The organism is Hydrogenophaga sp. ZJX-1 (genome assembly GCF_048590325.1).
Lineage (GTDB): Bacteria > Pseudomonadota > Gammaproteobacteria > Burkholderiales > Burkholderiaceae_C > Hydrogenophaga.
Genome location: NZ_JBMBRA010000010.1, coordinates 109,816 through 150,644, shown reverse-complemented (window position 1 = coordinate 150,644; position 40,829 = coordinate 109,816). Strand labels below are relative to the sequence as shown.

39 protein-coding genes (1 of these 39 running past the window's edge) are annotated in these 40,829 nt (G+C 66.4%); 24 read left to right on the top strand and 15 right to left on the bottom strand.

The window, feature by feature from the left end:
• From ACN5W5_RS22900 to ACN5W5_RS22845, 12 genes are all read left to right on the top strand, one after another.
• Positions 1-1,521, top strand: a 1,521-nt coding sequence (locus ACN5W5_RS22900) for an Ig-like domain-containing protein (RefSeq protein WP_420050734.1), incomplete at its 5' end; no start/stop codon positions are given.
• A gap of 25 nt (positions 1,522-1,546) precedes the next feature.
• The gene (locus ACN5W5_RS22895; protein ID WP_420050733.1) at positions 1,547-3,424 is read left to right on the top strand and encodes a TolC family protein; all 1,878 of its coding nucleotides are present in this window, start codon (positions 1,547-1,549) and stop codon (positions 3,422-3,424) included.
• Position 3,425: 1 nt separating this feature from the next.
• The gene (locus ACN5W5_RS22890) at positions 3,426-4,235 is read left to right on the top strand and encodes an efflux RND transporter periplasmic adaptor subunit (protein WP_420050732.1); all 810 of its coding nucleotides are present in this window, start codon (positions 3,426-3,428) and stop codon (positions 4,233-4,235) included.
• Between the two features lie 9 nt (positions 4,236-4,244).
• Positions 4,245-5,573, top strand: coding sequence for an efflux RND transporter periplasmic adaptor subunit (locus tag ACN5W5_RS22885; protein WP_420050731.1), 1,329 nt, complete (start codon positions 4,245-4,247; stop codon positions 5,571-5,573).
• Entirely contained in the window at positions 5,570-7,729 is a 2,160-nt protein-coding gene (locus tag ACN5W5_RS22880) for an HlyD family efflux transporter periplasmic adaptor subunit (protein ID WP_420050730.1), read from the top strand. The genes ACN5W5_RS22885 and ACN5W5_RS22880 overlap by 4 nt, the downstream gene beginning before the upstream one ends.
• Positions 7,730-7,781: 52 nt before the next feature.
• Positions 7,782-8,510 (top strand): endonuclease/exonuclease/phosphatase family protein, encoded by a 729-nt coding sequence (locus ACN5W5_RS22875; RefSeq protein WP_420050729.1) that lies wholly within the window; start codon positions 7,782-7,784, stop codon positions 8,508-8,510.
• Between the two features lie 53 nt (positions 8,511-8,563).
• Positions 8,564-9,847 carry a cardiolipin synthase ClsB gene (clsB, locus tag ACN5W5_RS22870; protein WP_420050728.1) on the top strand — a complete coding sequence of 428 codons (1,284 nt, stop codon included), beginning with the start codon at positions 8,564-8,566 and terminating at the stop codon, positions 9,845-9,847.
• Between the two features lie 191 nt (positions 9,848-10,038).
• Positions 10,039-10,773 (top strand): GTP cyclohydrolase I, encoded by a 735-nt coding sequence (gene folE, locus ACN5W5_RS22865; RefSeq protein ID WP_177138952.1) that lies wholly within the window; start codon positions 10,039-10,041, stop codon positions 10,771-10,773.
• A gap of 10 nt (positions 10,774-10,783) precedes the next feature.
• On the top strand, positions 10,784-11,209 hold the full coding sequence (locus tag ACN5W5_RS22860) for a BLUF domain-containing protein (RefSeq protein WP_177138950.1): 426 nt from the start codon (positions 10,784-10,786) through the stop codon (positions 11,207-11,209).
• A 122-nt stretch (positions 11,210-11,331) separates the two neighbouring features.
• Complete coding sequence (locus ACN5W5_RS22855) at positions 11,332-12,159, top strand: DUF429 domain-containing protein (RefSeq protein ID WP_420050741.1); 828 nt, start codon at positions 11,332-11,334, stop codon at positions 12,157-12,159.
• A 172-nt stretch (positions 12,160-12,331) separates the two neighbouring features.
• Positions 12,332-12,973 carry a YitT family protein gene (locus ACN5W5_RS22850; RefSeq protein ID WP_420050740.1) on the top strand — a complete coding sequence of 214 codons (642 nt, stop codon included), beginning with the start codon at positions 12,332-12,334 and terminating at the stop codon, positions 12,971-12,973.
• Positions 12,974-13,139: 166 nt separating this feature from the next.
• Entirely contained in the window at positions 13,140-13,607 is a 468-nt protein-coding gene (locus ACN5W5_RS22845) for a thermonuclease family protein (RefSeq protein ID WP_420050727.1), read from the top strand.
• Here the strand turns inward: ACN5W5_RS22845 and ACN5W5_RS22840 are convergent, their stop codons facing one another.
• From ACN5W5_RS22840 to gpmA, 3 genes are all read right to left on the bottom strand, one after another.
• The gene (locus ACN5W5_RS22840) at positions 13,608-14,366 is read right to left on the bottom strand and encodes a HesA/MoeB/ThiF family protein (protein ID WP_420050726.1); all 759 of its coding nucleotides are present in this window, start codon (positions 14,364-14,366) and stop codon (positions 13,608-13,610) included.
• 46 nt (positions 14,367-14,412) lie between these two features.
• Complete coding sequence (locus tag ACN5W5_RS22835; RefSeq protein WP_420050739.1) at positions 14,413-15,894, bottom strand: S41 family peptidase; 1,482 nt, start codon at positions 15,892-15,894, stop codon at positions 14,413-14,415.
• 163 nt (positions 15,895-16,057) lie between these two features.
• Positions 16,058-16,801, bottom strand: a complete 744-nt coding sequence (gpmA, locus tag ACN5W5_RS22830; protein ID WP_420050725.1) for a 2,3-diphosphoglycerate-dependent phosphoglycerate mutase — start codon at positions 16,799-16,801, stop codon at positions 16,058-16,060.
• Between the two features lie 117 nt (positions 16,802-16,918).
• Between gpmA and ACN5W5_RS22825 the strand changes: the two genes are divergently transcribed.
• The 4 genes from ACN5W5_RS22825 (at position 16,919) to ACN5W5_RS22810 (ending at position 19,327) form a co-directional block, all read left to right on the top strand.
• Positions 16,919-17,326 carry a rhodanese-like domain-containing protein gene (locus tag ACN5W5_RS22825; RefSeq protein WP_420050724.1) on the top strand — a complete coding sequence of 136 codons (408 nt, stop codon included), beginning with the start codon at positions 16,919-16,921 and terminating at the stop codon, positions 17,324-17,326.
• A 130-nt stretch (positions 17,327-17,456) separates the two neighbouring features.
• Positions 17,457-17,714: a glutaredoxin 3 gene (grxC, locus tag ACN5W5_RS22820; RefSeq protein WP_420050723.1), complete on the top strand. Its 258-nt coding sequence runs from the start codon at positions 17,457-17,459 to the stop codon at positions 17,712-17,714.
• Between the two features lie 120 nt (positions 17,715-17,834).
• Complete coding sequence (gene secB, locus ACN5W5_RS22815; RefSeq protein ID WP_226465358.1) at positions 17,835-18,290, top strand: protein-export chaperone SecB; 456 nt, start codon at positions 17,835-17,837, stop codon at positions 18,288-18,290.
• A gap of 26 nt (positions 18,291-18,316) precedes the next feature.
• Positions 18,317-19,327, top strand: a complete 1,011-nt coding sequence (locus ACN5W5_RS22810) for an NAD(P)H-dependent glycerol-3-phosphate dehydrogenase (protein ID WP_420050722.1) — start codon at positions 18,317-18,319, stop codon at positions 19,325-19,327.
• A 125-nt stretch (positions 19,328-19,452) separates the two neighbouring features.
• Here ACN5W5_RS22810 and panC read toward each other — a convergent pair whose 3' ends face one another.
• On the bottom strand, positions 19,453-20,319 hold the full coding sequence (gene panC / locus ACN5W5_RS22805; RefSeq protein ID WP_420050721.1) for a pantoate--beta-alanine ligase: 867 nt from the start codon (positions 20,317-20,319) through the stop codon (positions 19,453-19,455).
• A 109-nt stretch (positions 20,320-20,428) separates the two neighbouring features.
• Positions 20,429-21,319, bottom strand: coding sequence for a 3-methyl-2-oxobutanoate hydroxymethyltransferase (gene panB / locus ACN5W5_RS22800; RefSeq protein ID WP_420050720.1), 891 nt, complete (start codon positions 21,317-21,319; stop codon positions 20,429-20,431).
• Between the two features lie 66 nt (positions 21,320-21,385).
• Here panB and nadC point away from each other — a divergent pair, with 66 nt between their 5' ends.
• On the top strand, positions 21,386-22,252 hold the full coding sequence (nadC, locus tag ACN5W5_RS22795; RefSeq protein WP_420050719.1) for a carboxylating nicotinate-nucleotide diphosphorylase: 867 nt from the start codon (positions 21,386-21,388) through the stop codon (positions 22,250-22,252).
• A complete protein-coding gene (nadA, locus tag ACN5W5_RS22790) occupies positions 22,249-23,352 on the top strand; it encodes a quinolinate synthase NadA (RefSeq protein WP_420050718.1) in 1,104 nt (367 codons plus the stop codon). Before nadC ends, nadA begins: the two co-directional genes overlap by 4 nt.
• Positions 23,353-23,442: 90 nt before the next feature.
• On the opposite strand, the gene rpoZ is transcribed toward nadA, so the two are convergent.
• The 3 genes from rpoZ to ACN5W5_RS22775 are packed head-to-tail and all read right to left on the bottom strand — an operon-like array spanning position 23,443 to position 25,234.
• Positions 23,443-23,646, bottom strand: coding sequence for a DNA-directed RNA polymerase subunit omega (gene rpoZ, locus ACN5W5_RS22785; protein WP_177138906.1), 204 nt, complete (start codon positions 23,644-23,646; stop codon positions 23,443-23,445).
• A 27-nt stretch (positions 23,647-23,673) separates the two neighbouring features.
• Positions 23,674-24,294 carry a guanylate kinase gene (gene gmk, locus ACN5W5_RS22780; protein WP_177138905.1) on the bottom strand — a complete coding sequence of 207 codons (621 nt, stop codon included), beginning with the start codon at positions 24,292-24,294 and terminating at the stop codon, positions 23,674-23,676.
• A 4-nt stretch (positions 24,295-24,298) separates the two neighbouring features.
• Positions 24,299-25,234, bottom strand: a complete 936-nt coding sequence (locus ACN5W5_RS22775) for a YicC/YloC family endoribonuclease (RefSeq protein ID WP_420050717.1) — start codon at positions 25,232-25,234, stop codon at positions 24,299-24,301.
• Between the two features lie 61 nt (positions 25,235-25,295).
• On the opposite strand from ACN5W5_RS22775, the gene ACN5W5_RS22770 reads away from it, so the two are divergent.
• From ACN5W5_RS22770 to hemW, 5 genes are all read left to right on the top strand, one after another.
• Positions 25,296-26,300 (top strand): serine/threonine protein kinase, encoded by a 1,005-nt coding sequence (locus ACN5W5_RS22770; protein ID WP_177138902.1) that lies wholly within the window; start codon positions 25,296-25,298, stop codon positions 26,298-26,300.
• On the top strand, positions 26,297-27,196 hold the full coding sequence (locus ACN5W5_RS22765; RefSeq protein WP_420050716.1) for a PP2C family protein-serine/threonine phosphatase: 900 nt from the start codon (positions 26,297-26,299) through the stop codon (positions 27,194-27,196). Before ACN5W5_RS22770 ends, ACN5W5_RS22765 begins: the two co-directional genes overlap by 4 nt.
• 146 nt (positions 27,197-27,342) lie before the next feature.
• Positions 27,343-28,074 (top strand): ribonuclease PH, encoded by a 732-nt coding sequence (gene rph / locus ACN5W5_RS22760; RefSeq protein WP_420050715.1) that lies wholly within the window; start codon positions 27,343-27,345, stop codon positions 28,072-28,074.
• Positions 28,075-28,083: 9 nt separating this feature from the next.
• Positions 28,084-28,701, top strand: coding sequence for an RdgB/HAM1 family non-canonical purine NTP pyrophosphatase (rdgB, locus tag ACN5W5_RS22755; protein WP_420050714.1), 618 nt, complete (start codon positions 28,084-28,086; stop codon positions 28,699-28,701).
• An 89-nt stretch (positions 28,702-28,790) separates the two neighbouring features.
• Positions 28,791-29,972 carry a radical SAM family heme chaperone HemW gene (hemW, locus tag ACN5W5_RS22750; RefSeq protein ID WP_420050738.1) on the top strand — a complete coding sequence of 394 codons (1,182 nt, stop codon included), beginning with the start codon at positions 28,791-28,793 and terminating at the stop codon, positions 29,970-29,972.
• A 79-nt stretch (positions 29,973-30,051) separates the two neighbouring features.
• On the opposite strand, the gene ACN5W5_RS22745 is transcribed toward hemW, so the two are convergent.
• The gene (locus tag ACN5W5_RS22745; protein WP_420050713.1) at positions 30,052-33,735 is read right to left on the bottom strand and encodes a response regulator; all 3,684 of its coding nucleotides are present in this window, start codon (positions 33,733-33,735) and stop codon (positions 30,052-30,054) included.
• Between the two features lie 152 nt (positions 33,736-33,887).
• Between ACN5W5_RS22745 and ACN5W5_RS22740 the strand changes: the two genes are divergently transcribed.
• Positions 33,888-34,859, top strand: coding sequence for an NUDIX hydrolase (locus ACN5W5_RS22740; RefSeq protein ID WP_420050712.1), 972 nt, complete (start codon positions 33,888-33,890; stop codon positions 34,857-34,859).
• Positions 34,860-34,862: 3 nt separating this feature from the next.
• On the opposite strand, the gene ACN5W5_RS22735 is transcribed toward ACN5W5_RS22740, so the two are convergent.
• The 6 genes from ACN5W5_RS22735 to ACN5W5_RS22710 all read right to left on the bottom strand — a co-directional run.
• Positions 34,863-35,924 (bottom strand): aldose epimerase family protein, encoded by a 1,062-nt coding sequence (locus ACN5W5_RS22735; protein ID WP_420050711.1) that lies wholly within the window; start codon positions 35,922-35,924, stop codon positions 34,863-34,865.
• A 26-nt stretch (positions 35,925-35,950) separates the two neighbouring features.
• Positions 35,951-37,507, bottom strand: coding sequence for a galactarate dehydratase (gene garD / locus ACN5W5_RS22730; RefSeq protein WP_420050710.1), 1,557 nt, complete (start codon positions 37,505-37,507; stop codon positions 35,951-35,953).
• Positions 37,508-37,595: 88 nt separating this feature from the next.
• Positions 37,596-38,555, bottom strand: coding sequence for a Bug family tripartite tricarboxylate transporter substrate binding protein (locus ACN5W5_RS22725; protein ID WP_420050709.1), 960 nt, complete (start codon positions 38,553-38,555; stop codon positions 37,596-37,598).
• 55 nt (positions 38,556-38,610) lie between these two features.
• Positions 38,611-39,585 (bottom strand): Bug family tripartite tricarboxylate transporter substrate binding protein, encoded by a 975-nt coding sequence (locus ACN5W5_RS22720; protein WP_420050708.1) that lies wholly within the window; start codon positions 39,583-39,585, stop codon positions 38,611-38,613.
• A gap of 25 nt (positions 39,586-39,610) precedes the next feature.
• The gene (locus tag ACN5W5_RS22715; RefSeq protein WP_420050707.1) at positions 39,611-40,624 is read right to left on the bottom strand and encodes a lactonase family protein; all 1,014 of its coding nucleotides are present in this window, start codon (positions 40,622-40,624) and stop codon (positions 39,611-39,613) included.
• Between the two features lie 7 nt (positions 40,625-40,631).
• Positions 40,632-40,829 carry the final stretch of a TRAP transporter large permease gene (locus ACN5W5_RS22710; protein WP_420050706.1) on the bottom strand. 1,086 nt of this gene lie beyond the right edge of the window, so the window shows 198 of its 1,284 coding nt (coding positions 1,087-1,284); its start codon lies beyond the right edge, outside the window; it ends in the stop codon at positions 40,632-40,634.

The following is a 40,829-nucleotide window of genomic DNA, read 5'->3' as shown; positions in this document are numbered from 1 at the left end:
GTGGGCGGCGTGTGGAGCTTCACCTCGGCCGCGGGCGTGAGTGGGCCGGTGGTGATCAACTACACGATCGTGGACCAGGACGGGGCCACGGACAGCGCCACGCACACGATGAACGTGGCCAACCAGCCACCGGTGCTGGTGGACCCGGACCCCACGCCCGGGACGCCGAACATCGACCCGACGGACCCGAACAACCTGCTGGTGCCGGCGGTGGACAACGTGCCGGTGTCGGTGGACCTGGACAACTACTTCACGGACCCGAACACGGGTGACACGCTGACGATCACGCCGGACCTGAGCGGAGTGCCGGCGTGGGTGACCTACGACCCGGTGACCAACGTGCTGGGAGGCACACCGCCGGTGGACAACGCCGGGCCGGTGACCATACCGGTGACGGTGAATGACGGCAACGGCGGGAGCTTCACGGGCACGATCACGATCGAGCCGGTGAACCCCGGGCCGGACGCGGTGAACGACACGCAGGCGGTGGCGCCGCAAGTGGCGACGGTGGTGAACCTGCTGGGCAACGACACGGACCCCGACGGCGACCCGCTGACGGTGAGCACGGCCACGCTGGCCGACCCGAGCCAGGGCACGCTGACCAACGTGGGCGGCGTGTGGAGCTTCACCTCGGCCGCGGGCGTGAGTGGGCCGGTGGTGATCAACTACACGATCGTGGACCAGGACGGGGCCACGGACAGCGCCACGCACACGATGAACGTGGCACCTTCCCCGCTACCACCCGCGCCAGCGCCTGCACCGACACCGGTTACGCCGCAGCCGCCTGCGCCAGCACCCACTGTGCCCGATGCCCCTGTTTGGGAGACTACTGCCGGTCCGGTGTCGCCATCCACGCCGATGGCGTCGGCACCCGGTAGTGCGCTCCACGTGCTGTACGCGGTCAGCGAAGCCAGCAACGAGCGTGGCATGTTCACCTCTTCGCTGGGCTCCGTCGGTCTGGATGCAGGCCTCATGGGTGAAGCGATGAGCCAGCAGCCAGACAGCCTGATGTTTGACAGCTCAACCTGGGTCGATCAGGTGGGTCTCATCAAGGAGCCCAGTCCGGGTGAGGTGCAGGTGGTCGCACCAGCGCTGCACGTGCAGCATGCGGTTCGACACCAGCCGATCGTCATGGAACAGGGCTTGTTTGTTCAGCACGCCGTGCGGGCCTCGCAACTGGAATCGCGCTTGCGCAACGCCATCGTCGATGCCCACAACTCGGCCACAGCGGGGTATGGCAGCCTGCTGGATCCGTTTGCGCTGGGCGCTTCCAGGTCTGAAGGCCCCGCGGCGTCGGTGGCGGAGACCGAGCAACAACCAGCACGTCCACAACAGGCGACCGCCCGTGGCGAAAGCGAAGTTGCGCCGCAGGCAGCGAAGGCTGTAGACGAAGCCCCGGTGCAAAAGGCGGTTGAGTTGCCCCGTGCGGCTCAGGGCTTCCGCGCCCAGGTGGAACGGATGGCCAAAGACAGATTGCACGGCTCACGCCCCATCACCCGATCCACAACGGTCAAAAGCTGAACACCATTTTTTCGAGAACATGAAGATGAACAAGATCCCTTCCGTTTCCATCCGTGCAACCGGTTTCCTGCCGCGAAGCCTGGTGATGTTGGCCGTGACGGCCGTTGTGGCCGGCTGCAGCGTAACGCCCAAAGCGCTGACGCAGGACGAGGTGCGTGACCGGGTGAAGTCCGACACCGAGCGCATGTACACCGATCAGGCTTCGATCACGGCACCGATCAGCATGGAAGAGGCCGTCGCCCGGGCACTCAAGTACAACCTGGACTACCGCCTCAAGAAGATGGAGTCGGCCCTGGCTCTGGGTCTGACCGACCACGCCAGCTACGACATGCTGCCGCAGCTGGTGGCCTCTGCCGGTTACCGCGAGCGCAGCAACTACTCGGGCGGCACCAGCATCGGCATTCTGGACGGCGTGGAGTCGGATCGCCCGACTTCCTCCGACGCGCGCAGCCACTCGCTGCGCGGCATCGAGTTCTCGTGGAATGCGCTCGACTTCGGCGTCTCCTACTACCGCGCCCGCCAGCAGGGCAACCAGTTCCTGATCGCTGAAGAGCGCCGCCGCAAGGTGGTGCAGAACCTGTTGCAGGACGTGCGCGCGGCCTACTGGCGCGCGCTGGGCGCCCAGCGCCTGAACGCCCAGGCCGACGACATCCTGCAGCGTGCCTCGCTGGCCCTGTCGCGTTCACGCGAAGCCGAAACGCAGAAGATCATCCCGCCGGGTCTGGCGCTGGCCTACCAGCGCGCACTGCTGGACGCCACCACGCTGCTGAACCAGCGCCGCCAGGACCTCGAGTTTGCCAAGCGCGAACTGGCGGCGTTGATGAACGTCCTGCCGGGCGCCGACTTCGTGCTGGCCGAGGCCGTTGAGACCAACCTGCCTGTGGCGCCCAAGGACATCGGCAAGCTCGAAGAAATGGCGCTGCTGCAGCGTCCCGAGCTGCGCGAGGAAGACTACAGGAAGCGCATCACCGCCGATGAAGCCCGCAAGCAGATCCTCGGCATGTTGCCCGGCATCACGCTCAACTACGGCCGCCAGCACGATTCCAACCGGCTCCTGTACAACAACAGCTGGTCTGAAGGCGGCTTGAGCCTGGCCTGGAACCTGATGCGTCTGGTGGCACTGCCATCGATGAAGAATGCGCAGCAGTACCAGCAACAGACCGACGAAGCGCGCCGCATGGCGCTGTCCATGGCCATCCTGACGCAGGCGCGCGTCAGTGCCGAGCGTTACCGCATGGCGCTGGAAGACTTCCGTCTGGCCGACCAGGCCTCGCAGGTCGATACCCGTCTGGCCGCCTTCACCAAGGCGTCGGTCACCGCCAAGCTGGAAAGTGAGCTCGAAGCGATCCGCACCCAGGCCCGTGCCGTGCTGGGCGCTTACCAGCGCGCGAACGCCTACGCCAACGCCCACATCGCGTTCGGCCGCCTGTACAACACGCTGGGTTTTGACCCGATCGCCGACGACTTCGAAGCCGACGACCTGGGCACGCTGTCGCAGCGGGTGAAGGCGCACCTGCAGGCCGCCGAAAAAGACGCGTTTGCCCTGTCGTCCAATCTGTTCGGTCACGCCACGGTGGTCAAGGTGCAGCTTGCCGGTGTGGCCGATCCGGTGCAGCAAGTGCGCATGAAGGCCCTGGTGACCGAACTGCTGGCCCGGCACCAGATTGCCACCGACGCCAAGGAAGGCACACCCTTGCTGCTGTCGTTCCAGGCAGAGAGCAAGAACGGGGTAGAAAAAGCGTCCTGGACCGTCGAGCTGAAAGACGACGCGGGCCAGCCGCAGCAGGCGCGCTTTGCGACTACCATTCCGAGCAACGCGCGGGCTTCGGTGTACGAATCCAGCCTCGTGGCGGCACTCAATGCCAATCTTGGCGAACTCAAATCCTGGTTGAATGTTGACTGACATGCCCTGCAAATCCCTTTGGCGCGCGACCGGCGTGGTGTTGTTTCTGGGCGCTCTGTCCCTGACGGTTTCCGCCCAGACCAACGCGGTCGGTGCCGCCAGGGCGGCTCCCAATCCACCCAAGCCCGCTGCGGTTCCCGCTGCCGCGTCGGCGTCCGTGCGGGTGTTGGTGCTGCCGGCGGGCGAGACCGTGCTGGCCAGTCCCGTTCCCGGACGCATCGCCAAGCTTCACGTGGGCCTGGGCGCTCCTTTCCGACAAGGGGCCACCCTGGTTTCGCTGGATTGCGACGAACCGCGTGCCCGTCAGGCCATGGCCAGCGCCGATCTGGCGGCCGCCACCGACCAGTACGAAGCCAAGTTGCGCATGCAGGGCCTGGAGCAGGCGAGCGACGTCGAGGTGTCCCTGGCCGCCAGCGCGGTGGCCAAAGCCAAGGCCCAGATCGATCTGTACCAGTTCCAGATTTCGCAGTGCTCGATCCGGGCGCCCTGGAGTGGCGCGACGGCCAAGCTGCACGTGCGCAGCCACATGACCGTCAGCGCCGGGCAACCGCTGCTTGATCTGGTGCGCAGCGGCCTGTTGTTGCTGAAGCTGAACGTGCCGTCGAACTGGATATCGACCCTGAAAATGGGACATGAGTTCGAGGTGACCATCGATGAAACCGGCAACACCTACGCCGCACGGGTGCACCGGATCAACAGCCGTGTGGATCCGGTGAGCCAGACCATCGAGCTCGAAGCGACCATGCTGAAGGCACACGCCGACCTGCTGCCCGGCATGAGCGGGGTGGCGAAATTCACAGGCATGCGGTGAGTCTGAGCGATGTCTGATGTCTCGGATCTGAGCGTCCTGCTGCAGATCGAAGCCCGGGCGCTGGAAGCGCAAACCCTCGCCGCACTCCGCTTCACCATCGTCAACGAAACCCATGCGTTGACCCCTTACCGGCAGGCGGCCCTGTTCGATCTGGACGGTGATCGGGTTCACCTGGCGGCCGCCTCCGGTCTGGTGAGCGTGGCCAACGATTCGCCGTTTGCCGTCTGGCTCAGCCAATTTGCCCAACGCCTGCCGCGCGACGGGGCGGTTCACTGTCTGGACCATGCGGACGCTGCCGGCGAAGACGCCAAGAGCTGGGCCGAGTGGTTGCCGGAACACCTGCTGTGGGTGCCCCTGCCCGACAGGAACGGCGTGTCCCAGGGTATGGTGCTCTATGCCCGTGAGCAGACTTGGGACGACGCGGCCATCCAGTTGGTGCAGCGCTTGCATGCCACGTACGGCTACTGTTTTGCCGCTCTCCACCGCAGCACGCAGCGCTCGTGGAGCCGGGCCGGCAAGCTGTTCAAGAACCGCCGCAACCGCTGGCTGTTGTTCGGCGCGCTGGTGCTGGGTCTGTTCATTCCGGTGCGGCTGTCGGTGCTGGCGCCCGCCGAGGTGATCGCGCTCAACGCCATGGCGGTGGCCGCACCGCAGGATGGCGTGGTCGGTTCGTTCGCGGTGGCGCCCAATGCGCGCGTCAAGGCCGGTGACCTGCTGTTCTCGCTCGATGATTCTGCGTTGCTCAACCGCCAGCAGGTGGCGCTCAAGAGCCTGGAGATTGCCCGGGCCGACGCCCACGTCGCTCAGCAGCGCGCGTTCGACGACGCCAAGAGCAAGGCCGATGTGGCGGTGGCCCTGGGGCGGGTCCGGGAGAAAGAGGCCGAGCTGGCCGCCGTGGACACCCAGGCACAACGGGTCGAGGTGCGCGCGGAACGCGATGGTGTGGCGATTTTTGCGGACACCAACGACTGGCTCGGGCGTCCGGTCCAGACCGGCGAACGCGTCATGCAGCTGGCCGAGCCGGAAGACGGCGGCATCCTGATCTGGCTGTCGGTGGCCGATGCCATCAATCTGGCGCTGGAGTCGCCCGTGCGGCTCTTCCTGCACACCGAACCGCTGAGTCCCCGCGCCGGTCGACTGATCGAAGCCAGTTACCAGGCGTCCCTGAGTCCGGATGGTGTTGCCGCCTACCGGCTGCGCGCCCGTTTTGATGAGGACACCGAGTTGCCGCGCATCGGTCTGCGTGGTACGGCCCGCATTTCGGGCGACTGGGTGCTGCTGGGTTACTACCTGTTCCGGCGGCCGCTGGCCAGTGTGCGGGAGTGGACCGGTCTGTGAGCACCAGCGCGACGATCCCGCTGCCCCGGCGTGTCAAGCGGACGAAGGTGGTGCCGTTGCCGCGCATCCGCGACGAGCTCGTGGTGTTTCCGGCGGCGGCCAATGAAGACGGCTCCCCGGCCTGGATCATCCAGGACCCGGTCAACAACCGCTTCTACCGCATCGGCTGGATCGACTTTGAGCTGCTGGTTCACTGGGCCCACCACGACGCGGCGGCCCTGGTGAGGGCGGTCAATGCAGAAACGCCGCTCAACGTGACCCTGCAGGACGTGCGCCAGCTGCTGGGTTTCCTGTCCGACAACCAGTTGCTTCGCCTCGATACGAAGGCCGATGTGGCCCGGGTCATCGGCCGCAGTCAGCAGCTCAAGCGGTCGTTGTTCGAGTGGTTGGTGCACAACTACCTGTTTTTCCGGGTTCCCCTGGTCCGGCCTCAGGCCTGGCTGGCGGCGCTGCAGCCGCTGCTGGCCCGTTTGCAGATGCCCTGGCTCGCAGGTCTGTTGGGCCTGGTGACGGCACTCGGCCTGTTTCTCGCCTCGCGGCAGTGGGATGTGTTCCAACATACGCTGGTGGACAACATGACCTGGTCCGGGGTGTTCGGGTATGGATTGGCCTTGCTGTTCGCCAAGACGGTGCACGAAATGGGCCACGCCGTCGTCGCGACCCGCTACGGCGTGCGCGTGGCGCACATGGGGGTGGCCTTTCTGGTGATGTTCCCCATGCTCTACACCGACACGGGTGAGAGCTGGCGGCTGAAGGACCCCCGCCAGCGCCTGGCCATTGCCAGCGCGGGCATCGCGGTCGAGCTGGCCCTGGCCAGTCTGGCCACCTTGCTCTGGAGCCTGGCGCCCGACGGTGCGTTCCGCAATGGCATGTTCTTTCTGGCCACCACCAGCTGGATCATGACGCTGGCCATCAACGCCAGCCCGTTCATGCGCTTCGATGGCTATTTCATTTTCAGCGACCTGCTGGACCTGCCCAACCTGCACGAGCGTTCCAGTGCACTGGCCAAGGTCTGGCTGCGCCGCAGCCTGCTGGGCCTGGACGATCCCTGGACGGAGAGCTTTTCGCTCGCCAAACGGCGGGCGCTGGTGGCGTTTGCGCTGGGCACCTGGTTGTACCGGCTGGTGGTGTTCCTCGGTATCGCGCTGCTGGTGTATGTCTTCTTCTTCAAGCTGCTGGGGATCGCGCTCATGGTGCTGGAGCTGTCCTGGTTCATCGCCAAGCCGGTGCTCAAGGAGCTCGCGGTCTGGAAAGCGAGGCGGGGCGAAGTGGGCGCGGCGCGGATCAAAGGTCTGGTGGTGGCCGGACTGGTGCTTCTGGTGATCCTGTTCTTCCCCTTCAGCAGCCGCGTCACCGGCTATGGCTGGATCCATGCGGCCGATCAGCAACCGATCCACGCGCCTTTTGCCGCGCAGATCGTCGCGGTGCCGACCCAGCGCCAGTTCAAGACGGGCGACGTGCTCTTTGTGCTCGATTCGAGCATGCTGGGTATCGCGCAGGACAAATCGCGCCAGCTGGCGCTGGCCCGCGAAAGCCAGATCGCAGGTTTGATGGGCGTGCCCGACGGCGAGTCCCAGCGCCAGCTGCTGACTTCGCAGAAAGCCTATTTCGAGGCCGAAGAACAGGCCAGCATGGACGAACGGGCTCGGCTGACCTTGCGGGCCCCGTTTGACGGCGAACTGCACGACGTCGACCATGGCCTGGCGCCCGGCGTGTGGGTCAAATCGCGCGAGCCCCTGGCCATGCTGGTGGACAGTTCGCGCTGGGTGATCGACGCCTTCATCCCAGAAGAGGACCTGTCGCGTGTGGAGGTCGGGCAGACCGTCCGGGCGCGGTGGCTCGCGGGCCAGCCGTCCTGGGTGGAGGGCCGCATCGAGTCCATCGATGTGTCGCGGACCACGGTCTTGCCCAGCAGCCTGCTCGACGCCAACCACGGTGGCCCGATTGCCACGGTGAACGAACCCGCCCGCTCCGGCCAGGAGCGCACGCAGGTGGTACGCGATGCGCTGTTCCGCGTGCGCATCGTGCTGGACGAGCCCCTGCCGGCCCACCAGGTCGCGGCCGTTCGGGTGCGCATCGACGGGCACGCCGAGTCGCTGATCAGTGGCTCCCTGCGCCGACTGGTGTCGATCTTCATCCGGGAAAGCGGGTTCTGAAGACGGCACAGGGGGACGCCGCAGGCCCGTGCAACGTGCGATCATTACCCGCATGAGCATTCTGCGGGTCGCGACCTACAACATCCACAAAGGCGTGCAGGGCATCGGCCCCGCGCGGCGGCTGGAAATCCACAACCTCGCCCATGCGGTCGAGCAGTTCGATGCCGACATCGTCTGCCTGCAGGAAGTGCGACGGCACCACCGCAAGCTGGAAAAACACTTCACCCGCTGGCCCGATCTGGACCAGGCCGGTTACCTGTCGCCCGAGGGCTATGAGTCGGTCTACCGCACCAATGCGATCACGCGGCACGGGGAGCACGGCAATGCGCTGCTGTCGCGCTGGCCGGTGGTGGAATCCTGGCACTCCGATGTGTCGGACCACCGGTTCGAGCAGCGGGGCCTGCTGCATTCGCAGGTGCTGGTGGACGGGGCCGACGTTCATGTGGTGGTGGTGCATCTGGGCCTGATCCATGCCAGCCGGGAGCGCCAGGTCCAGCGCCTGGGAGAGTATGTGGCGATGCAGGTTCCGGCGGGTGCACCCCTGATCGTGGCGGGTGATTTCAACGATTGGGGCGCGCAGCTGCTCAAACCCATGGCGGCGCTGGACCTGCGCACCTTTGACGGCATCCGCCTGCCGACCTATCCGTCGCGCCTGCCGCTCCTGCACCTGGATCGCATCTACGTGCGCGGTCTCAAGCCCTTGTCCGCCCATGTGCCGCATGGTCGGTCCTGGGCCCGCATGTCCGACCACCTGCCGCTGATCGCCGAGTTCGAGTTGTGAACGCAGACCGTCCCGAGTCTCAGGGGCGCCCGGCAACGCAGGGCAAGGCGGTCATGCACAGCGGGAACCAGTTGCTGCTGCTGGTGGGTGGCGCGGAGCTGTTCCCCGCTCTTGTGGATGCCATGGACGCTGCGCGCCGGGTGGTGCATCTCGAAACCTACATCTTCGAGTTCGCCGGTTCGGCGCTGGGCGTGGCGCAGGCGCTGGAACGCGCAGCACAGCGCGGCGTGCTGGTGCGGCTGGTGATCGACGGGGTGGGCACACCCAGGGTTCCCGACGAGTGGAAAAAGCGCTTTGCGCAGGCGGGTGTTCGCCTGCGGGTCTACGCGCCGCTGGGGCGCCTGGGTTTGCTGATCCCGAGTCGTTGGCGGCGCCTGCACCGCAAGCTGTGTGTGGTGGACGGCACGGTGGGCTTTTGCGGCGGCATCAACATCATCGATGACCAGGATGACGTGGCCCTGGGGCGGCTGGCGGCGCCACGGCTGGATTTTTCACTCCGGGTGGCCGGCCCGTTGGTGGCCGACATGGTGGAGACCATGGAGCAACTCTGGTGGCGGCTGCAGGCCGTGCGCAAGGCACGGCAGCGCGAATTCAGGGCCGCCTGGGAGGCTTTGCGCGAAACCATGCCGGTGGGGGACTTTTCGCGCCTGCTGGCGCGGCTGGAAGCGGGTTCCGGTCGGGATACCGGGGCCCATCACAGAAAGCCGGATGGCGAAAGCAGCCTGCCTGCGTCCCTGTCCGATGGCCCTCTCGGGGTGGACAACGCACGTGCCGCGCTGCTGCTGCGGGACAACGTCAGCCACCGGCACGATATCGAGCGTGCCTACCTCAAGGCCATCGGCGAGTCCCGGCACGACGTCATGATCGCCAACGCCTATTTCGTCCCGGGCCGCAAGCTGCGGCGTGCGCTCCTGATGGCGGCGCAGCGCGGTGTGCGGGTGCGCCTGTTGTTGCACGGCAAATACGAGCATTTCATGCAGTACCGTGCCGCCCGCCCGGTCTACCAGACGCTGCTCGGCGGGGGCATCGAGATCCACGAGTATGCGACCAGCGCCCTGCATGCCAAGGTGGCGGTGATCGACCAGCGCTGGGCCACCGTGGGGTCGACCAACCTCGACCCCCTGTCCTTGCTGCTCGCGCGCGAGGCCAATGTCATGACCACGGACCGCCGCTTCTCTGCCCTGCTGCACCGCTGGCTGGCCGACGTCGTCGAGCGGGAGGGCCAGCAACTCGATGCCCAGGTGCTCGGGCAGCGCCCCTGGCACCAGCGCCTGCTGGACCGGCTGGCCTTTGGCGTCATGCGGGCCACGCTGTTCCTCTCTGGACATCGGTACTGAAATGGATCACCCCCGCCGCGCTGCGCGCGACCCCCTCGAAGGGGGCAACGCGATGCGGCCCGGCAAAGCCGGGACCAAAGCGTTTTGGGGTGGGCACGCTGGCCAGGCTTTCCTGTTGCATTGCACGCTCTGCAAAACCCCAGACTTCAGCCTGTTATTCGACGCTTTGGGGGCGGGTGTTAGCATGACCCATGCTCATGAAAACCGAACCTGACATGACCACCGCCGACACCATCGACGATGACCAGGGCGTGCCCGTGTCCGTCAAAATCCGCGAACGCATCAAGGCCGCGCGCCACCGCTTTCACTCCAACGACAACATCGCTGGATTCATCGAACCCGGCGAACTGGAGCAGTTGCTGGAAGAGGTGACGGTCAAGATGCAGGGTGTGCTCGACAGCATGGTGATCGACACCGAGAGCGACCACAACACCGGCGACACCGCACGCCGGGTGGCCAAGATGTACCTCAAGGAGGTGTTCAACGGCCGCTATGTGCACGGGCCCAGCGTCACGGAGTTTCCCAACGCCGAACACCTGAACGAGCTGATGATCGTCGGGCCCATCACAGTGCGCAGCGCCTGCAGCCACCATTTCTGCCCGGTCATCGGCAAGATCTGGATCGGCGTCATGCCCAACGAACACACCAACGTGATCGGCCTGTCGAAATACGCACGCCTGGCCGAATGGATCATGGGTCGCCCACAGATCCAGGAAGAGGCCGTGGTGCAACTGGCCGATCTGATCCAGGAGAAAACCCAGCCCGACGGTCTGGCCATCGTCATGGAGGCCAGCCACTACTGCATGGCCTGGCGCGGCGTGAAAGACATGGACAGCAAGATGATCAATTCGGTCATGCGGGGCGTGTTCCTCAAAGACCCCAACCTGCGCCGCGAATTCCTCTCGCTCATTCCCCGCAATTCCTGAAGAACACACCATGCTGGTACGCCTGCTTTATGTCAGCCGGGCAATCGACAAGGATTGCGCCAAGACCATCGAATCGGTGCTCGAAACCTCGCGCTCGCACAACATGGGCAACGGCATCACCGGCGTGCTCTGCTACGGTGGTGGTGTGTTCCTGCAGGCGATCGAAGGTGGTCGTGAGGCGGTCAACAAGCTCTACAACCACATAGTCGAAGACGCGCGGCACACCGACGTGGTGTTGCTGCACTACGAAGAAATCTCCGAACGCCGCTTTGGCGGCTGGACCATGGGCCAGGTCAACCTGTCCAAGCTCAACACCTCCATCGTGCTCAAGTACTCCGAGCGCCCGGAGTTCGATCCCTACGGCGTCTCGGGCAAGGTTTCGCTGGCCCTGCTTGAAGAGTTGATGGCCACGGCCAGCATCATCGGCAGAGCATGATGCCCCCAAGCGTGCCCCCGCCGTCGGCGGGAACCCGGGGCTCCGCCGCTTCGCGGGTCGCGGCCCCCCCGAGGGAGCTGTTTTGCCTTGGGTCGGCCCGGCGGCAAAACGTCTGAGTCGTGATTCCGCTGCTCGGTTGCGACTTCACCAGTGCGCCGTCCCGGCGCAAGCCCATCACCCTGGCGGTTGGCCACACAGACCGAGGCCGGGTGCTGCTCGAACGCATCGAGCACTTTGAGACGCTCGATGCCTGGGGTGATCGCCTGAAGGACGCTGGCGCCTGGGTGGGAGGTTTTGACCTGCCTTTCGGCCTGCCGCGCGAACTGGTGGTGGCGCTGGGCTGGCCGACCGATTGGGCCGCGTGCATGGCCCACTACGCCAGCCTCAGCCGCGATGACATCCGCGAAACTTTTGCCGACTTTTGCTCCGCGCGCCCGGTGGGTGGCAAGTTCGCGCACCGCGTCACCGACACGCCGGCCGGATCGAGTCCGAGCATGAAATGGGTCAACCCGCCTGTGGCTTTCATGCTGCACGCGGGCGTGCCCCGGCTGATCGCGGCCGGGGCCTCCTTGCCGGGTCTGCAGGCGGGTGACCCGGCGCGCGTGGCTCTGGAGGCCTATCCCGGCCTGCTGGCGCGCAGCGTGCTCGGCACCACCAGCTACAAAAGCGATGAGAAGGCGAAGCAGACGCCCGAGCGCCTGATCGCGCGCAAGACCCTCATCCACGCGCTGGAGGGCGGCCAGGCGCCGCTGCTGCAGGCCACCGGCCTGCGCCTGAAGCTCACACATGCCCAGCGTGATGGGCTGGCCGACGACGCCAGCGGCGATGCGCTGGATGCGGTGCTCTGCCTGTTGCAGGCGGCCTGGGCGCAGCAGCAACACGAAAACGGCCACCCGCGCTACGGCTTGCCCGCGTTCGATCCCCTGGAAGGCTGGATCGTCACGGCCTGAGCGGGTGCGCTGGCAGACCGTTCGTCCCGGCCGGCGGCGCGGGCAGGGCATTCACTGACCTGGGTCAAGCGTGCTGTGCTGCCCAGCGTCGATACTGCTTGGCTGTTTCCCCTGCCTTGTGAGACCTGCCGTGTTCCCTTCCCTGACCAGGCTGCGCCGCAGCCCTTCGCCCATGGCCGTCAAGTCGGTTGAAGGTCCCGCTGCGTTGGCTGCCGCATCACCGGTCCAGCACCGGTTACACGAAGACGCGCAGGCCCTGCTCACGGGCACGTTGTTTGTTGCTTTGGGTGTGATCATGTTCCGCCACGCCGGTCTGCTGACCGGTGGAACGGCCGGCCTGGCCTTTTTGCTGCACTACGCCACCGGCTGGAACTTCAGCCTGGTTTTTTTCCTGATCAACCTGCCGTTCTACGGACTGGCTTACAAGCGCATGGGCTGGGTCTTCACGCTCAAGACCTTTGCCGCGGTGGCGCTGCTGGCGGTGCTGGCGGAGTGGGTCCCGCAATGGATCAGCTTCGGCACGCTGTCCACCGGCTTTGCTGCCATCGCCGGCGGGTTGCTCATGGGTGCTGGCATGCTGATGCTGTTTCGCCACCGTGCCAGCCTCGGCGGGTTCAATGTGCTGGTGCTGTACCTGCAGGAGCGCTTTGGGTGGCGCGCTGGCCAGGTGCAGATGGTGTTTGACTGCGCCATCGTGTTGGCGGCGTTCGCGGTGGTGGACGGGTGGCAGATACTCTGGTCGGTCGTGGGCGCCGTGGTACTGAACATGACGCTGGCGATCAACCACCGCCCTGGTCGCTACATGGCGGTTTGACGCAGGGCCCGGCATCGCTGGCGGGAGCGCGCGATGCTGGCAGACTCGGGATATGTCCCATCTCACGCGTGCGCACCCAGGTTCTTCTTTTCGCCCATGGCCGCTTCCGGCGCTGTGGCTCTGTGTGGGACTGTTTGGCCAAGTCGCGGCCGTTGCACAACCCCAGTTGAAAGACCCGCCGGGTGCTGCACGTCCGCAGGCGTCCCGCGTCTACCAGGCCCGTGTCACCCGTGTGTTCGATGGCGACACGCTGTGGGTCAAACCCCTGGAAGGCGGCAGGTACCGCAAGCTGCGGCTCGACGGTCTGGACGCCCCCGAAATCTGCCAGGCTGGCGGGCGGGTGGCGCGTGATGCGCTGTCCGCACGTGTGCTCCAGCGGGTGGTGACGGTGAACGAGCGCCACCGCGACCACTACGGGCGAGCGCTGGTGCACCTGACCCATCAGGGGGAAGATGTGGGCGCCTGGCTGGTCGTTCGAGGACACGCCTGGGCCTACCTCTGGCGCTACAGCGAGGGCGTCTACGCCGAACAGGAAAGCCAGGCCCGCGCGCAGAAAAAGGGCCTTTTCGCAGACCGGGATGCCGAAGTGCCGCGCGACTTCCGGCGCCGCCACGGACCGTGCCCGTTGCCTTGATCAGGTGGGCGCAACCGAGCCGCAGACGGCGCACTGCGGATGGCGGGGCAGGGCGATCTCGGTGAACGCCATGTCGCGCCCGTCGATCATCAGCAAGCGCCCGGTCAGGCGCGAACCCAGGCCGGTGAGCAGCTTGAGCGCCTCGGCGGCCTGCAAGGTGCCGACGATGCCCACCAGCGGTGCGAACACCCCCATGGTGGCGCAGCGGGTTTCTTCCACGTCGCTGCTTTCCGGAAAAACGCAGGCGTAACAGGGCGAAGCCCCATCCCGGGGGTCGTACACGCTGAGCTGGCCGTCCATGCGGATGGCTGCGCCCGAAACCAGCGGCTTGCGGTGCTTCACGCAGGCGCGGTTGATGGCATGGCGGGTGGCAAAGTTGTCGGTGCAGTCGATCACCACGTCGGCCGTTGGCACGAGCGTGTCAAGCAGGGCGGCGTCCGCACGCTGCACCACGCTGATAACTTGGGGGTCGGGGTTGATGGCACCGATGGCGGCGCGCACCGATTCGGCCTTGGGCAAGCCCACGCGGGCCATGTTGTGGGCGATCTGGCGCTGCAGATTGGTCTCGTCCACCACATCGTGGTCCACCACGGTGATGCGGCCGACGCCAGCGCTCCCCAGGTAGAGCGCCACTGGCGAACCCAGTCCACCAGCGCCAATCACCAAGGCGTGCGAAGCCAGCAACTGCTCCTGGCCTTCGACGCCGAGTTCGTTGAGCAGGATGTGGCGCGAGTAGCGCAGGAGTTGCTGATCGTCCAAAGGCTCGGTCCCCGGAGGCTGGCTGGCGCAGGCTGCGCGCCTGCGGTCAGTTTTCTTTCTTCTCGGGAGGCCGCGTGGTCTGGGTCTTGCTGATGATCACCGGCTGGCCCTTGAGCTGGTTGAGCGCCTGCTGGAGCTGAAAGTCCTTTTCGCTGCCGAATTCGGGCACGAGACGCTGACCCGGGTTTTTCTTCGACTCTTCTTCCAGCCGCTTGCGGGCCACCTCGCGCTCCTGCTCGCGCAGCTGTTCGGCGGCACGCTGGGCATCGGTCATGGGCGTTTCGGCGGCTTTGGCCTCATTGCCGTTACCGAGGTGCTTCTGCAGGTCGGCCTCGCGGGTGCGCAGGGCGGCGAACACATTGCCTTCCAGGGTTTCGTCGACCATCACGTCCGGCACGATGCCGGTGGCCTGGATCGATTTGCCCGATGGCGTGTAGTAGCGTGCGGTGGTGAGCTTCAGGCCGGTATCGGGCCCCAGGGGGCGAACGGTCTGCACCGAGCCCTTGCCAAAGGTCTGGCTGCCGAGGATTTTGGCGCGCTTGTGATCCTGCAGGGCGCCAGCGACGATCTCACTGGCCGAGGCCGAGCCTTCGTTGACCAGCACCACCAACGGCACGGTCTTCAGGAAGCCTTTGGTGTTTTCGCTCAGGCGCTTGATGGGATCGGTGCCTCCGCGGCGCAGGTAATGTTGCGGAGCGGCCGTGTAGACCGACTTGCTGTCGGCAAGCTGACCGTTGGTGGACACCACGGTCACGTTTTCTGGCAGGAAGGCGGCCGACAAGGCCACCGCCGCGTCCAGCAGACCACCCGGGTCGTTGCGCAGGTCCAGCACCACGCCCTTGAGCTTCGGATCTTCCTTGTACAGCGCCTCGACCTTGCGGGAGAAGTCTTCGATCGTGCGGTCCTGGAACTGCGAAACGCGGACCCAGGCGTAACCCGGTTCGACCACCTTGGTCTTCACGCTCTGGGTCTTGATCTCCTCGCGTGTGATCGTCACCGGGAACGTGCGGTTTTCATCCTTGCGGAAGATGGTGAGCAGGACCTTGGTGCGCGGCTCGCCGCGCATGAGCTTGACGGCGTCGTTGATGCTCAGACCCTTGACGGCGGTGTCGTCGATCTTGGTGATGAGGTCGCCCGACTTGAGGCCGGCACGGAAAGCAGGGGAGTCTTCAATCGGCGAGACGACCTTCACCAGACCGTCTTCCATGGTGATCTCGATGCCCACGCCGACAAAACGACCGCTGGTGCCCTCGCGGAATTCCTTGAAGGACTTCTTGTCGAAGTACTGGGAATGCGGGTCCAGGCTGGCAACCATGCCCGAGATGGCGTCGGAGATCAGCTGCTTTTCGTCCACAGGCTCTACATAGTCGGTCTTGACCATGCCGAACACCGCGGCGAGCTGCTGCAGTTCTTCCAGAGGGAGCGGCGTCAGCGTGTTGCGCGCGACGGCCTGAAGTTGCACCGTCGTGAGAGCCCCGGCGACGGCGCCGACCGCCACCCATCCCGCAATCTTCAACTTGTGACTCACTTGCTTGCCCATGGAAATACCTCAAAAAAGACGCCAGCGCGTCGGCAACAGCCCGACCACACCGGCGGACCAATATACACCTTGGAGCACCGCCTGAAGATTCGGTTCCAGGCGCTTTTCAAGTACACCTGTTCCTTTTGCCCAAAGCAAGCTGACGTTCCGCTCAGGCTTTGCCCTGGCTGGCCACGGCCGCCGCAGCCCTCGCGGCTGCTTCGGCGTCACCCAGGTAGTAGGACTTGATCGGCTGGAGGCGGGCGTCCAGCTCGTAGACCAGCGGGATGCCGTTGGGAATGTTCAGGTTGACGATGTCGGCATCGGAAATGCCGTCCAGGTACTTGACCATGGCGCGGATGCTGTTGCCGTGGGCGGCGATCACCACCCGTTTTCCGCTCTGGATGGTGGGGGCCAGCACTTCGTTCCAGAAAGGCATGACACGCGCCACGGTGTCCTTGAGGCACTCGGTCAGCGGCACCTGCTCCGGCTGGAGGTTGGCGTAGCGGCGGTCGTTGCGTTCGCTGCGCGGATCGCTGGCTTCCAGCGCAGGCGGCGGCGTGTCGTAGCTGCGGCGCCAGATGAGGACTTGCTCGTCGCCGAACTGTTTGGCCATGTCGGCCTTGTTCAGTCCCTGCAGGCCACCATAGTGGCGCTCATTGAGGCGCCAGTCTTTCACCACCGGCAGCCAGGTGAGGTCCATCTCGTCCAGGCAGTAGTTCAGGGTGTGGATTGCGCGCTTGAGCACCGAGGTGTAGGCGATGTCGAATTCGTATTCTTCGGCCTTGAGCAGCTTGCCGGCCGACATGGCCTGCGAGACGCCGGTGGGCGTGAGTTCCACGTCGGTCCAGCCGGTGAAGCGGTTTTCGAGGTTCCAGGTGGATTCGCCGTGGCGAATCAGGACGAGTTTGTACATGGAGGGCAGGTGCGTAAAGGACAAATAGCGGTCCGGGACACCCCGGGCCAAAAGGGTCTGCCAGCGCGGGCCAGCCATACATTCTAAAATCTCGTGCTTATCTGAAAGGTCGTACCTGTGAGTTTCTTTATCGAAAATTGGATGTTGATCGCCGTGGCGCTGACGTCTGGGGCCCTGCTGATGTGGCCGGCCTTGTCGGGCGGCGCGGGCGCCGGGTCGGTCAATGTCACCGAAGCGGTGCAGCTGATCAACCGTCAGAAGGCCGCTGTGGTGGATGTGTGTGGCTCGGACGAGTTCGCCGCCGGTCATGTGGCGGGAGCCAAAAACCTGCCGCTTGCCGAGCTGGAAGCCAAATTGCCCGGCATGGTGAAGAACAAGGCCACGCCGGTGATTCTGGTCTGCGCTTCGGGCATGCGTTCGCGCCGGGCAGTGGCGGTGGCCAAGAAACTGGGCTACGAAAACGCCCACTCCCTTTCCGGTGGGTTGAGCGCCTGGCGTGCGGCCAGCATGCCGGTGGAGAAATAATTGCCCCCTGCGCCGCTTCGCGTCTTCCCCCAAGTGGGCCACGCCTTTGGCCCGGCGAAGCCGGTTCTTCGGCGTGTGCTGGATCTGGCACGCGTTGCGCTGAGATCTTTTGTGTGTAAGGAGCTTTGAATTGGCCCACGTCAAAATCTATTCCAGTGACTACTGCCCCTTCTGTAGCCGGGCCAAGGCTTTGCTGCAGAAGCGGGGGGTGACCGACTACGAAGAAATCGTGGTGGATGGCAAGTCCGATGTGCGCACCCGCATGACCGAACTGACCGGACGCACGAGCGTGCCGCAAGTCTTCATCGGCGACCTGCACGTGGGGGGGTGCGATGACCTGCACGCGCTGGACGCACGCGGCGGTCTGGTGCCGCTGCTGCAAGCCTGATGACGACCCCGGCCCGGTTTTCGGGCCTCCCGGCGCTGCTGAGATAATCGGCGCTGTACCCGCTGCGGGAACCTCATTCCCCGGCGGGTTTGTTTTTTTCCGAACTCCTGAAAGACCCTCATGGCCGACCAAGATCCCACCTTCCAGATCCAGCGCATCTATCTCAAGGAGGCTTCGCTGGAGCAGCCCAATTCGCCTTCCATCCTGCTGGAGCAGGAGCAGCCTTCGGTGGACATCCAGCTCGGCGTGGAAGCCAACCCGGCGGCCGACGGCGTGTACGAGATCTGCGTCACCGCCACCGTGACGACCAAGATCAAGGACAAAACCGTGTTCCTGGTCGAAGCCAAACAGGCCGGCATCTTTGAGATCCGCAACCTGCCGCAGGAACAGATGGGCCCGATCATGGGCATCGCCTGCCCGCAGATCGTCTACCCCTACCTGCGCGGCAACGTGGCCGACCTGATCCAGCGCGCCGGCTTCCCGCCCGTGCACCTGGCCGAAATCAACTTCCAGGCCATGTACGAACAGCAGCAGGCCCAGGCCGCCGAAGACGCGCCGCGCATCGTCACGCAGTAAACCGGCGTTCCGCTGGCGAACCGCGCATGAACATCGTTGTTTTGGGTGCTGGCGCCTGGGGCACAGCGCTGGCCATCAGTGCTGCGTGCCAGCCGCACCATGTCAGTCTCTGGGCGCGCGACGCGCAGCAGGTGGCCGACATGCGGGCGGCACGCGAAAACCGGCGTTATCTGCCCGGTGTCGAGCTGCCGCCTTCGCTGGATGTGGTGGGCGGTGAGCTGGGCGGTGCCGAGGCCTTGTGGGCCCATGCCGACCTTGTCGTGGTAGGCACACCCATGGCGGCGCTGCGTGGCATGCTGGAACGCTTGCGCGGTGTGTCCGCGCCCGTGGCCTGGCTGTGCAAGGGGTTCGAAGCACCGCAAGGCGAAGCGGCTCCGGGTCTGCTGGGCCACGAGATCCGTGCGCTGGTGGCGCCAAACCTGCGCGCTGGCGTGCTCAGTGGCCCCAGTTTTGCCCAGGAAGTGGCGCGCGGCCAGCCCACCGCACTGGTGGCCGCCAGCGAGCACGCCGGTGTGCGCGATGCGCTGGTGGCGGCTTTTCACAGTCCCACGCTCCGGGTCTATGCCAACGAAGACATCGTGGGGGTGGAAGTAGGTGGCGCGGTGAAGAACGTGCTGGCCATCGCCACCGGTCTGTGCGACGGGCTGAACCTCGGGCTCAACGCGCGTGCCGCGTTGATCACCCGCGGTCTGGCCGAAATGACCCGTCTGGGGCAGGCGCTGGGGGCACGGCCCGAAACCTTCATGGGCCTCTCGGGTCTGGGGGACCTGGTGCTCACGGCCACCGGCGATCTCTCACGCAACCGCAAGGTGGGTCAACTGCTGGCGCAGGGACTGAGCCTGCAGCAGGCGGTGGACTCGCTGGGTCACGTGGCCGAGGGCGTATACAGCGCCCGCACCGTGGTGCAGCGCGCGCAGTTGCTGGGCGTGGACATGCCCATTTCGGCGGGTGTGGTGGCGCTGCTGGATGGCCAGCTGCAGCCTGCCCAGGCGGTGGCCGCGCTGATGGGGCGTGACCCGAAGGACGAGGCGCAGTAGGGCCGAGCGGTTTTGCCGTCACGCATCCGGCGCGAAGGGCTTGATCCAGAAACACCATGGAACCGGCTTTGCCGGGCCGCAGGTGTTGTCCCTCTCTCAGCCGCGCAGCGGCGCAGGGGGTCGCTCTAAATCTCGAAGTTGTCGATCAATCGGGTGTTGCCCAGGCGCGCAGCGCCCAGCACCACAAGGGCGCCGGGGGTGATCGCGTCTGCCGCGGTGGGCGACTGCAGGTCCTGTCGGCGGCGAACCGTCAGGTAGTCGGGTTGCCAGCCGCGTGCCGCCAATGTCCTCATGGCCTTCTCTTCCAGCGTGGACTGGTGGTTGGGCAAACTCGCCGCAGCGGCCAAAGCGTCGCGTGCCAGACCCCGCAGTGCGAGCGACAGCTGCACCGCTTCGGCACGCTCGCTTTCGCTCAGATAGCCGTTGCGTGAACTCAGCGCCAGGCCGTCCGCAGCGCGCTGCGTTTCGCCGGCCACGATCTGAACCGGCAGGGCGAACTGCTGCACCATGCGGCGGATCACCATCTGCTGCTGGTAGTCCTTCTTGCCAAAGAGGGCATGACGCGGGCCCTTGGCTTCCGAGAACACGCACTGGAACAGCTTCATCACCACGGTGCAGACCCCGATGAAGAAGCCTGGACGGAAATGCCCTTCCAGGATGTCGGCCAGTTCGGACGGCGGCTGAATCTTGTAGCCCTGGGGGTCGGGATACAGCTCCTTTTCGGACGGCGCGAACACCACGTCGCAACCGGCTTGCTCCAGCCGGGCGCAATCGGCCTGCAAGGTGCGCGGATAGGTGTCGAAATCTTCGTGAGGCGCAAACTGCAGGCGGTTGACGAAGATGCTGGACACCGTCACATCACCCAGCGGCTGGGCCGTGCGAACCAGATCCAGATGGCCCTCGTGCAGGTTGCCCATGGTGGGCACAAAAGCCGGTGAGTTGAAAGGCCGCAGCGCAGTGCGCAGGTCTTCGATGGTGTGAACGAGTTTCATGTGGAGAGCAGTGTCTGTTCAAGGGGCGCCGCGGAACCGGCTTTGCCGGGCCGCCAGCGCCGCCCCCTGGAGGGGGTAGCGCCGCAGGGGCTGCGGGGGTGGGTCTGGTTCACCAGGCGTGCAGGCTGTCGTCCGGGAAGCTGCCGTCCTTCACAGCCGCCACGTACGCGGCCATGGCATCGCGCACGCTGCTGGCGCCCTCCATGAAATTGCGCACGAATTTCGGGTTCTTGCCGAGGTTGATGCCCAGCATGTCGTGCATCACCAGCACCTGGCCGGCCGTGCCCTTGCCGGCGCCGATGCCGATGGTGTGGCAGGTCTTGAGTTCGGTCGTGATCTCGGTCGACAGGGCTGCGGGCACCATTTCCAGCACCAGCATGGTGGCGCCGGCGTCCTGCAGATCGATGGCGTGGCGGCGCAGTTGCAGCGCGGCGGCGTCGCCCCGGCCCTGCACGCGGTAGCCGCCGAGCGCGTGCACGGTCTGTGGCGTCAGGCCCAGGTGGGCGCAGACCGGGATGCCACGTTCCACCAGGAAGCGCACGGTCTCGGCGGTCCAGCCGCCGCCTTCAAGCTTGACCATGTGGGCGCCGGCGTGCATCAACACCGCTGCGCTGCGCAGGGCCTGCTCTTTTGACTCGTGGTAGCTGCCAAAGGGCAGGTCGCCAATCACCCAGGCGGTGGCCTGAACGCGTTGCAGGCCGCGCACCACGCTTTCGGTGTGGTAACGCATGGTGTCCAGCGTGACGCCGGTGGTGCTGGACAGGCCCTGGCAGACCATGCCGAGCGAGTCGCCCACCAGAATGCACTCCACGCCCGCGGCATCGGCCACGGCGGCGAAGGTCGCGTCGTAGGCGGTGAGCATGGTGATCTTTTCTCCCCGCTCGCGCATCTCCTGCAGCCGTGGCAGGCTGACCGGCTTGCGCTGCGGCATGGGTGAAGCCGACGGCAGGGTGCCGTAGGGCGTGCCGCTGGTCGGCGCGGTGGATTTTGGTGGACTCATGGGGATCCCCTTTGCGTGGGCTTTGGATGGGGGGCACTATATGCGATCCCGTTATGCTTGCGACCCATGAAACACCTCTCTGAATTCACGGCCACGGATCTGGCCGAACTGGCGGGCGCCGATGTGGCCCGTGCGCTGGCCGAGGACGTGGCCAGCGGGGACCTCACCGCGGCGCTGGTGGACCCCTTGCGCAGCGCCCATGCGCGCGTCCTCGCGCGTGAGCCCGCCGTGATCTGCGGCGCACCCTGGGTGGAAGCGGCCGTGCTGGCCTGTGACCCCAAGGCCCGCCTGACCTGGCACGTGGCGGAGGGTCAGCGCTGCGTGGCCGACCAGGTGGTGCTGGAGATCACCGGCCGCGCCCAGGCCCTGCTGACCGCCGAGCGCACCGCGCTCAACTTCCTGCAGCTGCTCTCGGCCGTGGCCACCAGGACGGCGGTGTTCGTCGATGCCGTTCAGGGCACGCGCGCAGCCATCGTGGACACGCGCAAGACCATCCCGGGGCTGCGTCTGGCGCAAAAGTACGCGGTGAAAACCGGTGGCGGCGTCAACCACCGCATTGGGCTCTACGACGCGGTGCTCATCAAGGAAAACCACATTGCTGCCGCGGGTGGCGTGGCGGCCGTCCTGAAGCGTGTGCAGGAAATGGCACCCCAGGCGCGTTTTGTCGAGATCGAGGTCGAAACCCTGGCGCAGCTGGACGAAGCATTGGCCTGCGGTGCCCGAATGGTCCTGCTCGACAACATGGACATCCCCACCCTGCAGGAAGCCGTGCGGCGCAACGCGGGGCGCGCCATCCTGGAGATTTCGGGTGGCGTGAACTTGCAGACGGTGCGAAACCTTGCAGAAACCGGGGTGGACCGCATCTCCATCGGGGCCCTGACCAAAGACGTCAAGGCGATCGATTTTTCCATGCGGATGGAGCAACTGACATGAGCAACGAAGCCATCATCGATGTCGAATACGAACAGCCGGCCTGCCCGACCAAACACGCCTGGGCGCGTGTGCCGGTCGAGCCCGGTCCGAAGCAGCGCGCCGAGTTGAAAGACAAAATCCGCCGCCTGCTCAAGGAGCGCAACGCGGTGATGGTGTCGCACTACTACGTGCATCCCGACCTGCAGGACCTGGCCATCGAGACCGGCGGCATCGTCAGCGATTCACTGGAGATGGCGCGTTTTGGCCGCGACCATGCGGCGCAGACACTGGTTGTTTCTGGCGTGCGCTTCATGGGCGAAACGGCCAAGATACTGAGCCCGGAAAAGACCGTTCTCATGCCCGACCTGGACGCCAACTGCTCGCTCGACCTGGGTTGCCCGATCGACGAATTCAGCGCCTTCTGCGATGCCCACCCCGACCGCACCGTGGTGGTCTACGCCAACACCAGCGCCGCGGTGAAGGCGCGCTCCGACTGGCTCGTCACCTCCAGCTGCGCGCTCGACATCGTGAAGGCGCTCAAGGACAAGGGCCACAAGATCCTGTGGGCGCCCGACAAGCACCTGGGGGGCTACATCCAGCGCGAAACCGGTGCCGACATGCTGATGTGGAACGGCTCGTGCATCGTGCACGACGAGTTCAAGGCCTTCGAGCTGGAAGCGTTGAAAAAGGAACACCCCAAGGCCAAGGTGCTGGTGCACCCGGAAAGCCCGGCCGACGTGGTGGCGCTGGCCGACGCCGTGGGTTCCACCTCGGCGATCCTGAAGGCTGCGCACGAACTGGACGCGAACGAGTTCATTGTCGCCACCGACAACGGCATGATGCACATGCTGCGCCAGCAGAACCCGGGCAAGGTGTTCTATGAAGCGCCCACCGCCGGCAACAGCGCCACCTGCAAGAGCTGCGCGCACTGCCCCTGGATGGCGATGAACGGGCTGGCCGGTGTGGCTCAGGTGCTGGAAAAAGGCCTGAACCAGATCCACGTGGACCCGGCGCTGATCCCGCGTGCGCGGTTGCCCATCGACCGCATGCTGGCGTTCACCGCTGCGCACCGGGCCGGTCGGGACGCCGGGGCGCTGGTGCCGAACATCGGCGCCGCCTGAGCGGTTTTGGCGGACGCGGCGGATGTCCTTCCGCCAGAAACAAAGAAGCCCGGCAGTGCCGGGCTTCTTTGCGGGGTCTGAAGCTTCAGATCAGAGCGGAACCTTCTTGAGCATCTCGATGCCGATCTTGCCTTCGGCAATTTCACGCAGCGCGGTCACGCCGGGCTTGTTCTTGCTCTCGATCTTGGGGGCATGGCCCTGGCTGAGCATGCGGGCACGGTAGGTGGCGGCCAGCACGAGCTGAAAGCGGTTGGGGATCTTTTCCAGACAGTCTTCGACGGTGATGCGTGCCATGTGCGGGCCTCGGTAGTGTGCGGTGAGTCAGTGGATGTTGAGCGCTTTGAAGGTATCGCTGCGGGCGATACGCTGGGCGGCGAACTTGAGCCGCTGGGCATGGACGATGGCCTTGAGGTCAAACAGGGCCCGCTCGAACAACTCGTTGATTATAACGAAGTCGAATTCCCGCGCGTGCATCATCTCCGACGCGGCATTCTGCAGCCGCAGCTCGATGACTTCGGCGCTGTCTTCAGCGCGCCGCTCCAGGCGTGATCTCAGCTCTTCCCAGCTGGGCGGCAGGATGAAGATCAGCACCGCGTTCGGGAAGATGCGTTTGACCTGGATGGCGCCCTGGAAATCGATCTCCAGCACCACGTCCGCCCCCTGGGCCATGCGCTGCTCGATGGCCTGTTTGGACGTGCCATAGCGGTTGCCATGCACCATGGCCCATTCCAGGAAAGCGCCCTGGATGACCATCTGGTCAAAGGTTTCCCGGGCCACAAAGTAGTACTCGCGCCCATGCAACTCCTGGCCACGCGGGGGCCGGGTGGTGTGCGAGACCGAGGGCACGACGCGGGAGTCCAGCTCCATCAGCGCCTTGACCAGACTGGATTTTCCAGCCCCGCTGGGGGCTGCGACGACGAACAGGTTGCCTGGGTATTCCATACGGTCATTCAATGTTCTGGACCTGTTCGCGCATCTGTTCGATGAGCACCTTCATGTCCACGGAAATGCGGGTGAGTTCCAGGCTCGACGATTTGGAGCCCATGGTGTTGGCTTCGCGGTGCAGTTCCTGGATCAGGAAGTCCAGGCGTTTGCCCACATCGCTGCCCTTCTTGATCAGGCGCTCGATTTCCACCAGGTGCGAGTCCAGCCGGGTCAGTTCTTCGGCCACATCGATGCGGATCGCGAAGGCGGTGGCTTCGGTCAGCGCGCGATCCTGTGCGGCCTCGCTGGTGAGGGTGTTGCTGGTGCCGCCAGCGGCGGCGCTCGCGCCGAGCGCTTCGTTCCAGCGGTCGATGAAACGCTGCCGCTGTTGCGCGACCAGTTGGGGAATCAGGGGCTGGGCGTCTTTGGCGAGCTGGCGCAGCTGCTTGAGCCGGTCCAGCAGCATGGCCGCCAGGCGCTGTCCTTCGCGTTCGCGCGCGTTGAGCAGTTTGTCCAGGCCCGTCTGGGCCAGCGCGAGCAGGGTTTCGTGCAGTTCGCCGGGGTTGCCGGTCTGGCGCGTGGTCAGTTGCAGGACCTCGGCCACCGACAGGGGGGCGGCGGTGGGCAGCCAGGCGCGGATGTTGTCCTGCAGGCTCACCAGCTTTTGCAGCTCCGGTGCATTGGGTGCACGCGGTCCGGCGTCGGTGCGGCCTTCAACCCATGCCCGCACCTCCACCTTGCCGCGCTTGAGCGCGGCGCCCAGCAGTTCGCGCAGCGCAGGTTCGGTGCCGCGCAGGTCGTCGGCGAGCTTGAAAGTCAGGTCGAGAAAGCGGCTGTTGACCGAGCGGATTTCGATGCCCAGGCCCGGCCGGGCATCGCGCGGGGACTCGCTGGCATTCGTGGCTGCGGCCCCGCCGGCTTGGGCCGTGGCGTAGCCGGTCATGCTGTAAACTGCCATTGAACTGTGTCCCATCAGGTTGAGTGGTCCAAAACGAGGCGTTCCGGAACCCATCCGAATTATGTCAAAGGTCAAACCCGCACCGCTGCCGCCAGATACCGTGATCGGCGGCTATCGCATTGTGCGCAAGCTGGCCGCCGGTGGTTTCGGCGTGGTCTACCTGGCCGTGGACACCGAAGGGCAACAGGTCGCGGTCAAGGAATACCTGCCGTCTTCGCTGGCCACACGCGGTCCGGGCGAACTGCTGCCGCAGGTGCAGCCCGAAAAACTTTCGCTGTACCGCCTGGGGCTCAAGAGCTTCTTCGAGGAAGGCCGCGCGCTGGCGCAGATCTCCCACCAGTCGGTGGTGAGCGTGCTCAACTTCTTCCGCGAAAACGAGACCGTCTACATGGTCATGAACTACCTGGAGGGCGCGTCCCTGCAGGAGTTCATCATCACGGCACGCGAACTCAAGCGCCAGAAGGTGTTTCGCGAGTCCACCATCCGTTCGCTGTACGACGAGGTGCTGCGCGGCCTGCGCATCGTGCACCAGCACAAGATGCTGCACCTCGACATCAAGCCGGCCAACATCTTTGTGACCGATGACAACCGTTCGGTTCTGATCGACTTCGGTGCGGCGCGCGAGGTGCTGAGCAAGGAAGGCAACTTCATCCGCCCGATGTACACGCCCGGTTTCGCGGCGCCCGAAATGTACCGGCGCGATTCGAGCATGGGTCCCTGGACCGACATCTACGCCATCGGCGCCTGCATCTACGCCAGCATGCAGGGCTACCCGCCCAACGACGCGCCGCAGCGGCTGGAAAAAGACCGGCTGTCGCTGGCGCTTTCGCGTCTGCGTGGCGTCTACTCCGACAACCTGATCGAGGTGGTGGAGTGGTGCATGTCGCTCGATCCGCTGTCGCGGCCACAATCGGTTTTCGCCCTGCAAAAAGAGCTGAGCCGGGAGACCGAGCGCAGTTACACCAAGCTGACCGTGGCCGAGAAGATGCGCCTGCAGTTTGACAACATTGTTTCGGACAAGAAGTCGCCACGCAAATCCACCGCCGCCGGGACCAAGTTTCGATGAAGTTTTCGGTCTACCAGATCAGCCGGCAGGGCGGTCGCGAGCGCAACGAAGATCGCATGGGCTACGCGTACACGCGCGAGTCCGGGCTGTTCGTGCTGGCCGATGGCATGGGTGGGCATCCCGAGGGTGCTATGGCGGCCCAGTTGGCGCTGCAGACCTTTTCGGCCTATTTCCAGAAAGCCGCCAACCCCACGGTGCGCGAAGTGCCGGAGTTTCTCTCCAGCGCCGTGATGGCGGCACACCACCAGATCATCCGCTACGCCGCCGAAAAAGGCATGCTTGACACGCCCCGCACCACGCTTGTGGCGGCCGTGATGGAGCGTGGCAACATGCACTGGGTGCACTGTGGCGACTCCCGCCTGTACCTTGTGCGCAATGGCGAGTTGCTGACGCGCACGCGGGACCACTCCTACATGGAGCAGCAGGCCCACCTCGGCAAGGCCACCCAGCACATCAACCGCAACATCCTCTTCACCTGTCTGGGCTCGCCCGCGAAGCCGGTGTTCGACCTCTCGGGGCCGGTTCAGCTGCAGCAGGGTGACCGTGTGCTGCTCTGCTCGGACGGTCTCTGGGGCACGGTGAAGGATTTCGAGATCGCCGCCGAACTGGCCCACAATCCGCTGGAGCAGGCGGTGCCCGAGCTGGTGGAGATGGCGCTCAAGCGCGGTGGACCGCGCTGCGACAACGTCACCGTGCTGGCCATGGAGTGGGAGACCGCCGACGAATTCCAGACCACGCGGGTGTCGACCGAAGACATCGAAGAAGGCGTGTTCGCCTCCACCATCCAGTCGGGCGTGGCCGACCCGACCATCGAAGACCTGGACGACGAAGCGATCGAAAAATCGATCGCCGAAATCAACGAAGCCATCCGGCGCACCGCCGAAAAAAATTCCTGACCCCCGCGCCGCCTTCGGCGTCACCCCCCGGGGGCAACGCGAGAGGACCGGCGAAGCCGGTTCCTCCGCGTTCTGGGTTGAATCCCTTGACGCTCCGGCTGACACCCCCTCCGTGACAATACGACCAACGTTTTTTTGAGGTTCCCATGACAGATTTCATTCGACCCGGCCAACGGGCCGCCGATGCCCTGCGCCCGGTGCGCATCACCCGGGGCTTCACCATCCACGCCGAGGGTTCGGTGCTGATCGAGTTTGGTGACACCAAGGTGCTGTGCACCGCGTCGGTGGAAGAAAAAGTGCCGCCGCACAAACGCGGCAGTGGCGAAGGCTGGGTGACGGCCGAATACGGCATGCTGCCGCGCGCCACCCACACCCGCAGCGATCGCGAAGCCGCCAAGGGCAAGCAGAGCGGTCGCACGCAGGAAATCCAGCGCCTGATCGGCCGCTCGTTGCGTTCGGTGTTTGATCTCAAGGCGCTGGGCGAACGCACCATTTCGCTGGACTGCGATGTATTGCAGGCCGACGGCGGCACCCGCACCGCAAGCATCACCGGTGCCTTCGTGGCCGCGCACGATGCGGTGACCCAGTTGCTGGCCGAAGGCAAGATCGCCGCTTCGCCGATCAAGGACCACGTGGCCGCCATCTCGGTCGGCATCCTGCAGGGCACGCCTTTGCTGGACCTGGAGTACGTGGAAGACTCGGCCTGCGACACCGACATGAACGTGGTGATGACCGGCGCCGGTCACTTCGTGGAAGTGCAGGGCACGGCCGAGGGTGCGGCCTTCAGCCGCCAGGAAATGGACGCCTTGCTGGCGCTGGCCGAGAAGGGCGTGGCCGAACTGGTGGCGCTGCAGAAGCAGAGCCTTGGCCTGGTCTGAGAGCCCTTGATGAAACTCGTCCTCGCGTCCAACAACCAAGGCAAGCTCGCCGAATTGCAGGCCTTGTTTGCGCCGCTGGGCGTGGAGCTGGTGCGCCAGTCCGAGCTGGGCATTCCGGAGGCACCCGAGCCGCACCGCACCTTCATTGAAAACGCCCTGGCCAAGGCGCGCCACGCGGCGCAGGTGAGCGGCTTGCCCGCGCTCGCCGACGATGCCGGCCTGTGCGTGGAAGCTTTCGGTGGATTGCCGGGAGTGGACACCGCCTACTACGCGACGCAGTTCGGTTACGAGAAGGGCGACGCCAACAACGTGCGCGCCTTGCTGGAACAGATGGCGCAGGTGCACGACCGCCGCGCCGCGCTGGTCAGCACCCTGGTCGCGGTCCGCAGCGCCGACGATCCCGAGCCGCTGGTGGCCAGCGGCCGTGCGCCGGGGCTCATCACGCGCGAGCCCATCGGTGACAACGGTTTCGGCTTTGACCCGGTGATGTTCCTGCCGCAGTTCGGTTGCACCTTTGCCCAGCTGAGCGACGAGAAGAAGAACGCCAACAGCCACCGTGGCAAGGCGGCGCAGCAGATGCTGAACCTGATGCGTGAACGCTGGTTCGCGCCCCGGGCCGATACATGAGCACACCCAAAGAGGTTCGGGTGGCACTGCCCGGTGCGGCCGGCAAACCAGCGCCAGAAGGGCCGCACTGGAGCGACATCCGCCACTGGATGCGCCCCGGCACGCTGCAACTCCAGGGCCTGCCGCCGCTCGCGCTCTACATCCACCTGCCCTGGTGTCTGAAGAAGTGCCCCTATTGCGACTTCAATTCGCACGAGTGGAGCGCGACCAGCGCGCCCGGTCAGGCGCTGCCCGAACAGGCTTACCTGGACGCGCTGCGCGCCGATCTGGAAGCCGCGCTGCCGCTGATCTGGGGCCGTTCGGTGCACAGCATCTTCATCGGCGGCGGCACGCCCAGCCTGTTTTCGCCCGAGGCCATCGACCGCCTGCTGGGCGACGTGCGGGCGCTGCTGCGGCTGGACGCCGATGCCGAGATCACGCTGGAAGCCAACCCGGGCACCTTTGAAAAGGACCGCTTCAGGGCTTTCCACCAGGCCGGTGTCACCCGCCTGTCCATCGGCGTGCAGAGCTTCAACGACGAGCACCTGAAGGCGCTGGGCCGGGTGCACGACCGGGCGCAGGCGATCGCCGCGGTGGAAGAGGCGGCGATGGCCTTCGACACCTTCAACCTGGACATCATGTACGCGTTGCCGGGGCAGACGCTGGCCGACTGCGAAACGGACATGCGCACCGCGCTGGCGTTTGCGCCACCGCACATCTCGATCTACCACCTGACCATCGAGCCCAACACGGTGTTCGCCAAGTTCCCGCCGCGGGTGCCCGAAGACGACGACGCCTACGCCATGCTCGACCGCATCACCGAGCTGACGGCCGAGCAGGGGCTGGCGCGCTACGAGGTCTCGGCCTACGCCCGCGAAGGCCACCGCTGCTGGCACAACCTCAACTACTGGCAGTTCGGCGACTACCTTGGCATCGGTGCCGGTGCCCACAGCAAACTCAGTTTTGCCCACCGCGTGGTGCGCCAGGTGCGTGCACGCGAACCGCGTCTCTACATGGACAAGGCCCGTGCGGGCGATGCGGTGGTGAGCGTGGAAGAAGTGGCGCGGCGCGATCTGCCTTTTGAATACATGCTCAACGCGCTGCGCCTGCGGCACGGTTTCGAACTGCAGGACTTCTCAGCGCGCACCGGTCTGCCGCTCTCCAGCGTGACCGCGTCGCTGGACGAAGGCGTGCAGCGCGGCTGGCTGGTGGTGGCGGATGGCTGGGTCCGGCCGACCGAGCGCGGGTTCGACTTTCTCAGCGATCTGCAGTCGCTGTTCCTGCCCGGTTGATACGGCTTCGCCTTCAAGCGCATGGCTGCGTTGGTTCGCCTTGTTCTACGCTTGAACAAAAAGCCGCACAGGAAGCCGATCAGCCCCGCAGCCCGCCGCAGGCCTGCAGGATCGTGCGCACCTTGTGCTCTGACAGCGGACTGGTCAGCGTGCCGGCCCATTTCAGACCATAGCCATCCACCAGCCGTTCGGCGGTGTCCTGCATCCGGTGATCGAAGTGGCCAATCAGCGCCACGTGGCCGTAGAACCGCCATTGCATCAGGCGCTGGATCAGCTCGACACCGTTCATGCCCGGCATGTGCAGGTCCAGCAACAGCAGCACCTGCGAGGTGTCGAGTTCCGCCAGCCGCTGCTGCAGTTCGCTGCCTTGGGTGAAGCGCTCGACCGGCGGCGCACCGGCCTGGGCCAGCAGTGTCACCAGTTCGTTCAGGCGGACCGGATCGTCGTCGATGCACAGCACGTGGGTCAGTGGCGCCGCCTGCACCGCGGATTCCAGCCGCCTGAGGTGCTGGCCCACCGAAGCGATGGAGCCGACCAGGCTGGGGACCAGCCGGGCGATGCCCGCGGCATCGCCCACCTGCCCGAGCGTCTCGATCTGGTCCAGCAGCTGCGCCAGACCCACCGCACCGACGAGGCGGCTGGACGATTTGATGCGGTGCGCGGTGAAGCCGGCGCTGGCGCTGTCCTCGCGCGCCGCCGCCTCCCGGATCTCGGTCTGGGCCCGGTCCAGGCTGGCGAGGTAGCGGCTGCGCATGTCCTGCAGGATTTCGGGGTCGGCACCGAGCACACGCTGCAGCGCGTGGTCGTCGAATCCGTCCCATCCCGCGGCGACGGGTTCCGGTTGCGGCTCCGGCCGCTGCGCCAGCGACCCCGCTGGTGCCGGCAACCGGACCACTTCCAGCCACCGGTGCAGCATGGTTTCGAGCCTGGGCAGCGACACCGGCTTGGTGAGGTGGTCATCCATGCCGACCGCCCGGCAGCGGTGGACTTCGCTGTGCATCGCGTTCGCGGTCAGCGCGATGATGGGCATGCGGTGCCCGACCGCTTCTTCCTTGCGGATGGCCTCGGTGAGTCCGAGGCCGCTGAGGCCCGGCATCTGCAGGTCGGTCAGCAGCAGGCAGAAGTGGTCTGGCCGCTGCCGCCAGAGCGCCAGCGCCTCCTGGCCATCGCCCGTGAACACGGGGTCCAGGCCCAGCAGCTCCATCTGGTAGCGCAGCACCCGCTGGTTGATCTCGTTGTCTTCGGCCACCAGAATGGCTCGGCCCTGGCAGGCGGCCGCCAGGCCCCAGTCGGCCGGGAGGCGTTCCCGGTCGGGGCTCACGACGCCTTGGGCGAGCACCAGCACCCGGCCCGCCGCCATGGCCACGGCCACCAGCAGGTCCTTGCGGCGCAAGCCGATGACCGACAGACTGACCTGGCCCGGGGCCTGGGAAACCGGTTCCGTGCGGGGCTTCTGATGCATCACGACCCGGCCTTCAGACCGGCCGGAGGCCTCTGTGGTGGAACGGTTGGGCGCCTGGTGTCCGGCGGGTGCGATCACCACCCGGGCTTCGCCCTCCTGTTCGGGCCAGGCGGCCGCATCGTCGGTGCTGGCCACCACGCTGACCCGGGCACCCCCGGCGCTGAGGTAGGCCGCCCAGTCGTCGCGGACGTCGGTGTCGTCCAGCACCAGCAGCGCGTGGATGCCGACCAGCTCGCTGCTGATGGCCGAATTCACCGCCGAAGCCGGCTTGAGCGGCAGGTCGACCGTGAAGATGGCGCCTGCGTCCGGCTGGCTGCGCACGCTGATGCTTCCGCCCATGGCGCTGACCAGCCGGTGCGAGATGGCCAGGCCCAGGCCCGTGCCGCCGTAGTTGCGCGTGGTGGAGGCTTCGCCCTGTATGAAGGGCTGGAACACCAGGCGTTGCACCTCGTCGCTCATGCCGATGCCGTTGTCGGCCACCTCCAGGCGCACCGATCCGCCCACGGGTGTGGCGCGCACGGTGACCCGGCCCGGCCGGTTCAATCCGGCCGAAAACTTGATGGCATTGCCTACCAGGTTGAGCAGGATCTGGCGCACGCGGTTGCCGTCGCCCAGCATCAGGTCGGGCAGGCGCGGGTCGGCGAAGGCGTGCAGGCGCACGCCGCGCCCGGCCGCGACGGTGCTCAGGGGCGCACAGGAGCGGCCGACCACGCTGCGGATCGCAAACGGCGCTTCCTCCAGCACCAGCCGTCCGGCCTCGATCTTCGAAAAATCCAGGATGTCGTCGATGATCGTCAGCAGCGCCGCGGCCGATTCGTTGATGGTCTCCACCATCTCCTGCTGAGCGGGCGCCAGCGGGGTCTGCATCAGCACGTCGGCCACCCCCATCACGCCGTTCATGGGCGTGCGGATTTCGTGGCTCATGGTGGCGAGGAAGGCGCTCTTGGCGGCGCTGGCCGCCTCGGCCGACAGCCGGGCTTTCTCCAGTTCGACGGTGCGCTGGGTGACGAGTTCTTCGAGGTGGTGGCGGTAGTGGGTCAGGTCCTCGCTCATGCGCCGCTTGTCCGTGATGTCTTCCTTCACCGCCAGGTAGTGCGTGACCCGACCGTCCGGACCCCGCACCGGCGTGATCACGGCGAATTCGATGTAGTGGGCGCCGTCCTTGCGGCGGTTGTTGAAGAAGCCGCGCCAGGGCTTGCCTGCGGTGAGCGCCGCCCAGAGCTTGCGGTAGCGGGTGGCGGGTGTCAGACCCGATTGCAGGATGCGGGAGTTCTGCCCCATCAACTCCTCGCGCGAATAGCCCGAGGTGGTCAACATGGCCGCGTTCACGTATTCGATGTTGGCCGCGATGTCGGTGATGACAATGGCCTCCGAGGCCTGTTCGGCCGCCATGGCGAGTTTGCGCAGCCAGCCGGTTTCTTCGCGCTCGCGGGTGGTGTCGCGCACCTGGTCGGTCACGTCGGTCATCAGGCCCTGGATCACGGGATCGACGTCGTCCCCGGAAGGCCGCACGATGCGGATCGCGTCGTGGTAGTGGCGCCAGTCCCCGGCCGCATTGCGGATGCGGTACTGGAGTTCAAAGCTCGGCCGGTTTTTCAGCCCGTCGGCGAGTTCGGCGAGCACGCGCGCGCAATCCTCCGGGTGCAGCGCCTGCATCCGGGCCTCGGGCCGGGCCATCCATTCCTCGGGCGTGTAACCCAGCTCGCGGACACGGGAGCTGACATACAGGGTCGAACTCGCCTCGTCCATCACGGCCCGGTAGACGATGCCGGGCATCTGCTCGGCGAGTTCCCGGAACTCGCGCACACGGGCATCAAGCTGGAGACGTTCGCGCAGCCCGAGCAGCCAGTGTTCCACGGTCGTTCGCAGCTCCAGCAGCACCGTGCGATCGATGTCGCTCAGGGGGCGCGGCTCGGCACCGAACAGGCAGAGCACACCGATGCTGTGGCCGTCCACGCGCACGGGCGCGCCCACAAAGAGGCGCGGCGTGGCGGACGCTGACTCGCCCGGCAGCGGGTCGTTCCCGGTGTCGGTGAGCACCAGCACATCGTCGCACGCAGCCACCTGCGCGGCGAAGGCGGCACCACAGCTTTCGGGCACGCTGTCCAGCCCGTACGACGCCTTGATCCAGTGCTGCTCGCCATCCATCAGGCAGACCGCTGCCCGCGTGCACCGCAACGTGAGCGCGGCCACTTTCAGCAGGGACTGGATGGTGGGGTCGGACGAGGTGTCCAGGGTGGCCAGGGAGCGGAGCGTCCGGATGCGGGCAAGCTCGACGGAGGCAGGGTGCAAAAAAGGCATGGTGACGGGCAGGGTGGGCGGGTCCGTTTGGTCGATTTCAGCGCGCAGGGATCAACCGCCCCTGTCCTGCTGACGTTGCCCGATCTTTGTCGACCCGACCCGTCCGGTCTGTAGGGAGTTATCGACGACACGCGACACACCGGGAGGAAACCGTGAACAACCACACGGGCCATGGTGCTGCGCGGGGGACGCCGGTGTCGGCCGTGCCCATGGACAATGCCGGCATGGCCATTCCGATCAACTCCGATGTGATTCACACCCCGCCCCTGGCGTCTGCCACCGTGATGGTGGTGCGCGACGGCCCCTCCGGGCTGGAGGTGCTGCTGGTGCGCCGGCACGGCAACTCCGGCGTGCTGGGTGGCGTGCACGTGTTTCCGGGTGGCAAGCTCGATGCGGCCGACCGGCAGGTGGACCCCGCTGCGCTGGATCGCACGGCGGCCGAGCTGTTGAGCGCCCTGGCCGAGCCCGGGCTGGATCCGGACACCGCGGTGGGGCTGCACCTGGCCGCGCTGCGCGAGACCTTTGAAGAATGCAGCCTGTTGCTGGGCCTGCACGAATCACTTTCAGCCGGTTGCGACGGGGCGCGGTTGGCCGTCCAGGTGCGTGAGCACACGCTCACGGGTCTGGACTTTGCCGCTGCCGTGCAGCGCCTGGGGCAGCCACTGGCGGTGTCGAGCCTGTTGCCGTGGTCGCGCTGGGTCACGCCGCGCCAGCCTTCGGTGACCAACAAGCGCTTCGACACGCGGTTTTTCGTGGCCGCGGCCCCGGCGGGGCAGGACGCCAGCCACTGCACCTTTGAAGCCACCGAAGCGGTCTGGCTGTCGCCGCGCGCCGGGCTGGAGCGCTACTGGGCAGGCGAGATCGACCTGGCGCCGCCGCAGATCATGAGCCTCTGCCAGCTCGGCCGCCTGGCCGGTGTGGCCCAGGTGCAGGCCGTTGCGCGCAGCCGGCCGCCCGCGCTGATCGAGCCCGAACCCTTCGATCAAGACGGCTGCCGCGTGATCTGCTACCCCGGCGATCCGCGGCACAGCCGCCGGGAGCCGGTGTGGGACGGGCCGACCCGCCTGACCTACCGCAACCAGCGCTTCGAGGCCGACGGCGGGCTGGCGGCATTGTTGGGCTGAGGTTTATCCGTTCAGCACGCCAAACCGGTAACGCGTCTGCGCGCGGTAGGGGCGGTCGGCCGTGACGCGGTTGAACGGGAAACCCGGGCAGTTGGGGGCGTTGGGAAACTGCTGGGGTTCCAGGCAGAGCCCGCTGCGCGGCCGGTGGACCACGCCCCGTTTGCCGATGTCGGCCGACCCACCCGTGCCGAGCTGGCCCGCGGTGTACACCTGCAGCACCGGTTCGGTGGTCCAGACCTCGAGCGTGCGGCCGCTGGCTTCGCTGTCGGCGCGGGCGCACAGGCGCAGGCTGGTGGTGAGGGGGTCGGCGTCGATCACGTAGCTGTGGTCGATGTCGGGCAGGTCGCCCAGCGTCTGCGGGGTGCGCAGGTTCAGCGGGTGGTCGCGCAGCGGCGTGCGCTCGCCGGTGGGGATGTTGTCATCGTCGGTGGTGAGCAGATGGCTGGCGCGTACTTCCAGCCGGTGGCTGTCGATGAGCACATGGCCGGGGCCGTCGAGGTTGAAGAACGCATGGCAGGTGAAGCTCGCCGGCCCGTGGCCTTCCACCGCGGTGGCTTCGTGTTCGATCACCAGCTCGTTGTGTTCGGTCAGCCGGTAGGTCAGGCGCAGGGCCAGCGCGCCGGGGAAGCCGTCGTCGGTGGTCTCGAACCGGTGCTGCAGTTCCAGCGTGTGGGCGTCGGTCTGGCGGGCCTCGAAGACGCGGTGACGCGAGCCGCGCGGACCGCCGTGAATGCAGTGCGGGCCGGCGTTGGCGATCAGCTGGTGCTCGTGACCGTCGAGCGTGAAGCGGGCCAGGGCGATGCGCCCGGCGTAGCGCCCGATGAAGGCGCCCATGGACGGCGCCCCCTGGAGCAGATCGTCCAGGCTGTCGTAGCCCAGCGCCACATCACCCGGCACACCGTCGCGGTCGGGCACCACGATCTGCAGGATCCGGGCGCCCAGATTGCACACGGCCACAGCCATGCCGCGCTCGTTGTGCAGCAGGAAGAGCGCCGTGGGTCGGCCATCGAACTCGCCCTCAAAACGGGCAGGTTCGAGCAGGCCGGGGAGCGTTTCGGCGTCCATGACAGTTCAGAGGCGGTCCAGTCGGTTCAGGTGACGGGGGCCGGGTTGAACAACACCAGGGCGTTGTGCAGCTTCCAGTGTTCGGCCCATGTTTTTTTACCACTGGCGACGGCCAGCAGCAGCTGGAACAGCTCGGTCCCCACGTCCTCGATAGTGGCTTCTCCGCTGGCGATGCGCCCGGCATTGACGTCCATCAGGTCGTGCCAGCGGCGCGCCAGGTCGTCGCGCGTGGCGACCTTGACCACCGGGCACTCGGCCAGGCCGTAGGGCGTGCCGCGGCCGGTGGTGAAGACGTGCAGGTTCATGCCGGCCGCGAGCTGCAGCGTGCCGCAGATGAAGTCGCTCGCCGGGGTGGCGGCGAAGATCAGGCCCTTCTGTTTGACCTTTTCACCGGGCGCGATCACGCCGTGGATCGGGCCGGTGCCGCTCTTGACGATGGAACCCATGGCCTTCTCGACGATGTTGGACAGGCCGCCCTTCTTGTTGCCGGGCGTGGTGTTGGCGCTGCGGTCCACCAGGCCCTTGTTGAGGTAGGCGTCGTACCAGGCCATCTCGCGCACCATGGCGTCGGCCACTTCGGGGCTGGCGGCACGCGTGGTCAGCAGGTCGATGCCGTCGCGCACCTCGGTCACTTCGCTGAACATGACGGTGGCGCCGGCACGCACCAGCAGGTCGGTCGCAAAGCCCACGGCCGGGTTGGCGGTGACGCCGGAAAACGCGTCGCTGCCGCCGCACTGCACGCCCACCACCAGGTCCGATGCCGGGCAGGTGGTGCGCTGGCGCCGGTTCAGGCGCTCCAGGTGCACGCGCGCCTGCCGAAGGATGGAATCGATCATGGACATGAAGCCGACGTGGGCTTCGTCCTGAAGCGTGACCACATCGAGTTCGCTGTCTCGTTGATCGCTGATCGGGATCGATCCCGGCGGCAGCAGCCGCTCGGGCTGCAGCTTCTCGCAGCCCAGGCTGAGCACCATGACCTCGCCACCGAAGTTGGGGTTGGTCGAGATGTTGCGCAGGGTGCGGATGGGGATGACCGCGTCGGGCGCGTCGATGGCGACGCCGCAGCCATAGGTGTGCTCCAGACCGACCACGCCGTCCACGTTCGGGTACAGCGGCAGCAGTTCGCTGCGGATGCGTTCGACCGCGAAGTCCAGCACGCCGGCCACGCACTGCACGGTGGTGGTGATGGCCAGCAGGTTGCGCGTGCCGACGCTGCCGTCGGCGTTGCGGAAGCCCTGGAAGGTGTGGCCGGTCAGCGGGGTCAACTGGGCCGGCGGGTTGGAAGCGGGCAGGCCTTCAAGCGAACGCGCCGCCGGCATCACCAGCCGCTGCTCGTTGACCCATCCTCCTGCCGGGATGTCCACCGCCGTGTGGCCGATCACCACGTTGTAGCGCCGCACGGCGGTGCCCGCGGGCAGGTCCACCAGCGCCACCTTGTGACCCTGGGGCACGGCCTCGACCAGCACCGGCCCGTCGGTCAGCGCCGCGCCGGGCTTCAGGCCGCCGTCGTTGACGACGATGGCCACGTTGTCCGCCGGGTGCATGCGGATACCGCGCGGTGCGGACGGAGACGATGTGTTCATGACAACGTTGCGAAAGAGGGGGGAGCCAGCACCCAGGGCGCCGCGGAACCGGCTTTGCCGGGCCGCCAGCGCCGCGGGGGTGGTTCATCTAATCAGCTTTGATGCCGCGCGAGGTGATCAGTTTCTGCCAGCGCGCGAATTCAGAAGCCTGGAACGCCGCGAACTGCTCGGGGGTGTTCAGCACCACCTCGAAGCCCAGATCCAGCAGCTTGGGCGTCACGGACGGATCGTTGAAGGTCGCGACGATGGCGTCGTGCACGCGCTTCTTCACGTCGGCGGGCAGGCCCTGGGGGGCGGCCACGGCCTGCCAGGACTGCACGTTGGCGTCCTTCACGCCGCTTTCTTCCAGCGTGGGCACATCGGGCAGCAGCGGCGAGCGCTTGGCGCTGGTGATGACCAGGGCGCGCAGCTTGCCGGCCCTGATCTGCGGCATGGCGGTGTTGATGTTCATGAAGGACGACTCCACCTGGTTGCCCAGCAGGTCACTCATCACCGGGCCGCCGCCTTTGTAGGGCACGTGCACGCCGCTGGTGCCGGTCTGTTGCCAGAAGAGTTCGGCGGTGAGGTGGTCGCTGCTGCCGTTGCCGGAAGACGCGAAGCTCATCTTGCCTGGGTTGGTCTTCTGGTAGGCGATCACCTCCGCCACCGACTTGCGCGCTGAAGCGGCGGGCACGACCAGCACGTTGGGCGCCTGCACCACCACGGTGATGAGGTCGAAGTCCTTGAGAGCGTCGTAGCTCACCTTGAACAGGTGCGGCGCGATCACGAACGGGCCGAGCGAAGAGACGAACAGCGTGTGGCCGTCGGCCGTTGCGCGGACCACGTGCGTTGCGCCAATGGTGCCAGTGGCGCCGGGCTTGTTGTCGACGACCACGGTGGCGCCGCCGCCGAGCTTTTCGCCCATCTTGCCCGACAGCGTGCGGGCGATCAGGTCGGTGGAACCGCCGGGCGGGAAGGGCACGACGAGGGTGATGGGTTTGTCGGGCCAGGCGAAGGCGCTGAGGCTGGTGGTCGCGGCCACGAGCAGGGTGATGAGGGATTTTTTCATGGTGGTGTCTCCAGGTGGATCGGGAACGGGGCGCCAGGTGGCGCCGTCGAGTGGCTTATTCGAGGGTGATCTTTTCTTCGCGGACGATCTGCGCCATCGCGGGGATTTCGGCCTTGATCCAGGCACTGAAATCGGCTGCGCTCATGTGCGACGGTTCCAGACCCAGCGACTGCAGCTTTTCCTTGATCTCGGGCAACGCGGTGATGCGCTGCACCTCGGCGTGCACCGCGGCCACAACCGCCGGCGGCGTGCCCGCCGGGGCCAGCAGGCCTTGCCAGCTGCCGGTCAGGAAGTTGGGCACGCTCTCGCTGACGGTGGGCACGTCACCCAGTTCGCCAAAGCGCTTGGCGCTGGAGACGGCCAGCAACTTGATCTTGCCGGCCTTGACGTGCGGGTAGGTGGCGACCATGCCGTTGAAGGTCACGTCCATGTGACCACCGACCAGATCGGTCATGGCTTGCGAGCCGCCCTTGTAGGGCACGTAGTTCCACTGGATGCCGTTGCGCCGGGCAAACTGCACGCCCGCCATGTGGGGTGCGCTGCCCATGCCGGCCGCGGCGGCGAAGTTCAGCTTGCCGGGGTTGGCCTTGGCGTACTTGATCAGTTCAGCGATGTTGCTGGCTGGCACCTTGGTGCTCACCACCAGCAGGTGCGGCGAGTAGCCGACCATGGCCACGGGGACGAAGTCTTTGATGACGTCGAAGGGCAGCTTGTAGAGCGACGGGCTGATGGTGAGGTTGCCCACGTCCATCAGCACGAAGGTGTAGCCATCGGCAGGCGATTTGGCCACCAGATCGGCGCCCACGTTGCCGGCCGAGCCGGCGCGGTTTTCCACCACCACCGTCTGGCCCAGTTTCTCGGTCATCTTCTGGCTGATCACGCGTGCCAGCACGTCGGACGTGCCACCGGCGGGGAAGGGCACGACGATTCGGATCGGCTGCTTGCCCGGCCAGTCCTGTGCCCAGGTGGCGAGGGGCATCAGCGCTATGGCGCCGAGCGACAGGCAGAGGGTGCGTCTGGCAAAGGTCATGGGGTGGTGCTCCGGGTGGTGTGGCTCAAAGAGCCGGGTGGCTGAAGGTGATCCAGTTGGGGTTCTGACCCATGGGCAGGCGCTGCTGCAGCGCCAGCGACCCGGTGGTGGGCCCGATGCGGTAGCGGCTCAGCTGGTGCGAGAGCTGGCCCACGGCGAGCAGGTGTTGGCCGTCGGGCGTGATGGCGAAGCCGCGCGGGCAGGTCTCGGTGGTTGTGTGCCCCCGGGGCGCGACGCGGCCGGTGCTGGCGTCCACCGAAAAAGCGGCCAAGGTGCTGCTGGTTCGCTCGCTGGTGTAGAGCCAGCGGCCATCGGGCGTGAGGTGCAGGTCGGCGGCGGAGGGTGGGCCGCTGAAGCCCGGCGGCACGGTGGGCGCGGTCTGCAGATGCGAGAGGGTGCCCGCCGCGGCGTCGTAGGCCAGCACGTCGAGCGTGGCGTCCAGCTCGTTGAGCAGGTAGACGAAACGCCCGTTGGGGTGGAAGCGGATGTGGCGCGGACCGGCGCCGGGACGCTGCGGCCAGGCCGGCGGTGTGTTGGGGCTGAGCTGGCCGGTGGTGGCATCGAAGCGGAACTGCAGCACCTGGTCGCCGCCCAGGCTGGTGACCAGCGCGTAGCGGTTGTCGGGCGCGCTCAGGATGCCGTGCGCGTGGGGCGGCGTGGGCACGAGTTGCCGTACATCGCCGGCAATGCCGCTGTCAGCGATGGGGCTCACGCTCACGCAGTTGGCCGGGTACGAGGCCGCGAACAGCCAGCGCCCGCTGGGGTCTGTGGACACATGCGCCATGCTGCCGGGCAGGGTGGCTTCGCCCAAGGGCTGCAGCTGGCCTGAGGCGGCATCGATGGCGAGGGTGACCACAGCGAGGGGTTCGCTGCGCCGCGCCACGTAGAGCCAGCGCCCGCATGGGCTCAGCGCCATGGGCATGAGCGTGCCGCCGAGCGTGACGGTGTGCAGCGGGCGCAGGCCGCCATCGGCGTCCATGGCGAGGGTGTGCACGTCGCCGCTGTCGGCGTGCGAGATGAAAACGAAGCGCTGTGTCATGACGCTCTCACAGCCCCAGCGTGCGCGGCAGCCAGAGCGACAGCCACGGCAGGTAGGTCACCATCAGCAGCACCACGAACAGCGCCACGAAGAACGGCATGAGGGCCTTGGAGACCACGCCGATCTTCAACTTGGCGATGGCGCTTCCGACGAAGAGCACCGTGCCCACGGGCGGCGTGATCAGGCCGATCCCCAGGTTGACCAT

Excerpts from the sequence above, each read along its gene's own strand:
- ACN5W5_RS22895 (WP_420050733.1), top strand. The coding sequence starts at position 1,547 with ATGAACAAGATCCCTTCCGTTTCCATCCGTGCAACCGGTTTCCTGCCG.
- ACN5W5_RS22890 (WP_420050732.1), top strand. The coding sequence starts at position 3,426 with ATGCCCTGCAAATCCCTTTGGCGCGCGACCGGCGTGGTGTTGTTTCTG.
- ACN5W5_RS22885 (WP_420050731.1), top strand. The coding sequence starts at position 4,245 with ATGTCTGATGTCTCGGATCTGAGCGTCCTGCTGCAGATCGAAGCCCGG.
- ACN5W5_RS22875 (WP_420050729.1), top strand. The coding sequence starts at position 7,782 with ATGAGCATTCTGCGGGTCGCGACCTACAACATCCACAAAGGCGTGCAG.
- clsB (WP_420050728.1), top strand. The coding sequence starts at position 8,564 with ATGCACAGCGGGAACCAGTTGCTGCTGCTGGTGGGTGGCGCGGAGCTG.
- folE (WP_177138952.1), top strand. The coding sequence starts at position 10,039 with ATGCTCATGAAAACCGAACCTGACATGACCACCGCCGACACCATCGAC.
- ACN5W5_RS22860 (WP_177138950.1), top strand. The coding sequence starts at position 10,784 with ATGCTGGTACGCCTGCTTTATGTCAGCCGGGCAATCGACAAGGATTGC.
- ACN5W5_RS22850 (WP_420050740.1), top strand. The coding sequence starts at position 12,332 with ATGGCCGTCAAGTCGGTTGAAGGTCCCGCTGCGTTGGCTGCCGCATCA.
- gpmA (WP_420050725.1), bottom strand. The coding sequence starts at position 16,801 with ATGTACAAACTCGTCCTGATTCGCCACGGCGAATCCACCTGGAACCTC.
- secB (WP_226465358.1), top strand. The coding sequence starts at position 17,835 with ATGGCCGACCAAGATCCCACCTTCCAGATCCAGCGCATCTATCTCAAG.
- ACN5W5_RS22810 (WP_420050722.1), top strand. The coding sequence starts at position 18,317 with ATGAACATCGTTGTTTTGGGTGCTGGCGCCTGGGGCACAGCGCTGGCC.
- panC (WP_420050721.1), bottom strand. The coding sequence starts at position 20,319 with ATGAAACTCGTTCACACCATCGAAGACCTGCGCACTGCGCTGCGGCCT.
- panB (WP_420050720.1), bottom strand. The coding sequence starts at position 21,319 with ATGAGTCCACCAAAATCCACCGCGCCGACCAGCGGCACGCCCTACGGC.
- nadC (WP_420050719.1), top strand. The coding sequence starts at position 21,386 with ATGAAACACCTCTCTGAATTCACGGCCACGGATCTGGCCGAACTGGCG.
- nadA (WP_420050718.1), top strand. The coding sequence starts at position 22,249 with ATGAGCAACGAAGCCATCATCGATGTCGAATACGAACAGCCGGCCTGC.
- rpoZ (WP_177138906.1), bottom strand. The coding sequence starts at position 23,646 with ATGGCACGCATCACCGTCGAAGACTGTCTGGAAAAGATCCCCAACCGC.
- gmk (WP_177138905.1), bottom strand. The coding sequence starts at position 24,294 with ATGGAATACCCAGGCAACCTGTTCGTCGTCGCAGCCCCCAGCGGGGCT.
- ACN5W5_RS22775 (WP_420050717.1), bottom strand. The coding sequence starts at position 25,234 with ATGGCAGTTTACAGCATGACCGGCTACGCCACGGCCCAAGCCGGCGGG.
- ACN5W5_RS22770 (WP_177138902.1), top strand. The coding sequence starts at position 25,296 with ATGTCAAAGGTCAAACCCGCACCGCTGCCGCCAGATACCGTGATCGGC.
- ACN5W5_RS22765 (WP_420050716.1), top strand. The coding sequence starts at position 26,297 with ATGAAGTTTTCGGTCTACCAGATCAGCCGGCAGGGCGGTCGCGAGCGC.
- rph (WP_420050715.1), top strand. The coding sequence starts at position 27,343 with ATGACAGATTTCATTCGACCCGGCCAACGGGCCGCCGATGCCCTGCGC.
- rdgB (WP_420050714.1), top strand. The coding sequence starts at position 28,084 with ATGAAACTCGTCCTCGCGTCCAACAACCAAGGCAAGCTCGCCGAATTG.
- hemW (WP_420050738.1), top strand. The coding sequence starts at position 28,791 with ATGCGCCCCGGCACGCTGCAACTCCAGGGCCTGCCGCCGCTCGCGCTC.
- ACN5W5_RS22745 (WP_420050713.1), bottom strand. The coding sequence starts at position 33,735 with ATGCCTTTTTTGCACCCTGCCTCCGTCGAGCTTGCCCGCATCCGGACG.
- ACN5W5_RS22735 (WP_420050711.1), bottom strand. The coding sequence starts at position 35,924 with ATGGACGCCGAAACGCTCCCCGGCCTGCTCGAACCTGCCCGTTTTGAG.
- garD (WP_420050710.1), bottom strand. The coding sequence starts at position 37,507 with ATGAACACATCGTCTCCGTCCGCACCGCGCGGTATCCGCATGCACCCG.
- ACN5W5_RS22725 (WP_420050709.1), bottom strand. The coding sequence starts at position 38,555 with ATGAAAAAATCCCTCATCACCCTGCTCGTGGCCGCGACCACCAGCCTC.
- ACN5W5_RS22720 (WP_420050708.1), bottom strand. The coding sequence starts at position 39,585 with ATGACCTTTGCCAGACGCACCCTCTGCCTGTCGCTCGGCGCCATAGCG.
- ACN5W5_RS22715 (WP_420050707.1), bottom strand. The coding sequence starts at position 40,624 with ATGACACAGCGCTTCGTTTTCATCTCGCACGCCGACAGCGGCGACGTG.